This is a genomic window from Pseudozobellia sp. WGM2 (genome assembly GCF_017810075.1).
Classification (GTDB): Bacteria; Bacteroidota; Bacteroidia; order Flavobacteriales; family Flavobacteriaceae; genus JADNYK01.
Map to the genome: position 1 here is coordinate 519,044 of NZ_JADNYK010000003.1, position 57,671 is coordinate 576,714.

Genomic DNA, 57,671 nt, shown 5'->3' on the forward strand with positions numbered 1-57,671 from the left:
CTATAAACACTTAACACCATTGAACAATGAAAAAATTTATTTTGTTAATTACCCTTTGTGTCTGTACCGGTGTATCGGCTCAAAAAATGAAAATTCAAGAAGGTGATTTTGATTTCTTACCTGGCCAGAGCGAAATTAATGTCGAATTTATTTACGACAACATGAAGTTGCTCAAGAAAAACCTGCCCCAAGACCAATACATAAAAGAGCGCTCGGCAGAACTTGAAGAAAAATCACCCGGCAATGGTGAGGCTTGGCAGAAAAAGTGGGCCGCTGCGCCTGAACTTATCTGGCAACCTAAGTTTTTAGAACTCATGAACAGATATTTTTTTGATGAGCATGGAATAGCATTTAAAGAAAACCTATCGGAAGCCAAATACACCTTACTGGTAGAGACGGTATGGGTTTATCCGGGTTGGGATGCCGGTGTTATGAAACAACCTGCGAAAGTTACGACCAATTTAAAGTTCGTAGAAACTGCCAACAAAGACAATGTTTTAGCTGAAGTTACCAGTGAGAACGCACCTGGCGATCAATGGGGAAGCAATTTCAGTAACGAAGACCGCTTAGGCGAAGGTTATGCAAAGACCGGTAAATCTTTTGCAAGACTCATACTAAAGAAGACCAAAGCGTTTTAGGTTGTTGGGGTCTTGAAAACACCTGAACACCATTATAGAATTGCTCAGTTTTCTTGGCCCTTAGTTTCCTTTTCCATTTCAGCAATGCGGGCCACGGTTTTAACCAAACGATGATGATTTTTAACGAACGGGTTGGTACGATCCCAAACATAACCGGCCAATACTGCACATATCTGGGCCTTGATAACGGGGTTGTCGTTGCTATCGAAGAATATGGTCTGCAGATTACCCGTGTACCATTCTTTCACATAAGTGGCAAATACCTCGACCCCTTCCTTCATATAGTCGGAATAGTCTTTTTCCCAATTGACTTGTTCGCCCCTTAACTGCTTTGCTATAAGTTTTGCGGCACATAAAGATGATTCGGTAGCGAAGGTTACCCCAGAGGAGAACACAGGATCAAGAAATTCGGCACTATTACCGGTCAAAACATAACCCTCGCCATAAAGTTGTTTTACCGATTTGGCGATATTCTTTATTATTCTTGGCTCGAACTCATAATTTAGGCCTTCAAATCGGTCGTAATAATAATCCGATAGCTTCATCATTTCTTGAAGCTTTTCGGTATGATCTCCCTCAAATGATTCGAGATATTCTGTTGGGCCTACATAACCGAGGCTGGTTAAACCATTTGAAAATGGTATTACCCAAAGCCAGGTGTCAAGACTTACAATATCAAAGGTAATTATAGTACCTTCTCTACCTTCAGGTCTATTCACATCTTTTACATGAGTGAAAATCGATGAGTGCTTACCAATTTCAGATGGTTTTTCTAAATCGAGCAAACGCGGCAAGACTCTTCCGTGACCACTTGAATCGACAATAAATTTGGCCTCTATGGCCGACAGGCTTCCGTCAATATCTTTTATGGTTGTTATGGAGTCGCTTCCTTTAAAATCTACACCTACAACTTCTTGCTCAAAAGCAATATCAACGCCCCAATCAATTAAGGTATCTGTCAATGTTTTATCAAAATCGGCCCGAGGCACTTGCCATGTCCAATCCCAACCATCAGTATATTTTTTACTGAAGTCGAAATTACAGATTCTGTCACCACGCATAAAACGGGCCCCACCCTTAACCTCGAAATTCTTTTCCTTAAGGGCCTCTAACAATCCTACTTCTTCAAAATGATCCATGCAACGCGGCAACAAACTTTCCCCAATTACAAAACGGGGAAATTTACTTTTCTCAACTACCTTTACTTTAAGACCTTGCTTGTGAAGATAAGCTGCTGATACCGCTCCGGAGGGTCCGGCGCCAATGATAAGGACATCAACACTTTCATTTTGCATAAATAATTATTTTTTGGTCGGATTTATAAAAACTTCCAAAGGCAATTCGACACTTAAGAAAGCCTATTCGCTCGAAATCCGAAGTAAAAATACGATATTCCTGTACTTTTTATTATTAATTTACATTTTGAATTGGTTATTTTAGCCCTCCCTAATAACTGAAAAATTAAGCGAAGACCAACCGAAAAATGCCAGAAATAAAAGGAAAGTTAGGAATTGAAGAGTTCTACAGTGTTATTTTCGATAATGAATCTCTTTCGGTTGACCAAGAGGTGATTAAAACGGCACAAGACAGCCATGATTTCTTAAAAGAGTTCTCGAAAAATAAGGTGATTTATGGTGTAAATACGGGGTTTGGCCCAATGGCACAGTATAAAATCAAAGATTCGGAGACTTTACAGTTGCAATACAATCTTATTCGTAGCCATGCCTCTGGAACGGGCAATCCCATACCTGAAAAACATGTTCGAGCGGCTATGTTGGCCCGATTGAACACCCTTAGTTTAGGAAACTCAGGAGTACATGTTTCGGTTATAGAAACCATGACATCTCTAATAAATAAAAATATCACTCCGTTGATATATGAGCATGGTGGGGTCGGGGCCAGCGGCGACTTAGTACAGTTGGCACACTTGGCCCTCGTACTCATCGGCGAAGGCGAGGTATTTTACAAAGGCGAAAGAAGGCCTACCGCAGAGGTTTTTGAACAAGAAGGGGTCAAACCCATCAAAGTAGAACTTCGTGAAGGTTTAGGCCTCATCAACGGCACCTCTGTAATGACCGGTATCGGTGTAGTAAATACCATCTATACAAGACGGTTGTTAGAATGGATGATCGCTTGTTCTTCGGCCATTAACGAAATCATGCAGGCCTATGACGACCATTTGTCAGAAGAATTGAACTTCACCAAAATGCATAAAGGCCAACGCGAAATCGCAAGGTCGATGCGTAGTCATTTAAAAGACAGTACGCTGACCCGAAAGCGAGAACATCATTTGTATACCGATACGAATGGTGATGTATCGGTCTTTGAAGAAAAGGTACAAGAGTATTATTCTATTCGTTGTGTTCCCCAAATTTTAGGGCCGGTGCTAGATACCTTGAACAACGTTGAACGTATTTTAATCGAAGAGGTCAATTCGGCCAATGACAACCCTATAGTCGATGTTGCTAGAAAGAATGTGTATCATGGTGGTAACTTTCATGGCGATTACGTCTCTTTGGAAATGGACAAGCTCAAAATAGTGGTCACCAAAATGAGCATGTTGGCAGAACGCCAATTGAACTATCTGATGAACTCTAAGCTGAACGATGTTCTACCTCCATTTGTTAATTTAGGCACTCTAGGGCTCAATTTCGGAATGCAAGGTGTTCAATTTACGGCAACATCGACTACCGCTGAAAATCAAATGCTTTCGAACCCTATGTACGTGCATAGTATACCTAATAATAACGACAATCAAGATATTGTGAGTATGGGCACCAATGCCGCCTTGATTACGAAAAAAGTAATCGAAAATGCTTTTGAAGTTATCGCCATAGAAATGATTACTGTCGTACAGGCCATTGAATATCTTGACGCAAAGGATAAGGTATCGACCAAGACCAAAAAGATGTACGATGCCGTTAGAAAAATAGTACCCCCGTTCAAAGAAGATACAATTATGTATCCGTATGTTAACCAAGTGAAAGATTTCATCACTAATCATAAGAACAAATAGAAAAGGGGGCCAAACAGGGCATTCAGCGAATAATGTTATTGGTTTTTTCAATTCTATTTCAGACGTTTTAAGAAGAAACAAGTAGTAATTTAAATTTTATCGCCATGAAAATAAAAGCCTTTTTAGTTTTAGTATTGGCCATCAACACTGTGGCCCTTTATGCTCAAGAACTATCTCTTGTTAGAGAAGATGGTATGTTCGGTTACATTGATAAATCGGGCAAATATGTCATTGAACCAAAATTCAAAAATGCCAAAACCTTTTCAAACGGTTTGGCAGCAGCCGAAAAAGATAAGTTGTGGGGTTACATCGATCCGTCGGGCAAATGGGTGATCGAACCGCAATACGACAAAGTAAAATACTTCGAATCTGGTTACGCTTTGGTATTGGAAAACGACAGCTGGAAATATATTGATACCTCAGGTAAACCTTTACAGGTACCATCTGCCGAGAAGTACTATGATTTTGAAGATGGAGTATCTTTATTTCGTGAAGCGGATAAAATCGGACTTTTGGGCACCAGTGGAAAATTGGTTCTTGAACCTACCTATGACGCTATTAAAAAGTTCAGAAACGGTCATGCCAAAGTTAGCAAGGGTGAAAAATGGGGTATGATAGATACTAAAGGCAAGGTTGTTATCCCCGTTGAGTATGAAGAAATCGGCAATGAATTTACTGCTTATGGTGTCGAAGCTAAAAAAGGCGGAGTCTATGGCATCGTTCACAATGGAACGTTCAACCCGGTGGCCGGCGCTGATAAAGTTTGGGGCTTTTATGGTGACTCAGGACTAACCTACGCCAGAAAGGATAAAAAAGTAGGTTTTGTTAACAGTAAGGGCGAATGGGTTATCGAACCAAAATTTGATAAGGCCCGTGGTTTTGCAAACGGTTTGGCACCCGTTGCTGAAAATAAAAACTGGGGTTATATCAATAAAAAAGGTGAAATGGTCATACCTGCGGAGTACCGTGATGCCGAAGTTTTTGCCGAAAATGGTCTTGCCCCTGTAAAGCAAAAGCAATGGGGATTTATTGACTCAAGTGGAAAAGTTGTCATTCCGTTGGAATATGACATCACCGCTGGCTTGGCTTTTTTAGCGGGTAATGATTCCAAAGGATTTATCAATGGTCTAGCACGTGTAAAAACCAAGAAAGGATGGGGCTTTTTAGATAGAGATGGAAAACTGCTCGCAGATAAATGGTTTCAAAATGTTGAGCCCTTTGCCTCTATAAAATAGAATTACCTACACAACGGAAGAGGAAACAGAAACTTAGTGAATGAAAGAGGAAAAGAAAAAATATGCACTCGTAACCGGGGGTTCTCGTGGTATCGGTCGAGCCATTTGCGTACAATTGGCCAAAGACTTGGACTATGACATACTCATCAACTACAACAGTAATTCAAAAGCCGCTGAGGAAACCCTTGCAATGGTAATTGAAGCCGGTGGCAATGGTGAGCTTATCCAGTTTAATGTAATTGATGGCGAGCAAGTAAAATCGAAAATCGAAACTTGGCATGAGAAAAACAAAAATGCGGTTATTGAAGTATTGGTGAACAATGCCGGAATTACCAAAGACGGTTTATTCATGTGGATGTCAAAGGAAGATTGGTCTTCCGTGGTCGATACCAGTCTCAATGGGTTCTATAATGTTACCAATGCCTTAATTCAAAACCTTTTGGTCAACAAATACGGCCGAATCATTAACATGGTCTCGGTTTCAGGTCAAAAGGGTACACCGGGCCAGACGAACTACTCTGCCGCTAAAGGTGCGGTAATCGGCGCCACTAAAGCCCTGGCTCAAGAAGTAGCCAAAAGAAAAGTTACCGTGAATGCTGTGGCACCTGGCTTTATAAAAACGGATATGACCGAAGAACTGAACGAACAAGAGTTGAAAAAAATGATACCTGCCAATAGATTTGGCACGGCAGAAGAAGTGGCACATGCAGTATCCTTTTTGGCTTCCAATAAATCAAGCTATATAACTGGTGAGGTATTGAATATCAACGGCGGCATTTATTCTTAACATTAATATTTAATACCCCTGATGAATATCGGCAACCCTATTGGCATTATTTTATCATAGCTGAAAACAGCAATTTTTATTCTAAAAATCCGTTAGGATCAAGAACTTTATTATATTAGGTAAGCGTACCAAACATCTACAGTGACAGAATGAGGAGAGTAGTTATTACGGGCATGGGCATATATTCATGCATAGGCAAAAACCTAGAAGAAGTAAAACAATCGCTATATGAGGGCAAATCGGGTATTATCTACGACTCGAAACGAGAATCATTCGGCTATCGCTCCCCTATTACCGGCCATGTTGACGAACCCGATTTAAAATCCCTACTCTCTAGAAGACAACGTATCAGCATGGGCCAAGAGGCTCAATTTGCATACATGGCAACCATCGAAGCCCTAAAAAATGCCCAGATTGACGAGAATTTTATGGAAATCAATGAAATCGGCATTCTATACGGTAATGACAGTACGGCCAAGTCTACCGTAGATTCGGTAGATATTATGAGGGAAAAAGGAGACACCACGTTGGTAGGTTCCGGAGCCATATTCAAGGCCATGAACTCTACCGTTACGATGAACCTTTCAACCATATTTAAATTGAAAGGTATAAACCTGACCATTAGTGCAGCCTGCGCTAGTGGCTCACACTCGGTCGGTTTGGCCTATCACCTCATAAAAAGTGGACTTCAAGAATGTATTATCGCCGGGGGGGCACAAGAAATAAATCCCGAGGCAATGGGCAGTTTTGATGGTTTGGGCGTTTTCGCTACCAATACCGACAATCCTGAAAAGGCTTCGAAACCCTTCGACAAAGACCGTAACGGACTAGTACCTAGTGGAGGAGGCGCTACTCTTATTGTTGAAAGTTACGATTCGGCCATAAAGCGAGGAGCACCTATACTTGCTGAATTAGTGGGTTACGGCTTTTCTTCGAATGGCGACCATATCTCTACCCCAAATGTTGATGGACCTTCAAAGGCCATGCAAAGAGCCCTTGATGACGCAAAGATGAATCCGGCAGAGGTCGACTATGTGAATGCACATGCTACCTCAACCCCTGTAGGTGACGCCAATGAGGCCAAAGCTATTTTCGAGGTGTTCGGGGAAACCAACCCATATGTTAGTTCTACAAAATCGATGACGGGCCATGAATGCTGGATGGCTGGGGCAAGCGAACTTGTATATTCGCTAATTATGATGGAAAATTCGTTCATTGCGCCAAATATCAATCTTGAAAATACGGATGAAGATTCTGGGAAATTAAATATTGTTAAGAAAACCTTAAACAAAAAAATTGATGTATTTTTGTCCAATTCATTCGGATTTGGTGGAACAAATTCCGCACTGATTCTTAAAAAAGCCAGTAATAAATGACATTGACCAAAGAAGAAATTGTTGAGAAAATAGACATCTTTCTCATTGATGAATTTGAAGTAGACGAGGATGAGATAAAGCCCGAGGCTAATTTAAAAGAAGCTTTGGATTTAGATAGTCTAGACTTCGTAGACCTAGTGGTCGCAGTTGAAAGTAATTTTGGAGTGAAATTAGTAGGTGAAGACTTTGTAAATGTTCACACCTTACAGAACTTTTACGACTTAATCGAAAGTAAATTAGCATAATCCTATCTACAAAATTTATAGATTCCATTCAGGCGACCTTCGATAGTCTAAATTTTAAATTATACTAATTTTCAACGTATCAAGACTGTCGGCCTACAAACGAACAAGCCAAAACCAATTTAAAGATATCCGTTAAATGGCAGAATGGGAAGGACAATCGAAAGGCAACCTGCTCGGATATAAGATTTTCATCTTTTTATTAAAGAATCTCGGCATCGGTGTAGCCTATTTCGTGCTGCGCTTTGTTTCCTTTTATTATTTTCTCTTTTCCACCAAAAGTTCAAAATGTATTTACCAGTATTTTAGAAAGAGGTTGGGCTATTCAAGGCTGAAAAGCACACTCAGCATCTATAAAAGTTATTTTACCTTAGGCAGAATACTTATCGACCGTGTTGCAATATCTACCGGGCTACGCAATAAATTTACTTATACCCATGACGGTATCGAGCATATTGACAACTTGTTGAAGAAAAACCAGGGAGGCATACTTATCAGCGGGCATGTGGGTAATTTTGAAATTGCACATTACTTTTTAGAGAACAGGTATAGCATTAACAAGATAAGTATGGTCACCACACGAGACGAGCAACAGAGCATACTTGATTATATGGACAGTATTGTGATCAAATCACAACTTGAATTCATTTTAGTGAAAGATGACATGTCCCATATTTTCGAGATTCATAATGCGCTAGACCGAGGTGGTTTAGTGGTCTTCACAGGTGACCGCTACCTGCCCGGCACAAAAACGCTTAAAGGTGAACTTTTGGACAAAGAGGCCCATTTTCCAATGGGACCCTACCAACTGGCTTCACGATTGAATATGCCGGTTCTTTTCGTTTACGTAATGAAAGAAACCAAAAAGCATTACAGTCTCTATGCCCGACAGGCAGAGTTTAAAGCTCGTGATGCTCAAGGCTTGCTCAATGAATATACCCAAAGCATGGAGTGGATTATTAGAAAATATCCACTGCAATGGTTCAATTATTTTGATTTTTGGAAAGACCTGAAGAAATAATGAAAGAAGTACTTATAGTCTATTATTCTCAAACAGGGCAAATTTTTGATATTCTAAGCAATATCGAATCTACTTTAAAGAGCGAGGAAGTAAACATTACCTATTATAAAATTGTGGCAGAACCGGAATATGTTTTTCCGTGGGATGCACAGAAGTTCTATGATATTTTCCCAGAATCTTTTCTAGAGATACCTCATGATTTCCACCCTCCGTCACCGGAAATATTGAACAAAAAATACGACCTGGTTATCTTGGGGTATCAAGTTTGGTATTTGACCCCCTCGAGGCCTATCATCTCCTTTTTAAAATCTCAGGTGGCCCAGCAACTTTTGGGCAACACCCCGGTCGTAACCCTGGTAGCCTGTCGCAATATGTGGATTCAGGCCCAAGAAAAAATGAAAAAACATTTAGCCTCACTCAACGCCAATTTGGTCGGGCATATAGCTTTGGTCGACCGCAATATCAATCACATTAGCGTAATCACCATTCAACATTGGATGCTCAAGGGCAAAAAAGACCGTTTCTTGGGCATTTTTCCTAAACCTGGGGTATCGGAAGAAGAGATCACCGGTTCTTCTAAATTTGGCACACCGATAAGAGAAGCTTTGATAGCCAATGACTTCACCGAGCTCCAAGAAAATTTATTGAAACTTGATGCCGTACTGGTGAACCCATATTTGGTTCGCACCGATGAACGTGGAAACGTACTCTTTTCAAAATGGGCCAACCTCATTATTAAAAAAGGAAAACCGGGAGAACCCAAACGATTAAAATGGATTGGTTTGTTCAAATATTATTTGTTATTTGCTATCTGGGTAATAGCACCTATAGTTTTTGTCGTATTTTTGCTCACTTATTTGCCTATGACCCGAAAGAGGAAGAAAGAAAGAAATTACTATTCCTCTGTTGCATTAAATGAAAGTTAATGAAGGACGTTTACATCACTCGAATATCTAAATACTTACCGAATAGCCCTGTCGACAATGACCAAATGGAAGAAAAATTGGGCGTAATCAACGGTAAAACTTCAAAGGCGCGTCGCATCGTTTTACGCAACAATAAAATCAAGACTAGATATTATGCCATTGATGAAAATGGCCAAACCACTCATAATAATGCCGAACTTGCGGCTGCTGCCGTAGAGGCATTGTGTGATGATAATTTCACCACTAAAGACATCGAACTTTTGTCTTGTGGCACTTCCAGTCCAGATCAGATTTTACCTTCTCATACCAGTATGGTACACGGTTTTTTAAAAAACCGGAATATGGAAATCAACTCAGCCTCGGGTGCTTGCTGCTCGGGTATGAACGCATTAAAATACGGCTATCTTTCTGTAAAGGCAGGCCAGACAAAAAATGCTGCCTGCGCAGGTTCTGAACGTACTTCGGCCTGGATGAAAGACCGGGTTTTTCAAAATGAGGTTGAACATCTGAAAGAATTGGAAGAAAGCCCGATTCTTGCCTTTAACAAAGAATTTCTAAGGTGGATGTTGTCCGATGGGTCGGGAGCAGTCTTATTGGAAAGCGAACCCAAGGGCGAAGTCCCTCTAAAAATTGAATGGATCGACGGGTATTCGTACGCCCACGAAATGGAAACCTGCATGTATGCCGGTGCCGACAAAGAAGAAAACGGATACCTAACCCCGTGGAGTGAATTTCCTGCCGAAGAATGGGGCAAGCGATCCTTGTTCGCTATGAAACAAGACACCAAATTACTGGGCGATAATATTCTCAAAAAGGGTGTCGATAGTCTTAAGATGACCTATAAGAAACACAACATAGGCCCAGACGACATCGATTACTACCTACCTCACATTTCTTCCTATTACTTCAAGCAGGGACTATACGATGAGATGAAGGAACAAGGAGTAGAAATGCCATGGGACAAATGGTTCTTAAATCTTGAGAATGTAGGAAACATTGGGGCGGCTTCAATCTATGTGATGCTTGAAGAGTTAGTAGCTTCCGGTCAACTTAAAAAAGGAGACCGAATATTGTTTCATGTTCCGGAAAGCGCAAGATTCTCTTACATGTATGCTTATTTGACCGTCTGCTAATGACCGAATCGGGAAATTATATCGCAGAAGGAGATTTCCTCCTATCCTTAATTCCCCAGAAAACACCTTTCGTTATGGTCGATAGTTTGGCCGAGTATTCTGAGAAACATATAGTCTCGGCGTACACTGTGAAAAGGGATAACGTTCTCGTGTCGAAGAACCGATTCTCGGCTTCAGGCTTAATAGAGAATATGGCCCAGACCGTTGCTTTACATACGGGATACAAATATTATTTACTTGACCGACCTGCCCCTACCGGTTATATAGGCGCCATAAAAAAGGCCGAAGTTTTCGAGCTTCCAAAGGTTTCTCAAAAACTGACTACTACCGTACATATTCTACATGATATTATGGGAGTAACCCTTGTTCGGGCCGAAGTAACGTCTGAAGGTGTTTTAATCGCTTCAAGTGAAATGAAAACCGCATTGGCCCAATAGCACATGAAAAAGGCACGTTACGATATCAATATCAAGAATTTTCTGCCGCACCGTGCACCCATGTTAATGGCTACGGTTACGCCATACTTAGATGAAGACTCTGTAGTTACCCATTTTGAAATTACCGAAGATTGTATTTTTTTAGATTCAAACGGGCGCCTGGCGGAAGCGGGCCTAATCGAGAATGCCGCACAAGCCAGCACCGCTATAGTAGGGCAAAGCTATTTTGACGACGAAGACCTTGAAGGTTCTGGCAACAAATTGGTAGGTTACATTAGCGCCATTAAAAAATTAGAAATTAAAACCTTGCCAGAGGTCAGTGAACTTTTGGTCACCAAAGCGAAGCTTATTTCAAGATATGATACCGGTACGATGAGTGTTTGCACCATTACTTCTTCCACTTTTAGAAATGACGATTTAATCGTAGATTGTACCTTTAATTTTTTAATACACGAAGTATAGCCTAAAACGACAGTTAGCTGTTACCCCTAAAGCTATATCACCCCCGTAGAGACTGTATCAGAATCACATTCATCATGAAAAAGAAAGAGGTACCACAAGACGAGAGCCAATTAGAAAAGGCCAATATTAAAGACATGGTCTATGCGGTCGATGAAAACGGGGAGTATGTGACCGAGTTAAGTACCGGTTGGGAACCCAAAACTATAGCCCTCGACAACGCCATAAAGGAGATTGAAGAACGTGTAGAAGACGCTAAAAAGCGCGTACTCGAGCATAAGACCAGCCCCATTGAATATTATATGGAGTTGCACAAAATGGATTTACCGATTCTAGCAAGTTATGCAGGTATGTGGCAATGGCGCGTAAAGAGACATTTTAAACCTTCGGTCTTTGAAAAACTTTCCCTAAAAACTTTACAAAAATACGCTGACATCTTCGAGATCAGCATCGAAGAACTAAAGCAGATAAAGAACCAATAATGCAAATTGATTTTACCCATAAACAATCCGCTCACTGTGAAAACGGGGTGGTGTCCAACCTCATGCGACATAATGGTTTTGAGGTAAGCGAACCCATGGTTTTCGGCATAGGTTCTGGGCTTTTGTTCAGCTATCTACCGTTCATCAAAGTAAACTATGCGCCAGTATTCACTTATAGGGCCATGCCCGGATTGATTTTCAATCGATTTGCCAAGAGGGTCGGCATAAAAGTGAAGCGGGAAAAATTTAGTAATCCGGAAAAAGCGAAGGCAAGATTAGATGAAAATTTAGCCAATAACAATCCTGTGGGGCTGCAAGTAGGTGTTTACAACCTTATTTATTTTCCCGATGAATACCGTTTTCATTTCAACGCCCACAATATGGTCGTCTATGGCAAAAAAGACGATGACTATCTTATTAGTGACCCTGTTATGGAAGGTGTTACCTCCCTCACTACCAAACAACTTGAAAAAGTACGTTTTGCCAAAGGAGCATTTGCACCGAAGGGCCATATGTACTACCCAATTTCATTCCCTGAAAAATTAGAGCTTAAAGCGGCCATAATCAAGGGCATCAAACATACTTGTAGAGATATGCTTGCCCCCGCACCTATTGTTGGTGTTAGAGCCATGCGCTGGGTAGCCAAGAACATTAAAAAGTGGCCTGTTAAATATGGAGCCAAGAAAGCCAACCATTATTTAGGTCAAATTGTGAGAATGCAAGAGGAAATCGGTACCGGCGGAGGTGGTTTTCGTTACATCTACGCGGCATTTCTTCAGGAAGCAAGCCAGGTTCTGAACAACAGCAAGCTTGAAGAGTTTTCAAAAGAAATGACCCAAATCGGTGATGCTTGGAGGGATTTTGCCCTTGAGGCCTCTAGAATTTACAAGAAACGAAGCGGACAAACCGAAGGTTATGATTCAATTTCTGACCAATTGTTTAATATTGCTAAACGTGAGGAAGCTTTTTTCAAAGCACTACGAAAGGCGGTATGATTGAAATAAACGAACTTTCAAAGAAATATAAAGGTGCGGACACCTTCTCTGTAAACAACTTGAACCTAACGATTCAAGACAAAGAGATTTTTGGGATTCTAGGCCCTAACGGTGCCGGAAAGACCACCCTCATTTCTATGCTCAGTTCTTTACTAAAACCGACATCAGGCTCTTTTACCATCGATGGTCTGAACTATCAGAACAACACCACCGAACTCAAGCAAATTATTGGTATCGTTCCCCAAGAATATGCACTCTACCCCTCTTTAACAGCCTTTGAAAACCTGAGGTATTTCGGCTGCATGTATGGGTTAAAAGGTTCTAATTTAAAAAACAAAATAAACGAGCATCTTGAAATATTAGGTCTAAGACAATTCGCCGACAAAAAAATCAAGACCTTTTCAGGAGGCATGAAGAGACGAATTAATCTAATTGCAGGCATACTGCACAATCCGAAGGTATTATTTCTTGATGAGCCAACGGTGGGTGTCGATGTGCAATCAAAAAACGCTATAATAGATTATCTGAAAAAATTGAATGCCGAGGGTACAACCATTCTTTACACCTCACACCATCTAAACGAAGCTGAGTTCTTCTGTACGCGAATTGCGATCATTGACTTAGGCAATATCATCTGCAAAGGCGAACCCTCTGAGTTAATTAATGAACACGGTAGTGCCAAAAATTTAGAAGAGGTGTTTTTGACTACTACTGGCAAAGCCCTTCGCGATTATGCATAAACTTTGGGCCTCTGCATATAAAGAATATTTACTGCTCGTTAGAGATTTTGGGGGTCTGGCTATTCTCTTTATAATGCCTTTATTGCTTGTAATTACTATTACGGTAATTCAAGACGGCACCTTTAAAACTTTGAAAGAGTCGAAAATACCGATTCTATTAGTAGATAATGATCAAGGCAGTGTATCTGAACGGATCAAAGAAAATCTTACCGCTTCCAAACAATTCGAGTTAGTACATCAACCTGAAGAAACATTGGCTCAAAAATTGGTTCAGAATGGTGAGTACCAATTGGCCATTGTTATACCTGAAAATCTTTCTCGCGACCTAGACATCAAGGTCAGTGAAAATGTGGAAGGAATCTTGGAAAAATTTGGTATGGAGGAAGAAAGTATCCCCATAGTGAAATCAAAATTCGAGCCTAAAGAGGTCAAACTCTATTTTGATCCGGCCACCCAGTTTTCTTATAGAAACTCGATTAAAAGCGGTATCAACCAAATGGTTTCGATGATTGAGACGGCTTCTATTTATAAAGCTTTTCAAGAAGAATTGACCGATGACAATACCGAACAAATATTCGACACCGAATCATTCATTCAATTTACCGAAATTTCTCCGGGCGACCCCACTGAAAAAATTACTATTCCGAATTCAACCCAGCATAACATACCGGCATGGACACTTTTTGCCATTTTCTTTATCATATTACCGTTGTCAATAAATATGGTAAAAGAGAAAAATCTGGGTACTTTCGTGCGACTGCGAACCAATCCAGTATCATATGCAACCGTGCTTGGAGGCAAAACCATTGTATTTCTTAGTGTTGCGCTAATTCAATTTGCATTGATGTTAGCAGTAGGCGTCTTCCTGTTTCCCGTAATAGGGTTACCACAGCTAGACGTCAACGGTAAATTACTTATGCTTCTGGTAGTCGCATTTTTCGCCGGTCTTGCTGCTGTGGGCCTTGGGTTATTACTGGGAACCATTGCCAAATCTCAAGAACAATCTGCGCCTTTCGGTGCAACCTTCGTGGTCATTCTAGCTGCTCTTGGTGGCGTTTGGGTGCCCGTTTTTGCCATGCCAAAATTTATGCAGGCACTCTCAAGCATATCACCCATGAATTGGGGTTTGAATGCATTTTACGATGTGTTTTTAAGAAATGTTGGCCTCGTCAACTTACTGCCCGAGATAGCTTTGTTATTTTTGTTCTTTTTGGTAACCACTGCAATTTCCATCATTTATAACGAGCGAAAAAATGCCGTCTAAAAATTTAAAAGAGCTAAGTTTTACAAGTGAGATAAGGGTCAGATTTTCTGAATGTGACCCCTTGGGTATTGTCTGGCATGGTAATTATATCCAGTATTTTGAAGATGCCCGAGAAGCCTTCGGCCGACATCATGGCATCTCGTATCTTGACCAGAAAGCCAATAATTTTTCAAGCCCCATCGTATCTTCAAAATGTGAGCACAAGCTGCCCTTGGCCTATGGGGATATCGCAACCGTAAGAACCACCTACATTGATTCAGCGGCGGCAAAAATGATTTTCAAATATGAAATTTTGAACCCAGAAGGTAAAATCGTTTGTATCGGTGAGACTGTTCAAGTTTTTGTAGAGTTGGGCGGTGGTCTATCGCTTACATTGCCAGAGTTTTTCAAGAAATGGAAACTAAAAACAGGCCTGTTAGATGAATAATCCGTTTTTGTCATACAATAATATTATTTCTTCACTAGGTTTTGACAGCAAAACTGTTGTTGAGAAAGTTTCTGCCGAAGTATCAGGGCTCAATTCGGTAGACGATAAAGATATTCTACCAAGACCTTTTTATACTTCAATGCTTGATCCTATGGTTTTAGAGAAAGCATTCGAAAAACTGATTCCGAAAAAAAAATATACCCGGCTAGAGAAAATGATGTTGTTATCGCTACATCAAATCATTAAGGATTCAAAACTTGAATTGACCGAAAGAGTTGGCCTTATTATCTCCACTACAAAAGGCAACATTGATATATTGGAAAGTCAAGAGATGTTCACCAAAGAACGGGCCTATTTAGGAGCCCTAGCTCAAGAAATCAAAGAGTTTTTTAATTTTAAAGATGACCCTATCGTTTTATCTAACGCCTGTGTTTCGGGCGTAATGGCCGTTTCTATTGCCAAACGATTGATCAATGAAAAAAAGTATGACCATGTTTTTATAGTTGCAGGAGATATGGTCACCAAATTTATAATTTCTGGCTTTAATGCGTTTCAGGCCTTAAGCGATGAACGCTGTCGCCCCTATTGCAAGACGAGAACCGGTATTAATATCGGCGAAGTGGCCGCAAGTGTTTTGGTCACAAAAAATACTAATCTGTTGGTAGATGAATCCGTTGAAATTTTAGGCGATGCTTCTTGCAATGATGCCAACCACATTTCTGGACCTTCAAGAACGGGTGAAGGACTCTACCGAAGTGTAATGTCCGCAATGAAAGAGGCAAATATTGAAGCTACTGATATTGATTATATTTCCGCACATGGCACAGCTACTCCATATAATGATGAAATGGAATCAATTGCCTTCAGTAGAGCAGGCTTGGCAGAAACTCCCCTAAATAGTCTTAAAGGTTATTTCGGCCATACGCTTGGGGCTTCTGGACTTTTAGAAACCATAATAGGAATGCATTCTCTGCATCGAAACCAACTATTTGCATCGTTAGGGTTTCAAGAACTTGGAGTTTCCCATCCATTAAATATCATCCGTAAAACCACCCCAAAAAACAGTAATATTTTTTTAAAAACTGCTTCTGGTTTTGGGGGTTCGAACACCGCGGCAATTTTCAGAAAGATATATAAATAGAGACTTAGAACTAATAATTTAACAAGAGTTTTCTAATTAAGATCATATACCTAAATTTGACTACCAACATATTTACAGACTAAAATAATGGCCAAAAAACCGATTAAGGCTATCGAGGCGCTAGAAGAAGCCCAGAAGATTGCTTTCGCCCCATTTGTGTTTCAAACAACGATCTCTCTACGGAAGCTCGGTATTTTGGACTATATTTTTGAAAATAGCCGAGATGGCGTTACTTCTCAGAAACAACTTTCCGAGGCTCTTAACATTACCGAATACGGGCTTAGTGTTCTTTTGGAAATAGCTGAAAGTTCCGATATCGTTAGTCAAGATGAAGAAGGCAACTATGAGTTGACAAAAATCGGATACTTCTTGAATTACAATAAAATGACCGAAGCCAACCTCAACTTTACTCAAGATGTCTGCTATCAAGGCCTCTATCACTTGAACGAAGCGATAGAAACGGGTAAACCGGCAGGCTTGAAAGAACTTGGCCCTTGGCCCACGGTATATGAAGGGCTTTCACAATTACCTAGCAAAGTACAGAATTCATGGTTCTCCTTTGATCACTTTTATTCTGATGAAATTTTTGAAGAAGCCTTACCCATAGTGTTCCGTCACCAGCCTAAAACGCTATATGATATTGGTGGTAATACGGGCAAGTTTGCCATTCTCTGCGCCAAATATAACCCTGAAGTAGATATCAAAATTTTCGATTTACCAGGGCAATTGGCAAAAGCACTTGAAAACGCAAAGAAAAACGGACTAGAAAACCGTATCAAGGGGCAGGAAATCGATTGGCTATCTCAAAAACCTGAGATTACAGAAGGTGCCGACACTATTTGGATGAGCCAATTTTTAGATTGCTTTTCAAAAGAGGAAATTCTAAAAATTCTAACGACCTGTGTCAATTCGATGAGTGATACTACCGAATTGATTATTATCGAAACCTTTACAGATCGGCAAAAATTCGACAATGCCCGTTTTACCCTAGAAGCGACATCGCTTTACTTTACGGCTATGGCCAACGGAAACAGTAAAATGTACAAAGCATCGGAGTTTATAGATTTAGCTACGGAAGCTGGGCTCACCGTGAAAGAAGATTTGGCCATTGGCGAATTTCACACCATGTTGGTTTGCCGAAAAAGTCAATGACCCCTTGAAAAACGACTACTTCATACAAGACTACTGCCATATAAAAGACAATTCCGTTTCGCTTAACGGAACACAATTGTTCACCCAAGAGTCTACCGATTTCAATGCTTTCATTAAATCGGCCTATCAACATTTTAATACCGATTACCCCAAATTTTTTAAGATGGATCGGCTGAGTAAAATGGCATTCATCGCAGCCGATGTTCTTTTAAAAAATGGACAACATTCAATAGAAGAGTCTCAGAATATGGCCGTGGTACTATCGAACCGTGCCTCTAGTCTTGACACCGACCGAAAACATCAAGAATCTATAAACGATCAAGATAATTATTACCCCAGTCCGGCCGTTTTTGTATACACGCTACCTAATATTTGCATCGGGGAAATTAGCATTAGACATAAACTCCATTCTGAAAATAGTTTTTTTATCTTTGACCAATTCAATGCCGACCATTTATGGCACTATAGCAATAGTCTTTTGAACACTTACAAGGCTGATTCTGTGTTGTGCGGGTGGGTCGATGTTGATCAAGATAAGTACGAAGCATTTTTATATGTAGTAAGCTCGAAAGGCAGCTACGAACACAATAAAGAAGAAATAACCAGATTATATTTGACCAAATGAGTGAGTTAAAACAAGAGTTGAAAGAGAAAATCATAGAGCAATTGAACCTAGAAGATGTTGCCGTAGATGAGATTCAAGACAATGACCCGCTCTTTGGCGAAGGTTTAGGGCTAGATTCTATCGATGCTCTAGAACTGATCGTTATGCTCGATAAAGATTACGGCATCAAACTTGCCGACCCCAAAGAGGGTAGAAAAATTTTCGAGTCGGTTCAGACTATGGCAAAGTATATCGAAGAAAACAGAAGCCGATAGTATTCTTTCACGGTTTCGAGTTCAGTAAAATACAGCAATGGGTAAAGGGGTAGCAATAACCGGAATGGGTATCATTTCCGCCATTGGAAACAATGTTGCGGAAAACTACCTGTCTCTTACCACCAATAAAATAGGTATTTCAGAAATTTCTCAAATCGACACCATTCATAAGAATGATATCATGGTCGGAGAAATCGATGACACCAATCCTATTTTAGAAAAAAAGCTTGGTATTCAAGAAAACGAATGGTCACGTACCGTTCTGATTGGCACCATTGCAGCTCAAGAAGCCTTGGCCAATTCAGGTATATCAGATGTAAACGAAGCTAGAACCGGCTTTATTTCAGGTACAACTGTAGGCGGCATGGACAAGTCGGAACAATACTTCTATGAATATGGAGACAGACCGGAAGTTCGCCAACATATAACCGGCCTTCACGCTGGCGATTCGACCAATAAAATTGCCAAACATCTTGGTCTTGAAAAAAGCTTTGTAACCACCATCAGTACAGCCTGTTCTTCTGCTGCCAATGCCATTATGCTTGGGGCTAGAATGATTAAATCGGGCCAGTTAGACCGAGTTATAGTCGGGGGCACCGACAGTCTTTCAAAGTTTACCATCAATGGTTTCAAAACACTGATGATTCTATCCGACACCTACAGCACTCCCTTCGACGATAATCGAAAGGGGCTTAACTTAGGTGAGGCTGCCGCGTATCTGGTTTTAGAATCGGATAGTATGGTGGAGAAAAATAATAAAAAAGTATTGGGGTACGTGAAAGGCTACGGCAATGCCAATGATGCTTTTCATCAAACGGCATCTTCCGAAAATGGTGACGGCGCAGTTCTCGCCATGAAAAAAGCCCTACAGGTTGCAGGTATGAAACCTGAAGATATAGACTATGTAAATGCACATGGTACGGCGACCCCTAATAACGACCTATCCGAAGGCCGAGCTCTTATTCGGGTGTTCGACAATAAAGTGCCTGAGTTCAGTTCTACCAAGGCATTTACAGGTCACACCTTAGCTGCTGCCGGTGGTGTAGAAGCCGTTTATTCAGTATTGGCGCTGCAAAACAATTTAATTTTTCCGAATCTGAACTTTAAAACTTCTATGAAGGAGTTTGATCTGAATCCGATTACAGTAGCAAAAAAGAAAGAACTTCGTACCGTTCTTTCGAACTCTTTCGGTTTTGGGGGCAATTGTTCGACACTTATATTCTCGAAAGAAGCATGAAACAATCGGTCTACATCAATAGCGTTGGTTCTGTTTCTGCCCAGAAAACTTTTGACAATAGTTTTCTTGACGATGTTGTTTTGCATAATGATACCGTAATAAACGTAATCGCACCGAATTACAAAGAATACATTCCGCCAGCGGCCGCACGCCGAATGGCAAAAGGCATTAAGATGAGTACCGTAAGTGCTAAAAATGCCATGCAAGAAGCCGAGGTGGCAGAAGATGAAATCGATGCCATTATTGTAGGCACCGGATTGGGTTGCATAGGAGACTCCGAAAAATTTGTGAGCGATATTATCGACAACAACGAACAGTTCTTGACCCCTACCCGATTCATACAATCGTCGCACAATACCGTTGCAGGTCAAATCGCTTTGGGAATAGGGTGTAAAGGTCATAATTTCACCTATGTGCATTCCGCCATATCATTTGAATCTGCAGTATTAGATGCTAAAATGCAGATTGAAGAAAATGAAGCTAAAACCATCTTAGTGGGTGGCGTTGATGAATTGGTAGACCATCACATAAGCACCCATCGCCTCATCGGGCATATCAAGAAAGAGGCGGTTGAAACTATGTCTATTTTAAAATCAGGTACTTCAGGAGCAGTTTTTTCCGAGGGGGCCCACTTTTTTGTACTTTCCAACGAAAAGAAATCATCTTGTTATTCAGAATTAGTTGCGCTGAAAACATTTAACGTACTAAGCGAATCACAAGTAAGCGATGAAACAAGCAATTTCTTGATGGAACAAGGTTTGACCGAAGAGTCCGTTGACTTGATTATTATGGGCAACAATGGCGATAATGATTTTGATAGCTATTACGATTCGTTGTCAAAGGGGGCTTTCAAAAATGTGGCTCAAGCTTATTTTAAACATTTGTCGGGGGAGTTTGATACGGCATCTGGGTTTGGTTTTTGGTTGGCCAACATGATATTGAAGCAGGGCAAGGTGCCTGCATCTGTTCAATTGAATGAAAAAAGGGCCGAAAGCGTGCAGACTATTTTAATCTACAACCAGTATAGAGGGGAGAACCATAGCCTCACGCTTCTCAAAAAATGTTAGGCCAGCTCATCTCACGCAGAGTGGTCTACCCCACCACTGTAGCCTTGCTCATCATACTAATCATTCTCGAATTTTCTTTTGATGTGCCATGGTATGTTTATACGCTGGTGGTTCTCGCATGGTTTCTCATAACACTTTGTGGTTCTTTTTTTATAGGATGGAATTTTCATATGAAATCTTGGCATTCCAACAAGAAAATAGAACAAAACTGGGTATCGATTACATTTGACGATGGCCCGAATGCCGAATTTACACCTCAAGTTCTGGATCTCTTAAAAAAGTACAACGCCAAGGCTACATTTTTTTGTATCGGCCATAAAATAGAGGAGCATCCTGATATTCTCAAAAGACTACTCGAAGAAGGGCATACCGTAGGTAACCACACGTATAACCATTCTCGATCTTTCGGATTTTATGGCATGGAAGAGGTGAAAGCAGAACTTGAAAAAGCTAAGAAGACAGTAAAAGAGCACACCGGTCTGACCATGAATCTCTATCGCCCAGCCTTTGGGGTAACCAACCCATCCATAGAGAAAGCGGTCAACCAATTAAAAGTGCAATCAATCGGTTGGAATGTGAGGTCTTTAGATACTACGGTGCGCACTGAAGATATGGTACTCAAAAGAATTACATCTAAGGTTTCAAAAGGTGATATTATTCTTTTGCATGATACCAGTGCAAAATCTGTGGCCGTTTTGGAACGGTTATTGGTATTTTTGCGAGAGAAAAATCTTCAATCGGTCACAGCCGACCGATTGTTGGGAATCAAAGCTTATGTTTAAACCAATTTTTTCTTTAATGCGCTGGAATTATGGGCACTACACTTCCCTTCTAAAAAAGAACACTCAACCTATTTTTTGTTTGGTATTTATCATGTGGACGGTAATCGGTCTGAGTCAGACTAAAATGTCTACCACTGAGGCCAATACCTTGAAGACCTTAGTGAAGTCACTTGCCGATAAAACCGAAACTATCACCAGTGATTTTACACAATACAAACATTTAGATTTTCTTTCGAACGATATTGAATCGAGCGGTAAGTTAACCTTTATGGCACCCAATCTGGTCAAATGGGAATATATTGCCCCTTTCGCCTACGCTATAATCTTTAAAGACAAGACCATTTTCATTAATGATGGCGGCAACAAAAGTAATATCGATGTGGGCGGCAATAAATTATTCGAGCAGCTCAATCACCTAATAACGTCTAGTGTTCGTGGCGATATGTTCGATGACGAGAAATTTGATATTTTGTTTTTTAAGGAAAACGGGCAAAGCTTGGTTCATTTTATGCCGAAAGACCCAAAATTTGCCGAGTTTATAAATGCCTTTCACATTAAATTTAACGAGATCGGTGAAGTGGAAGAGGTGAAAATGATAGAACCATCGGGAGATTACACTCAAATTGTTTTCAATAATAGAAAAACAAATCAACCCCTTTCTGATGCGGATTTTACTCACTAGCCTTGTTCTATTTTTCTTGACAGGATGCGCTTATTATCCCAAAAGAAATAACTTCAAAGCCATTAGTATTCCTGTTTATCAGCAGAAACACCTTAACCACTATTTTTCAGACACCACTAAAGATTATGTATATAAAGCTAAAATAGAGGCGTTTGACAAAACCTTTGGCGGACTTTTTATCATTAAAAAAATAGATCTAAACCATCATCGGGTGGTCTTCTCAACAGAAATGGGAAACACTATTTTTGATTTCACATTTCAGCAAGACGAATTTAAGGTCAACCGAATTTTGGAAGAGATGGACAAAAAAATCTTAATCACTATTCTAAAGCAAGATTTACAGGCCTTGATAATTGAAAACCCGTTCATAACCGAAGCTTATAGCTTTGAAGATAAGGTTGTGGTTGAGTCAGAAATCCTATCTAAAAAACATTATTTTTACCTTCAAGATATGCAGTTGCAAAAAATTGTCAGGGTAAAAAATGGAAAGCCCAATGTAACCCTTGAGTTCAATGATATTGAAGAACGTCAGGTTGAGAATTTGGAAATTACGCACCAGAACATTAAACTTAAAATTTCATTAAGCGCTATTTGATGGGTAGAATACAATCTATATTCTTGATTGCTACATTGTTATTCGCGGGCTTTCTACATGCACAAGTAAGACCCGGAGTGAAGATGGGCATCAATAATTCTAATATCAGCAAAACTAAATTAGACACCAAGACCGGTCTTTACGTTGGCGCTTTTGTTAAAATACCTATATCAGATTACTATACGCTGCAGCCAGAAGTTTTATATTCAAATCAAGGGGGCAAATCTAACTCGACCGAATATGGTGATGTCAATATCCACTACCTTTCTATTGGTATTCCCAATAAATTTTATGTCAGCCAGAAGAATAACTTTCATATTATACTTGGTGTCGGCCTTGATATTAATTTGAAAAACAACTTTGTAAGCCTTTCGAATTTTGATATTGACGACGAAATATCGCCTATCGACGTGGTAGCGCTAGGAGGCATTGGCTATGAATTCCCGTTTGGTCTTGCCTTAGAAGCACGATATAAGCAGGGCACGGTAAGTGTCGACTTTCTAGGGTCGGATAATCTTTATGAAGAATCAGGCAGCAATCTTAATGGCGTTTTTCAAATTGGCGCTGCATATAAATTTAAACTATAGACACCATGTTGATTGAGGGATTATATTCCATTTTAGCTTTTGAAAAAATAGAGAACACTCTTTCCGCAACCGTAAAACTTAATAAGGACCATGAGGTTTTTAAAGGGCATTTTCCGGGTAATCCAATAATGCCGGGGGTTTGTATGATCCAAATGATCAAAGAACTTACGGAGAAAGAGTTGAACAAAGAGCTATTTCTATCGGTTGCGTCAAATGTCAAGTTTATGGCCATCATCAATCCCGAAGAGAATGATACCATCGACCTCAATCTCACCGTAACCGAGGTTGATGAGTATATCAAAGTCAAGACAACGGTGAGCTTTAAAGAAACCTTGGCATTAAAGTTGAACGGTACGTTTAAAATCTTAGCTTAGACTTATGAAATTAGCTACCGCATTGTTTTTCACCCTTTGTTTTCTTGGTGTAAATATTTCCGTTGATATTGAAGATATTAGACAAACCTATCGAAGTATTCAAGACAACGAAGACTCGATTAATGACTTATACGAATCGCTAACCTCAGTCGCAAAAAATGATGAAGCCACTTTAGTAGCCTATAAAGGTGCCGCTACTACCATGATGGCCAAATTCGCCAGTGGTTTTAAAGACAAAAGAACTTTTTTTAATGACGGAAGAGAGCTTTTAGAATATGCTGTAGAAGCCCAGGCCTCGAACGTTGAAATCAGATGTATTCGGTTGAGTGTGCAAGAAAATGCGCCTAGAATACTGGGCTACCATAAAGATATTGACACTGACAAGCAATTTATTATCGACAACTACAGTTCAATGAAAGACAAAGCTGCAAAAGATTTCGTCAAAGGATTTGTGGCCCAATCAGATAGTTTTTCAGAAGAACAAAAGCAGTTGTTTTAGGGTTTTGAATCCTTATCTTTGGGGAGAATAAACGTACGAGTCGAAGTTTGTTCCCGTCTAGGCAAAAGGCTATAATTTGCTTTAACATGTTGAGTCAGCTACCTAGTAAAGCTCCAAATTTTTTCGACAATTCGTTTTAAACAGGCTAAATTGTCAGATTCTCGTTCACAACTTCAAGAAATGATGCAGCAGTATAAATGCTGTGTTCTTGTGCCCACTTATAACAACGGCAAGACGTTGAAGAGGGTTTTGGACGGTATTCTGCTACAGACCCAAAATATCATTGTCGTCAACGATGGTGCGACTGATAATACCGCTGAAGTTCTCAAAGAATATACCTATATACATCAGGTTCATCTGCCCGAAAATAAGGGCAAGGGTAATGCATTAAAAATTGGTTTCGGAGAAGCGGTTTCAAAAGGTTTTGATTTTATTATCACTATTGATTCCGATGGGCAGCACTACCCCGAAGATATTCCTGTTTTCATGGAAGCTCTAAAAGCAGAAGAGACCAAAAATGTACTTTATATTGGTTCTCGCAACATGCGACAGGCCGATGTGCCGGGAAAAAGCAGTTTTGGTAATAAGTTTTCAAACTTTTGGTTTTGGTTCGAAACGGGCACATGGCTGACCGATACTCAATGTGGGTTTAGATTATACCCTATTCATGAACTGAAAAAACTCAATTTTATCACTCCTAAGTTCGAGTTTGAAATAGAGGTAATCGTAAAAGCCTCTTGGAGCGGCACTTTAGTTAAAAACCTGCCCGTAAAAATTTCATACGATGAAAAGGAAAGGGTCACCCATTTCAGAATAGTACCCGACTTTACCCGAATTAGTATTTTAAATACATTTCTGGTCTTGATAGCGTTATTTTACATTAAGCCAAGAGATTTTTTCAGGCGTATCAGAAAAAAAGGAATTAAGAAATTTTTAACTGAAGATATTTTAGGTAGTGATGACCCTCCTAAAAAGAAAGCACTCTCCATAGCATTGGGCCTCTTCGTAGGTTTGAGTCCGTTTTGGGGTTTTCATACTTTACTCGTTCTAGGTGGTGCTTTTCTATTAAAATTGAACAAACCTATCGCATTTGCCTTTTCGAACGTAAGTCTTCCTCCTTTTATTCCGTTTATTCTTTACGGTGGATTGCAAATAGGGGCTTGGATTATGGGAGAAGAACATTTTTTCGCCCTAGATAACATAGCCGACAATCTTTTGGCTCTTAAAGGCATAAAAACATATCTGGTCGGAAGCATCTTTTTAGCGATTACGGTTTCCATTATAGGTGGGTTTATGGGTTATTTCACCTTATCTCAAATTGCGAAACGTAAAAAAATGACCCTTAAAAATGGGTGACTTTTTTTTTCGCACATATAGCTGGATAGCCAAAAAACGTTGGCTTGCCCTTATCGGTTTTTTGATACTACTTATGGGCTTGGCTAAAATTGTGGGTCAAATTCAGTTTGATGACGATATCAGCTCCTTGATTCCTGTTAATGAGGAAACGAAACAAGTTCAGAAAGTACTTAAATCGATTACCTTCACCGATAAGATAATCGTCAACATCAAAAAGGCCGAAAATGCCACGGTCGATGAACTGACCGATTATGCGACAGAATTTTTAGACAGCATTCAAAATCGCCAAGGAAATTATATTAAAAATATTCAGGGAAAAGTAGAAGACGAAGTTCTTCAAAATACATTTGACCTGGTTTATAAAAATCTACCGCTCTTTTTAGAAACGGATGACTATAAGGTCATTCAACAAAAACTTTCTAAAGATAGCATTACCGAGCTTACGGAATCGAATTACCGCACCCTCATATCTCCTGCGGGTATCGTTGCCAAAAAAAACATCGTAAAAGATCCGCTGGGAATTTCGTTTATGGGGCTTAAAAAGCTGCAGAAACTTGGCTTTGGCGAAGGTTTCAAAATCAAGAATGGTTTTCTTCTCGATAAAGACGAGCAAAACATACTACTCTTCATCACGCCCCAATTCGGCTCTAACGAAACCAATAAAAACCTTCCTTTTTCAGAGGTCCTTTATGCTATACAAGACGACTTGAACCAGAAATATAATGGTTCTGTTGAAAGTGAATATTTTGGTGCCGCACTTAGCGCGGTTTCCAATGCAAAGCAAATAAAGCACGACATTCAATTTACGGTAAGTATTGCGATGACCTTATTGATTATTCTGTTAATGGTCTTTTACCGCAAAATTACCTTGCCCTTAATATTATTTGCTCCTGCATTTTTTGGTGGGTTGCTAGCCATAGCCATGCTGTGCCTAATACGAACTAAAATGTCGGCCATCTCGTTAGGTATCGGCTCGGTACTCTTAGGGGTGACCTTAGATTATGGCTTACATATTTTAACACATTTGCGAGAAGGCAATTCAATCAAAAGTGTCTATAAAGAAGTTGCACCGGCTGTTTTAATGAGCAGTTTGACTACTGCATCTGCATTTTTATGTCTCTTATTTTTAGATTCTCAGGCGCTTCAAGACTTGGGCATATTTGCAGCAATAAGTGTTTTGGGGGCGTCGATTTTCGCTCTGCTTTTCATCCCACTGGTCTACAAACCAAGGTCTGCCTCTGAAATAAAGTCCAATCTACTCGATCGCTTGGCCGCTCATCAGTTTCATCGTAACAAATGGGCGATTCTGGCATTGGCCGCTGTATTTGTCATCAGTATTTTCACTTACCGAAAAGTACTTTTCAACAAAGATATTGCCAAGCTCAATTACGAGACCGAATCACTGATAAAAGCCCGAAAACATTTAGAGCAATTGACCGATATGGGCTCAAAATCTATCTATCTGGCAACTTTCGGAGAAGATTTGCAACAGGTCTTACACCAAAATGACAGCATCTACAAAATGCTGGAACAGCTTAAAGAAAATGGGCAAGTGATTAGTTTTGGTTCTATAGGAACCCTTGCCAAATCGAACCGATCACAAAATAAAAAAATAGATGCTTGGGAGTCTTTTTGGTCCGATGAAAAAATAAGCCAATTAAAACAAAACCTGATCCAAAGCGGAAATGAACTCGGTTTTAAAGAAAATACCTTTAACCAATTCTATACCTTATTGGCAAAAGATTTTAAACCTCTAGAAATTGACCGCCTAAAGGAAATTAAATCATTCTCAGTAGACGATTATTTGGTTAATGACGAGAACGGTTATACCGCAACTTCGCTTGTTAAGGTAGATAGTTCTTCGATGGCAATTATTCGTGAACAATTTGACCTGGCACCGAACACTCTATTAATTGATCGCCAACAAGTGAACGAGACATTTTTAGGCAACTTAAAAAATGATTTCAATCAACTTCTCGGGTATTCCCTTATTGTGGTTCTTTTGATACTATTCATTTTTTACCGAACTTTTGTTCTGACTATGATTACCGCCCTACCCATATTTTTGACTTGGTTTTTGACGGTAGGCATCATGGGGTTACTGCACCTTGAATTCAACATCTTTAACATTATCATCAGTAGTTTCATCTTCGGTCTAGGGGTAGATTACAGTATTTTTATTACCAACGGCCTTTTAAAAGAATACCGCACCGGAGAAAAGGCACTAGCCACACACAAAACTTCGATTATCTTATCGGTTATCACTACGATTGCCGGTGTAGGTGTTTTGATATTTGCCAAACACCCGGTATTATATACGATATCGGCGGTATCTTTAATCGGTATTCTTTGTGCTGCGTTGACAGCGTTTATTGTTCAGCCCTTGCTCTTCAGGTTGTTCATTGGGGGTAGTACCAAAAGACCGATTCGCCCTAGGGTTTTGCTTCATTCCCTTTTTTCATTCGGTTATTTTGATTTGGGAGGTATTGTTCTGGGTATCTATGCGTGGATCTACTTAAAATTATATCCAAAAGGGCATCTTAAACCCCAATATCGCTTACATCGGGTAACTTCAAAGTTTATGAAGTCTGTGTTGTACACCAATCCGTTTACAACAAAAAAAATCATCAATCCGCTCAACGAAAAATTTCAAAAACCGGCATTACTAATTGCCAATCATAGTTCGTTTCTAGATATTTTGGTCATGGGTATGCTACACCCCAAATTGATTTATCTGGTAAAGGATCATGTCTACAATTCTAAAACTATTGGCAGCGCGGCTCGATTGTCGGGTGCATACCCCGTATCGGGCGGTATAGAAAATGGGGAAGCCTATTTAAAACAGAAGTTGGCGCAAGGGTTTTCTATTATCACTTTTCCTGAGGGCTCACGTTCTATCAACAATAAAATAGGACGTTTTCATAAGGGCGCTTTCTATCTTGCGGAGAAATTTGATTTAGATATTCTACCCGTATTAATACATGGGGCTTCAGAAGTATCACCCAAAGACAGCTTTATCATACGTGATGGTGGTATTACCGCACAGTTTCTTGGGCGTATCACGCCCGATGACAAACGACATGGCGAAACGTACACCCAACGTGCCAAACAAGTGGGCGCCTATGTCAGAAACGAGTTCAGGGCGATGCGAAAGAATATTGAAAGCCCAACCTATTGGCACAGAACGTTGTTGGAAAATTTCAGGCACAAAGGCCCCTTGGTCTATAAGGGAGTACATGATGATTTAAAAGTACATTCCATTAGTTATCAAAAGCTATTGCACGGCTTGAACGAAAAAGGCACTATAATTTACGTTTCTCAGCAAAATGTGCATTTACCATTGCTACTGGCCCTAGACTCTATCGATAGAAAAATTTCAGCATTCATTAAAAACGACCATTATCGTGCCATTCTAGCCAACAACTACTTGACCCAACGGTATAGTAAAATCGCGGTTTGTAATACTCTGGAAAGTGTTTTCTCAGTACCTGCGGAAACCTTGATTATCGATGACAGTGATATTCATGCATCCGAAGAAATACATCAGAAACTATCGGAAACCTCTAATTTAATAGTGCTCGACAAAGGTGAAAAGTTTACGCCACCTTCGAGTTTCACCATCTTACTTCAAAATGATACCTTTATATGGTATAAAAGAAATACCTAGATGAAGGAATACTACGACGTAGTGGTTATCGGCAGTGGAATGGGCGGACTCGTAGCGGCCAATATCATGGCCCGCGAGGGCAAGTCGGTCTGTGTGCTGGAGAAAAACAACCAATACGGCGGCAACCTTCAAACCTTTGTTCGAGAACGTACCATCTTTGATACCGGCGTTCATTACATCGGCGGATTGGATAAGGGCCAGAACCTTTATCGCTATTTCGAATACTTGGATATTTTAGACGGCCTCGAACTAAAAAAACTTGATGTCGACGGTTTTGACCTGATTACTTTCGATGATGACAACAATGAGTACCCCCATTCTCAGGGGTATACCAACTTCGTAGAAAAATTAGCAAAACAATTTCCGGAAGAAAAAGAAGCCATAAACACCTATTGCAACAAACTGCGGGAAATTTGCAATCGATTTCCGCTGTATAAACTCGAAGAGGGCAAACCTTATCACAAAGACTCCGACCTCTTTCGGCTTCCTGCCAAAGCCTTTATAGATTCGCTCACCGACAATGAAAAACTAAGTGCCGTTCTTGCAGGGTCGAACTTACTCTATGCTGGTGACCCTGAAAAGACCCCATTCTATGTTCACGCCCTCTCGGTCAACTCTTTCATTCAAAGTGCCTACCGCTGTGCAGATGGCGGTAGTCAAATTACCAAAATGCTGATTCGAAAATTAAAGGAAAACGGAGGCGAGGCATACAAACACCACGAAGTGGTCAACTTCGAAACGGAAGACCAGAAAATAATTTCGGCATCCATAAAAAACGGAAAGAAAATAAAGGGAGACCTTTTTATTTCGAACATTGAGCCCAAGACTACATTAAAAATGGCCGGGGAACATAATTTCAGGAAGCCCTACAACCGACGCATACAAAACATTGAAAGCACCATTTCGGCGTTTAGCATTCATATCGTGCTGAAACCGGAATCTTTCAAATACTTAAACCATAATTATTACCATTTTAGAGACCCCTCTAAAGTGTGGACAGGCCCAGAATACACCCAAGAAAGTTGGCCAGACACCTATATGGTTTCGATGGGCGCCCGTAAAAATCAAGGTGAATGGGGCGATCAACTGACCGCAATTACCTATATGCGATTCGATGAGGTCGAACCATGGGCGAATACGTTCAATACCGTCGCCCATAAAAACAGTAGGGGCCAGACCTACGAAGAGTTCAAGAATGCCAAGGCCAAAGTTTTCTTATCAGAGTTGGAGAAAAAATTTCCGAATATTCGAGAATGTATTCAATCGACACATACTTCTACTCCCCTATCGTACAGAGATTATATAGGCTGCAATAGAGGTTCGATGTACGGCTATGTAAAAGATGTTGAGAATCCGTTGAAATCCTTCATTTCCCCTCGAACAAAAATAAAAAACCTGTATCTCACAGGGCAAAGCCTAAATATGCACGGTATTCTAGGGGTAACCATAAGTGGAGTAGTTACGTGCTCTGAAATTTTGGGCAGCGAATATCTTTTAAATAAAATAACAAACCCCGGTAGCGAAGTCGATTCAAAAATTAGTGTATAATGCAAACATTTAAGGTAAGCCCTGTTACACGCATCGAGAATATCTCGAGAAAAGATTTTATCGAAAACTTTTACAAGCCCCAAAAACCGGTACTTATTACCGGGCTCACCAAAGATTGGCCCGCCTACGAAAAATGGAAACTGAGCTATATTCAAGAACGAGCTGGTGACCAAATTGTACCGCTTTACAATAACGAACCGGCCAAAGACAAACAGAGCGTTTACGCCCCGGTGAAAGAAATGAAACTATACGATTATGTAGAGTTACTCAAAACCGAACCTACCGACCTACGTATTTTCTTTTATAATATTCTAAAGGAAATGCCCGAATTGATTAAAGATTTTGATTACCCAGATATAGGCTTGAAGTTTTTTAAAAAGCTACCTGCTTTATTTTTCGGGGGAGGCAAATCAAAAGTTTTTATGCACTATGATATCGATTTGCCCGATAGCATGCATTTTCACTTTAATGGTGATAAAGAAGTTACCCTGTTTTCACCCGAGCAGAGCCAATACTTGTACAAAGTACCTTTCTCCATTCACAATATCGAAGCTATAGATATGGATAGGCCCGATTTTGAAAAGTACCCTGCCCTGAAATATGCGGAAGGCATAAAAGCTCAAATGAAGCATGGTGACGCACTGTATATGCCCAGTGGATATTGGCATTCCATTCGTTATTTAAACGGTGGTTTTTCAATGACCTTACGCGCCCTACCGCGCAAACCAAGTCGTTTTGCCAACATGCTCTACAATGTGATGATCATGCGACATATCGATAATCTTACGCGAAAATATGCCGGTCAAAAATGGTTGGACTATAAAGATAAATGGGCCATTAAGCGTACGGAGCGTAACTTGCAGGCCAAAAACCTTTCTTGAGCAAATACCCCTTAAAGGCAGTTTATGATAGCAAAAAGCGATAAGTTAAAGTTGAACGTATTATCAGTGGGCCTTAAAGGCCATAGGTTCGTATTGAAAGAACTTTCTTGGTTTACCAAAATACTTTGCTACCTACTTCTCCTTTTACAGCTCACTTCGTGCGGGGTGGCCAAGTCATTGAAAGATATGCCCGATTTAGACCAGTACGAAACCGAAATTTCCGAAAGGGTGCAGTTAACCGATTCTACCTTTACCTTAGGCAGCAATTTCCTGACCAAAAACCAGCAGGGGCTTTGGGAGCTTTATGTAGATGGAAACCCCTATGAACTTGGTTTAAAGACGGGAAAGCTTACTCAAGAACTGTTTAACGAACAAGAGCATATTTTCGTCAAGAAAATAGATGAACTCGTACCATCAAAAAACAAACAGAACCTACTACGCAAGTTTTTGGCGTGGTTCAATAGAAAAATGCATCTCAATATCGATGAGCAGTACAAAGCTGAGCTCTATGGCATGTCTGAATATGCATCGCCCGATTTTAACCATATTGCCGAGCCCTACCCCAGGGTCATGTATTTTCATGGCGCACACGATATTGGCCACGCGCTACAAGATTTGGCCTTGGTCGGCTGCTCATCTTTTGCGGCTTGGGGCAATCAGACCGCCGGTGGAAAATTGATTATCGGTCGAAATTTTGATTTTTACGCTGGGGATGATTTTGCCAAGAACAAGATAATAGCCTTCGTAGATCCAGATAAAGGCCACAAATTTATGTCGGTCACTTGGGGCGGAATGATCGGTGTGGTGTCGGGCATGAACGACCAAGGCCTCACCGTCACTATAAACGCTGGTAAATCACAGTTTCCGTTGGTCGCGAAAACCCCTATTTCTTTGGTGACCCGAGAAATTCTTCAATATGCGTCAACTATAGAAGAGGCCATTGCCATCGCCAAAAAAAGGGAAGTATTTGTATCGGAATCCATTTTTGTGGGTAGTGCCAAAGACAAAAAGGCGGCCATCATCGAAGTATCACCAAAAAACTTTGGAGTATATGAGGTTCAGAATACCAATCAATTGATTTGCTCCAATCATTTTCAATCTGCTGCCTATGCCGCTGATAAAAAAAATCAAAAGCATATTTTAGAAAGCCATTCGCAGTACCGCTATGAGCGTATGGAAGAGCTTTTGGAAGAAACCGAAAAGGTGACTCCCAAATCGGCGGTTGAAATACTTCGCAATAAAAGAGGGCTAGACGACCAACGAATTGGTTATGGAAATGAAAAGGCCTTGAACCAATTATTGGCACACCACGGTATCGTTTTTCAGCCCGAAGATTTAAAAGTTTGGGTTTCTAGCAATCCTTTTCAGTTGGGTGAGTTTGTGGCTTATGATCTTAATGAAGTATTCGCCCATGCGGAAACCAATTCTACGGCCAGTGTAATTTCAAAACAAGAGGATAACATTGCCAAAGACCCGTTTATCAGAACCTTGGCTTTTAGGCATTACAACCGCTACCGTGATTTACGAAATGAAATTAGTGACGCAATTTCTATGGAAAAGAAAGTCGAGCAAAATAAGCTTTCAGAGTTGGTAGCGCTCAATCCCAATTTTTGGGAAGCCCACTATTTGGTCGGTAAGTACAATTATGAAAAAGGGTATGACCGTTTGGCTCTTGCCGCTTTTCAAGAAGCGGCAAAAAAAGAGGTTACGACCGTACCAGATAAGGAAAAGCTAGAAAAACACATCAAGAAACTAGAACGAAGCCTTAATTAAAAAAACCTGCCCGTAAACAGGCAGGTTAATTTCTTCGAACTGTAATTCGATTTTACTTACCGAGCATCAAAAGCTCATTACATCGAACCTCTGTAATATATCTTTTTTCTCCTTCTTTGGTTTCGTACGATCGATGTGTCAGTTTACCCTCTACGGCCACTTGTTTCCCTTTCATGAGATAGTTCTCTACGATTTCCGCAGTTTTTCCCCAGGCGACCACATTATGCCATTGCACATCTTCGACTTTCTCCCCTTGGGCGTTCTTATAGGTTTCACTGGTAGCGATGGAGAACTTGGCCAATTTATTGCCATTATCCATAGTTACGATTTCTGGGTCTTGACCCAAGTTACCAATCAACTGTACTTTGTTTTTTAAGGCGTTCATAATTATAATTTTTTACGTTAAACAGTTAATACTATCAAGCCCTTACGACTCGACACTGCAAACATAGAACGCATCTTAACTTTTAGTCGGTAGTAAGGGAATTATATATCACATTACACCGAATAGATGAAAGAAGTTGATGTTGTATATTTTCTTTTAGTAACTGTTTTTTTTGTGGCTCTTTGGATTGGTATTTTCATTGGGAAAAGAGATGGGTAATCTACTGTGAACATTCAAAAACTTTATATATCATCCTACCTAAAAGTAACCCTCCTGTAAACACACCTGAAATCGAAAAAGTTATCATTTTATCACTTAACCTACTTATGTAGTTTCCTTTAGGATTTTTCTTTTGAATACCCAAATCATGAATGGTGTCTATGCAATCAGTTAAAAAAGTTTCTGCGTTATGTTTTAGAATATTAATATTTATTTCCCCTCTTATTGCAGTGTCTAAATTCCAATAATACCTATCAAAATAATTATGTTGCTCCGAACCCTCTCCAAACAAATTAGCTAAGTATGTTTTTGTTTGTATGGTCCAGGTTGGATGGTTAAAATTTTCCTGATTTAACTTCACTATTTGTTTATTGATAATTTCTACAGCTTTTTTCTTAGTCATCGGATATGAATTATAGTAGTAAAAAACACTAAATAATTTGGTTTAGTGTAATTAACTTCTTATATTTGATGTATCAATAGAGGAGTTATGATCAACCAAGACTTTAACAACGTACTAGAACTAATCCAAGCTTTCCCTGACCAACAGTCATGTATTGACCATTTAGAGGAATTAAGATGGAACGGAAACGTAGTAAGTCCTTTTGACCCAACTTCTAAAGTTTACGATTGTAAGGGGAATAAATATAAATGTAAGAATACTGGTAAATATTTCAATGTAAAGACCAACACTATTTTTGACAACACTAAACTTCCTTTACAAAAATGGTTTCTTGCTATTTGGTTGGTTACTTCACATAAAAAAGGTATTTCTAGCATTCAGTTAGGAAAGGATATAGGGGTAACCCAAAAATCGGCTTGGTTCATGCTTAGTCGTATCAGAAAATGTTTTGGTATTGACGATAACGAGAAATTGCAAAACGAGGTTGAAGCAGATGAAACATTTGTAGGTGGCAAGAACAAGAATAGACACGCTGACAAAAAGTTTCACGGTACTTCTGACGACAAAGCACCCGTTTTAGGTATGATAGAGCGTTCAGGAAAGCTTAAAGCTATGCAAGTGCCTAATACAACCTATGAAACGTTAGCAGCCGAGATAATGAAAAACGTTAAGGAATCTGCTAAGCTTTATACAGATGAATACACCTCTTACAAGCGTTTAAAGCGTGTTTATGACCACAAGGTTGTTAAGCATAGCAGAAAGCAATACGTTAAAGGTCGTGTTCATACAAATACAATAGAAAGCTTTTGGGCTATCCTAAAGCGTGGTATTTTTGGAATCTATCATTTTACCTCTAAAAAACATTTACAGTTGTACGTTGATGAATTTGTATTCAGATACAATACCCGTCAAGGTTCTGAAACTGAAAGATTTAATTTATTTTTACAGAACACCGAAAATAGAATAACCTATAAAGAATTGATTAATGGCTAAATTGAAAGCAACCCATGAAGGGGCTTTAAAAATAGGTGATGCAGTACTTGATGTTGCTGTGCTCAACAACGGGCAAAGAATAATTACCCAAAGTGCAGTTTTTAAGGCTTTAGACCGTCCAGTTAGGGGAAATCCTAGGTTGATCGGTATCCCTGTTTTTATGGATGCAAAGAACCTTCAGCCCTTTGTAAATAAGGAGTTAGAGGCTGTGATCGGTAAAGTTGAATATGTAGACAAAAACGGTAAAAAGCAAGAGGGCTACGATGCCAATATTTTACCTTTAGTAAGTGATTTATATCTAAGGGCAAGAGAAGCGGGGGTTATAATACAACCTAATCAGGCTGCCACAGCGCAAAGGGCTGAAATACTTGTCAGGTCTTTAGCTAAAATCGGTATTACTGCTTTAGTTGACGAAGCAACGGGTTATCAATACGACAGGGAAAGACAGGAGCTACAAAAAATACTAAAACAGTATATATCAGAAGAGCTTTTACCTTGGCAAAAGACATTCCCCGATGAATTTTATATTCAGATATTCAGACTTAATGGTTGGGAGTATAATTCTGAAATGATTAAAAAAAGACCAGGTGTTGTAGGTCATTGGACTAACCAGTTAATATATGATCAGCTCCCTACGGACGTTTTAAAGAATCTGAAGCAACGAACGCCAAAAAGTGAAGCCGGTAATTATACAGCTAGATTTTTTCAAAGCTTAACGCCTGATATTGGCAACGCACATTTGCAAAATCAATTAGTTTCTGTGGTTACACTAATGAAAATATCCAAGAACTGGTCTGATTTTATGGAGAAGTTTAATCAATTGTACGGTCAAACACAAATTGATTTTCCAGAAGAGCCAAAACAGGAATTATCGGATTTTAATAAGAGTCTAAAGAAAGGGTTAGAGTGGAATCCGAATGATTAATCTTTTGAATTTATTGATCTTACGTGTTTATTATAATTAGTTTCAATGTGTTCTTTACTATATTTATCTGTATTATAAATAACTGATGAGTAATATGTTTTAGAAACCTCTTGAACGTAATTTTCATAATTTAACATATCGTATTTACTGGTATTATATAACTTATACCACGCAGTAAATTTTCTTTTTCTTGATAAATGTCTGCTATCCTGATCATCGCAAACAAAAGCTAAAATATGGTCGTTTTCTTTAAGGTAATTTAATATAATCTGAAATACTGTTTTTCCTGTGCACAAATCCTTGGGGGCATCTTCTGAATTTATGCAGTCGATACTGACTTGAACAACAATAACATCTTTTATCTTAGTAGGTTCTTTAAAAAAAGAAACACTATATTCATAACCATTAGATGTTATAAAATAAAAAAGAGGGTAACTAGTACCCTCTACAAGCTTATAATCATACATAAATTAATCAGCAATCTTTAATTCACCATTTTTAAATTTACGTCTAATTTCATTTTTTCTTTCTTGCTTCTTTGCTAAAACCTCCTCGAAGAATTTAGCAATATCTTTGCCTCCCTTAATCTTTACAGTATCTTCCATAAACACGGTTTTAGTTAAAAATTTATTACGACTTTATTACAGTCAATACAAATATATTCAAGAGTTGTACCTAAACTATCTTTAAGTAAAACTTTATTTCTATAATTATGACTACCTCTATAAGTGAAACTTATAGTTTTGGCATGACAATTGACTACAATAATATACTAAATAGACGCTGAAAGTCAACTTTTATTACATTCTTTAACAGATAATTAGCTATAGCACCGCTATAATCGATAAAATGAGCTGTGCAAAGATAAGAATTAGTAACTTCACTATCATTAGTAACAATACCATGAGCTACAACAGATACGACAACGATGGTAGATTCTGGTTGTTCACTTCAAGCTTTGGCAAGTGGATAATCAGGATAGGTCTTTTAATAGTCTTGGTGCTTGTAATTTTAAAGCATTTCGGTATTATTGATTAAATTTGTGTACGCTCCAGTTTTGGCTGTTTAGTCAGGATGGCCTGTTTGGAATCGATAACAGGGTATTGACAGGCGTAATATGTTCTTTCTTATAAAAGCTTTCCCTGATTTTTATCCACAGGACGTGTACGCTGTTTGGTGGCGTGGGGTGAAATGCTTAAAAAAAATGCACCGTACTAGGTGCGAAGGCAAACTTTGGTTATTGGTGTAAACAGATATATAGTTCCCGGTAGTAAAATAATTACTTTCGTTTGTAAACGTTTGTAAACTTTTTTAATTCTAATTATCAAGTAACTATATATTTAAAGATTATTATCTTTTAAATCATAGACCTTATTTATAAGGCATTTATTTATAATTTGAGCGAGTGAAATAATACAAGTAATAACTGAACAAAAAATACCTTATACTCCTAAAAGATGGAGCTCCTTTAAGTACATTCGGAAATCCAAAAAAGCTTACGGCGTTTATAACAGAAAAAGAATTTCATTCCTATTGGACATTGGTAAAGAAGAGTGAAAATGCTATTTTATTCGGAGATTATGCAATTTTCCAAGTAAAGCATTTTTAGCACAAAATTTATCTGCCCAAAAGCCCATAAAGACAGTGTAAAAGGCTGTTTATCAACGATCGATCGTTGATAAATAAGCTATGTAAATCTATTCTTGATCAGCAATAGATACAAAATAGATGTATCTTTACATCAGTAAAAAAAGAAAGCCCAAACTTTAGGCGGTCAGGGCTTAAATATTACTGTTATTTAATAAAAAGGAGGGGCTGTCTGGAGATGTTTGCGGACTTATCAATCTAAAACAGTGGGGTCAATTCCCACCAGCTCCACTTTTGTTATGCGAAAATAAGGAAATTGTTTCGTTTATGAAACAACTATTTGCGATATGTCAGAAATAAACCTGAAAACCCTTATAAAAGAAAGAGATATACTTCTAAAAAAATTAGAAGTAATCGAGCGTGCAATCAAGGAATATGGCAACACGGAGGAAAATTTAAAGATAATCCTTGGTGATGATGGCAATTACCAATTAGAGTTTAAATCATATCTAAGCACTAAAAAACCAGCGGATGGATTTCCAATGAACACTACATGGTTAAATCAAATACTTTACCTTTTGGAAAATAGGAAAAGATTTATGAGCAACCATGAATTAGCAGAGGCACTCACAACTTACCATTATAATTTTAACGTGGATAAAATGAAAAGAAAGGTTTCCGTTGTGATTTCTGCTGCTTATAAAGCGGATAGGATAAAAGGGCTAATAAAAGTTGGAACTACGAAATCTGCAAAAGATGCATTGTGGGGATTCGATAAATGGCTAACAGAAAAAAAAGAAATTAAAGAAGAACATTTACCATTTGGAAAAAGTTCTTTTCATACTATTGTGGTGGAATAAAATGAGGTGGCACTATAAAGATAAGTCCAGATTCAAGGTTGACGAGCCGGAACTGTACATTGCTTGAAGTGCCACTTTTAAAAATACTGATGCGCTAAGGAGATAGGCCCGGACTTCATTTAGTCCGTACATTGCTCAAAGTGCTGATAGACGAGAAAATCAAAGTGTGCCGTCTCTCATTAAGATAGGGCTTTGAATAATCACCGTCGAAAAAGGGGTTAACTTGGCGGTGAGCCCCTTTTTTCATTGCCAAAAATATGTAATCTCAACACCGGATCCAAATAATATACGATTTATTTTCTGGTTTAGGAGGATTTCTAATAGATAATATTGCTATTAGCAGTCTCCTTTGTATATAGATGCCCGTATTACAAAATCCATCACACATTTCTTTAAATTGCGACATGCAAAAACCTTTTATCACCGACCAAACCTATAAAGGCGAAGACTATTCACAAAATCGATTACCCCAGGCCGAATATGAAAATTGCATTTTTGAAGGCTGCAACTTCTTTGAGGGGTTTCTCGACAACCAAAATTTTATGGAGTGTGATTTTATTGATTGTAACCTGAGCAATACCAATCTAACCAACTGCACATTTAAAGAAGTACGTTTTTCGTACTGCAAAATGATGGGATTAAAGTTTGAAAACTGTAATACCTTCTTGATGGATTTCAGTTTTAAGGAATGCACTTTGAATCTTTCTTCGTTCTACGGACTCAAACTCAACCGACAAAATTTTGATAATTGCAGATTGGTAGACGTAGACTTTTCAGAAGCCGAACTTATTGGCTGTTATTTTAAGAATTGCGACCTTAAAGGGGCTATTTTCAAACGTACCCAACTTGAGAAAGCCGATTTTACCTCAGCCTCAAACTATACGATTGACCCCGAAAACAATCGCCTGGCAAAAGCCAAATTCGCTAAAGAGGGTATTGAGGGCCTGTTGACCAAATATCGTATTGTAATAGAATAGCACCCCTATCAAAAGGTGTTTGCAAACGGATAATTTGTATCTTGTATTGGTCTAATTATCATAAACATGCGACACCTCTTCTTTCTTATTCTGTTGTATTCAACGGCAGGTTTTTCACAGAACACGCTTCAACTTTCAGAAGGTGAAACCTCACCAAAGGCTACTTTAGAAGCTATTTCTTGGATGCAAGGCCACTGGCGGGGCGAAGCTTTTGGTGGTATTACAGAAGAAATATGGAGCCCTCCATTAGGTGGCTCAATGCTATTTTCTTTTAAACTGGTTACCGAAAATGAAGTTGGTTTCTACGAGCTGGGGCATATTCGTGAACTGAACGAAACTTTGGTATACGAGCTGAAACATTTTAATGCCGACCTTAAAGGTTGGGAAGAAAAAGACGAGGTACAGATTTTTAAGCTAGTCAAGGTTGACGGCGACCGAGTATATTTTGAGGGTTTTACCTTTGAAAAACTAAATGAGAACGAGGTAGCAATTTATGCCCTTATCGGTGACGAAGGTGATGCGCAAGAAGAGGTTACCTTTAACTTTAAAAGATTCTAACTTGAAGAAAAAATGTGAGGAATGTGGTAACGAGATTATGGGTCGGGTAGATAAAAAATTCTGCTCAGACTATTGCCGTAATGCCTATCATAACAAACTGAACAAAGATTCGAAGAACCTCATACGTAACATTAATAATCGCCTGAGAAAGAACTATAGAATTCTAGAAAGCTTTCCTTTAAAAGAAGGAAAAACCAGAACTTCTCGCACCCGATTACTGGACAAAGGTTTTGATTTTGACCATATTACCAATCTTTATACGACCAAAAAAGGCACGATTTATTACTTTGTCTATGATTTGGGCTACCTGCCTTTAGAGAACGATTATTATATGATCGTCAAGCGAGAGTAACTTTCCCAAAAGACATAAAAAAAAGCGTCTTAAAGACGCTTTTCAATGCTCCTATTTTATTTGGTTTATTTCCAGTTTTGTCCGCTTAGTTTTAAAGCTGCGATTACAATATCTTTTCTACTTATCTGCCCGACAAGCAACCCATCTCTCATAACGGGTAATCTTCGTCGATTGTGCTTATCGAATATTCCGGCGGCATCGAAAATAGAGATATCGTGTGGTATGGTCTCTACTTCGCGGGTCATAAACTTCTCAACACTCTTGTCCAAAATAGGTTGATTAAAGTATTTGCTTTCAGAAATCTGCTTCATACAATCGGCCTCTGAAATAATACCTACCAAAAAACCATTATCATCTAATACCGGCCCACCCGAAATATTGTGCTTGGCAAACTGTTCCATCACCTCTAAAATAGACTGTTCCGTGGTAAAAGTAATCAGGTTTTGAGTCATGTAATCAGATACCAAGATGGGTGCATCATATTCCTTTTTCAAAACTGTCTTGGCCCGCGGGCCCATAAAACTCTTAATTCCCATAACGATTTGGATTTTATATCTGCCTAAACTACAGAAGGTTAATTACTAAAGATACAAAAAAAAGTAATTGATTCCTTTATTTTTTACGTTCCCTATTGACAAATTCATAACAATAACCTTAATTATTCGCAAATAATTGAGTTCTTATACATTCTCTTACAACTTTGAATACCAAACTAATTTTATACTTTTAGACTAAGCTTACCTCGCTGATGAAAAAAATTCCCGCCCTAGTATTATTCGGTTTAATGGCTTTGGCCGTTTATTGGGTATTTTATAGCGCTACCCCTATTTATACGCCAGATTCAGATGCGGCAAAGAGTCAATTTTCAACCGACAGGGCATTACAACATGTGAAAATAATGGCCTCAGAGCCCCATGCGGTAGGTTTTCCGGCACATGCGAAAGTGCGCTCGTACATTCTGGCCCAATTAGAGAAATTAGGCCTGCAGACCGAGATTCAAGAAGGGTATGCCCTTGGCGGAGGGTCGAACTTGAGCAAGATCAGCAATATTTTGGCCCGCATCGAGGGGTCTAGTTCAGGTAAAGCCCTATTGCTTCTTTCCCATTATGATAGCAATCCGCATTCTTCATTAGGTGCCAGTGATGCCGCAAGTGGGGTCGCCACCATTTTAGAAGGAGTTCGTGCCTTTTTAGCCGAAGGAAAAAAACCAAAAAATGACATTATCATCCTCATTTCAGATGCTGAAGAACTTGGTCTCAACGGAGCTGATTTATTCGTGAATAAGCATCGCTGGGCGAAAGATGTGGGCCTGGTACTGAATTTTGAGGCACGTGGCAGCGGCGGCCCCAGTTATGCTTTCATAGAGACCAATCGAGGCAATCAGAACCTGATACGCGAATTCATAAAGGCGAACCCAAAATACCCAATGGCCAATTCGCTGTATTATAGCATCTACAAACTTTTACCGAACGATACAGACCTTACTGTTTTTAGAAAAGATAGGGATATCGAGGGATTTAATTTCGCGTTTATCGATGATCATTTCGATTACCATACCGCCCAAGACACCTACGCACGGTTAGACAAAAACACACTGGCGCACCAAGGCAGTTATTTGATGCCACTGCTCCATCATTTTAGCGCCGCCAATCTGGATAATTTGAAAAGCCTTAATGATTATGTCTATTTCAATATTCCATTTTTTGAAATGGTTGCCTACCCTTTCGATTGGATCTGGCCAATGCTCGTTCTAGCATCACTGCTATTTATTGTGATACTAGCTTTTGGTATTAAGAAGAAAATATTGCATTTGAGAGCATTGCTCATGGGCTTTGTACCAATGCTATTGATCTTGGTCATAAACGCAGTTGCAGGTTATTTTGTTTGGCCACTTTTGAAATGGGTTTACCCAGAATACCAAGATATATTACATGGCTTCACCTATAATGGGTATATCTACATTGCAGCTATGTTGATGTTTTCATTAACTACCTGTTTTTTTGTATATCGCATTTTTAATAAAGCAACAATATCGAATCTCCTGTTCGCGCCACTACTGTTGTGGTTGGTTATCTGCGGTGGTGTAGCTCTCTATTTACCTGGGGCAAGCTTTTTTATAATGCCTGTTTTTGCTTTACTTGCGATGTGGTATGTAAGTGTAAATCAAAAAGAGCCACATGCATTATTATTACTTTTTCTGGCTTTGCCTGCACTTTGGCTCTATGCCCCCTTTATCAAAGGGTTCGCTGTAGGCCTTGGGCTCAAAATGCTGGTAGCCTCGGCACTATTGGTTTCATTGACCTTCTTCTTAACCTTACCCGTTTTCGCATTGTATAATTTTAAAAAGGGATGGGCTCAAACCAGCTTTATAATTTGCATAGCTATTCTAGTATACGCCCATTTTCAATCAGGCTTTAGCAGAGAAAACAAAAGACCCAACAGTCTCGTGTATATTTTGGATGCTGACCAAAATTCGGCACACTGGGCTACTTATGACAATGTATTGACCGATTGGAACAAAAACTTTTTTCAAGATTTTGATGAATTGCCCCAAGGCCTATCAACAAAGACAATCAGTAGCAAGTACGGCACTCATTTTAAAAAAATGTCTACAGCGCCGGTCAAGTCTATTGTTCCTCCAGAAGTAGAAACCCTAACAGATTCCATTATCGGAAAGCATCGGCTCTTGAAAATTCGCATATCTCCTCAACGACCTGTCAACCGGCTTGATTTCTTTACCAACGACACCAAAGTTGTTCAAGCTACCGCCAATGGTTTGCCTTTAGATGAACATTATCTTAAAAATCGGCAACCTGGTAAATTATTGACTCACTACGTTAGCGATGAAAAATTTACCGAACTAGAGCTGACCGTGCCTAAGGCTTCTATTCTTGAACTTACGGTATATGAAGCTTCTAACGATTTAATGAACCATGCTCTTTTTGACATACCCGTGCGACCAGAAAACAATATACCCATGCCTTTTGTACTGAACGATGCGGTAATGACCGTTAAAAAAACACGATATGAATAAAACAATTGCTGTATTAGGCTGTGGATGGCTGGGCCTGCCATTGGCACAAAGTTTTTTAAAAAATGGATATCAAGTAAACGGAAGCACTACTACTAAAGATAAACTAAAAAAGCTGGAGCAGCTGGGCATTGCCCCGTTTCAAATAGGTTTAAAAGAAGATAAAATCGAGGGAGATATTGACAGTTTTCTAAAAAATATAGACGTTTTGATAATTAATGTGCCCCCAAGATTACGAAGTGGTAGCGGCGAAAACTATGTCATGAAGATGAAATTATTACACTCAGCTATACAAGAATCGTCAATCAAAAAGGTCATTTTTGTAAGTAGCACTTCAGTGTATGGAGATATCGAAGGCCATGTGACCGAAAAAACGAACCCCCAGCCATCAACGGAATCTGGTAAACAATTGTTGGTTTCTGAAGACATCTTTAGAAATGACAATAACATTCAATCTACCGTTATTCGTTTTGGTGGATTGATCGGCCCTGAAAGACACCCCGTGACTATGCTATCGGGCAGAACTAATCTAAAAAATGGTCACCACCCTATCAATCTTATTCACTTAGATGATTGTATCAAAATCATATCGGAAATAGTCGACGAAAGTTGGTACAACGAGACTTTTAACGGGGTTTACCCGTCTCATCCGAAAAAAGAAGATTATTACATTTCTGAAGCAATTAAGAGAAAAATACAACCTCCTGATTATGAAATAAATACGTCAGAAAAAGGTAAAACGGTCCAATCTTACAATCTTACAAATGTTAAAGGCTTTAGGTTTACTACAACGTTATAGTTGATTTTCACCACAGGTATTTGATGGTTCACAACAAAGTCATCCGATTGTTGTTAAGAAGGTATGTAGTTCATCGATTATGCTCTAAATTTGAGATATAATTTAAAACTATTTGCCATGGAAAATTCAACCTTACGCGGGCGGATTTTGATGGAAATTGAAAATTTGATCGCCCGTGAAGTACCTAAGCAAAAAGTTCCCCAAAATTTAGAAAATCTGCATGTAGCGTTACTTAAGAAACACTATAATGCCGCAGACGTTTCAATTGATTACCATAGGCGCCGAGTAGAATTGGCCATAGTGATGGACGACAGTGATTATGACCCTAAAAAAGTAAACCTCTGCGTGCCTACCTTACATACCAACTTGTGGTTTAGAAACCTGTGCGATTTTTTAAAATCTTGTATTGATCACGACCCTAAGAGTATTGCATTCTATGCCACCCTCTTAAGGTCTTACCAAGGTAGCGAAAGAAGCCTTGTGAATTAGTAACTCTTGACCAATACCGACAAAAAAAGGATATCTGCAGATATCCTTTTTTTTGTTGGCTCTCTTTCTATTATCGTCTTATTAACAGCTCAATAGCAATAATATCATTACTTTTGCGCACCAAAAACCTATAAAATTACAATCATTAAACACAATTTCATGAAAAAGACGATTTTTTTGCTGCTATTGAGCCTCAGCTTTACGGCACAGGCACAAACGAAGAGCGAGTTGCAAAAACATTACGAAGATTTTTATAACGAAATGAGATTACAGGGAGATGTAAACGGAGTAATCAATGCTCTTACCCATTTAAACGTACTCTCCCCGTCTAAGGAGCGAAAAGACACCCTAGCGTTTGTATACGCCAACAATAGCCAACACCTTCAGGCGCTAAATACTATAGGTGTAGAAAAAGAACCTACCGATTCTGATATGGCCGTTCAGGTCAAAGCTATTTCTCTCAAGGCAATGAACCAACCCAAAAGAGCCTTAGAGCATTTTGAAGAATTGTTCAAGAGAAACCAGAACCCTTATTTAGCCTACGAATTGGCCGACCTTAAAATTCAAACAGGTGATAACACCGGTGCAGTGACCAACATCGATTATGGTATAGCTAATGCCAAAGACGATATGAAATATGCGTTTTATGAAAGACAGCAACCGTATGAGGTACCTCTTAAGGCAGCATTTTTTCATTTAAAGGCCTTGACCGAATATAACAAAGACAAAGAAAATATAGATGCCGCTATTTCATTGATTGATCAAGCTTTGGCAATAGACCCCAACTTCAACTTGGCAAGTCTAAGTAAGCAAGCTTTGGAAGCTAGAAAAAACCCTCCAGCTGCGGCGCCTGCCCCTGAGAAAAAAGAATAGTTCATACGAACTACTATTACAATTTATAAGAACCCGCAAAACGGGTTCTTTTTTTTGAACGGACATCAATAATCTTTGCGTTATACTACCCCAAATTCGCCTCCTTGGGTTAACGATTAATATGATTGATTACATGAAGTTCAATACGCAAATCCAATTCAACCACATTATAAAAATTGAATGCTGCTTTAGATTGTTCTATTCTTCTAAAATCAAATTGGTGTCCAACGTATTGTTGACGACCACATTAAACTGATTGCGAAAAGCATTATAAGCCTCGAACATCTGTAAAATTGATTCTTGCGGATCTAACCTGTAGAATAGGTCTCCCTTTATTTTCAGCATATAGGTCTTGAAAATTTTTTGACGGCTCTTAATTTGTGGGATGTCGAATTTTTCGGGGTAAGTAGAAGCCTCCAAATCTTTTTGTTTTTCAATCAAATCATCGATTGCAAGTGCCAAATCGTCTTTGTTCTCTACATTATAGAGTGCATCGAAAGTTGTTTCAAAAGCTTTAAATTCTTCCCAATCATTTAATATGGCCTGGGCGTTTGAATTAACCGGCAGCTTTTTGGGCCATTTTTCGGTACTAAGCTCATACTCCGATGAACCGTCTTCTACCGCTATCTCTTTTTGGTCTTTACAGGAAACGAAAACGAGCATTAACATTACGAAAAACAACATTCTTTTCATAGAACGAATGTACAAATTTTGCAAACAGTTATCTTTACTCCTATATCCTTTTTAACTTCCATTTAATGCAGAAATACATATTAATCATAGGCGCTTGCGGCCAAATCGGAACAGAACTCACCCTTGCTTTACGCCAAATGCATGGTGGTGCCCATGTTATAGCCAGTGATATTAGAGAAGGTAGCGAGAATCTTATGGAAACAGGCCCTTTTGAAATTCTTGACGCCACTGATTACGATGCCCTTGAAGAAGTTATCGCGTATTACGAAATTAATGAGGTCTACCTTATGGCCGCCATGTTGAGCGCCACGGCAGAGAAATTCCCCATGCGTGCATGGAACCTCAACATGAACACCTTGTTCAATGTACTCAACCTGGCTAAGGACAAGAAAATCGATAAAGTTTTCTGGCCTTCAAGCATTGCAGTATTCGGGCCTAATACTCCGGAAAACTCAACCCCACAAAACACTATTATGGAACCCACCACCGTTTATGGTATCAGCAAGCAATCTGGTGAACGTTGGTGCAATTATTACCACAACAAATACGGAGTAGATGTAAGAAGTATTCGTTACCCGGGCTTGATCAGTTGGAAAACTATGCCCGGTGGCGGTACTACCGATTATGCTGTTGAAATTTATCACAAGGCCCTATCAGAGCAAAAATACACTTGCTTTTTAGAGGCCGATACCGAATTGCCCATGATGTTTATGGATGATGCGATTCGCGCAACCCTTGAACTCATGAATACGGAACCGGAAAATATCAAAATCAGGTCTTCGTACAACTTGGCGGCAATGAGCTTTAACCCAGCTCAAATAGCTGAAATCATCAAAAAGTATATCAAAGATTTTGAAATCAGTTACGAACCTGATTTTAGACAAGCCATAGCGGATACATGGCCCAATAGCATTGATGATTCTCAAGCGCAAAACGATTGGGGTTGGAAACCCAAATTCGACTTGGAGAAAACGACCGAGGAGATGTTGAACAATCTTGCGACTAATTGAGCTTTAGAAATGCCATACAATAATCGTTGACATTTATTTCAAATCAGATATGTTCAGTTTGAAGAGCATTCCATTGTCATTTTTTTTGGCCTCTGTAGCAATGTAAAGAGCACCATCTGGGCTAAAAGTGATACCCTCCGGTTGAGGAAAAGCTTTCTTATCAAAGAACTGAACGTCTTTCGCTTTGCCATCGGGATCTAAAACCAATAATTTGGGCTTAACCCCTTCCAGAATATAAATATCTTTTGTTTTTGGATGTATCGCAAGGTCGGATGGTCGGAAAGGTATAAAGTAAATCTAAAAACATATAGGAATTCTTTTGAACGACGCCTGTATCCAATTCCTAAATCCTTACAGTTTTGCCTCCTATATTCGTGCCAAATCAAAATAAAAAAATATGAATATTCTTAATTTAAAAACATCTCTGGCAGCTCTTCTACTTACTGCCACTATTACCGCACAAGATTTGAAAATCGAAGATATACCAAAAAACTTAAGTGATGAGTTTAAAAAAGCGTATCCGACCGCTTCGGATGTTGAATGGGAAAAGGAGGGCAATCAATATCAGGTCGAATTCGAAATCGACAGAAGAGATCATGAAATCTGGTATGATGCAGATGCCAAAGTGGTAAAATCAGAACAGGAAATTTCAAAAGATGATTTGCCTGAAAAAATTAAATCAACCCTTTCAAGCACATATGGGGCCTATAAAATCGACGACATCGAAACTAAGGAAGAAAACAATACCATTACTTACGAGATAGATTTAGAAAAAGGATGGAATGACGAAAAAACGGTCGTTTTAGATAAAAATGGTACTGTTACCAGTGAATACAACGATTAACTTATTTTATTACAAGTGCGAAAAAAGGGGCGAAATTAACATTCTGCCCCTTTTTCAATTACTCTTCTACAGTATCTATTCCATTAGCCATTGAACCGAAGTTTACGCTCAATTGCCATAATCATGGTATTGGCAATATCTTTACCTGTTGCATTTTCTATACCTTCGAGACCAGGAGATGAATTTACTTCGAGTAAAAGTGGCCCTTTGTTAGACCTGATAATATCGACCCCAGCAACTGCCAAATTGAGGACTTTGGCCGCCTTTTGCGCCAGTTTACGTTCTTCAGAGGTAATTTTCACTATCGAAGCTTTGCCTCCTTGGTGTATGTTCGCCCTGAACTCACCTTTCTCGGCCTGACGCTGAATACTCGCTACTACTTTATTGTTTACGACGAAACACCGAATGTCTTGACCGTTGGCCTCTTTGATGAACTCTTGTACCAAAATATTGGTATTCACACTCTTAAAAGCGTTGATTACACTCTCTGCAGCTTTATTGGTCTCAGCCAGAACCACACCTTTACCTTGGGTACTTTCCAAAAGTTTAATGATTAAGGGTGCTCCATTCACCATTTTTATTAGGTCTTTGGTATCGGCCGGTGATTTGGCAAAACCGGTAATCGGTATGTGTATATCGTTTTTAGAAAATAATTGCGAAGCGAAAAGTTTATCCCTTGATTGTGAAATGGCCTCGGCAGCATTTTGGCAATACACTCCCAAATTATTGAATTGTCGTATCAAGGCACACCCATAAAAAGTTACCGAGGGCTTTATTCTCGGTATAACGGCATCGAACTCTTTTAAGATATTGCCCCCGCGATATCTAATTTCCGGGGAATGCGCATCAAGTTTCATGTAGGCCAGCTCAACGTTCAGAAAAACAATTTCGTGACCTCGGGCCTCTGCCGCCTCCATGATTCTTTTGTTACTATATAAATTCGGATTGCTCGCTAATAAGGCGATTTTCAAACCGGTCTTTTTCTTAAAATAGGGAGCGTACTTTTTATTGATTTCGTCATCCTCAAAACTCTGCACCTGGTAGTTTACCGCTGGGTTGACCATAAATCGATCGCTTATCGCCTCTCTACCCAATAACATTCGAAACTCCATAGTGTCACGATTCGCGAGGGTTAGCTCAATATCGAAAGTTTCACCGCCCATAGTTACGGCCGTTTTGACAACTAACCGCTCTTCAGAGATACCCGAAGAGCTTTTGACCATTCGGCGGTCTACCAGTTGGGCCTCACATTGAATGGCAATACTTCGATTTTCCTGTAAAGGGTTAACCTCAAATTTTACCCATTCTTGCACTCCCCTAATCACTATTTTGGTATTGGTAGCCTGAATCGAAGATGTTTTCGCACCCGAGTCAACCCGGGCCTTTATTGCCGGAATACCAAGGTTTTTAAATACACACCACTCTTCACTACCTATAATCTTTAAATCACTCAATTATTTTCTTTTTGTAAGTTCAAAAATATCTTTTCTTCTATCTTTCAAATTTCTAACGGCACCGAATTGGTTCAGTTCTCTCAACAGGTCTACATCAACATCGGCAATTAAGATCATTTCTGCATTCGGAGTGGCCTCTGCTTTTATTCCATTGGTCGGAAACGAAAAATCACAGGGTGTAAAGACCATACTTTGGGCAAACTGAATATCCATATTATGAACCTTGGGCAAATTGCCTACACTACCCGCAATGGCAACGTAACACTCGTTTTCTATTGCCCGTGCCTGCGCACAGTTTCGTACTCGTGAAAAGCCGTTTTGGGTATCGGTAAGAAAGGGCACGAAGAGAATATCCATACCCTCATCAGCCAATAGTCTGCTTAGTTCAGGAAATTCGACATCGTAACAGATAAGTACCCCTATTTTACCACAATCGGTATCGAAAGTCTTCAATTGATTACCGCCTTGCATTCCCCAAACCTTTGACTCATCAGGAGTCACATGTAACTTTTCATAACGCTCGACCGACCCATCTCGTTTGCATAAATAGCCCACATTATACAACCCATCTTCTTTCATTTCAGGCATACTTCCCGTAATGATATTGATATTGTAGGATATTGAAAACTCAGAGAATTTCTGAACTATGGCCTCAGTGTGTTGCGCAAGTTCCCGAATAGCGTCAGATTCGGAAAGGTGATTATTTTCCGCCATTAAAGGAGCATTGAAAAACTCTGGAAAGAGCGCAAAATCGGAACGATAACCAGAAACAGAATCAATGAAAAACTCTGCCTGCTGTAATAATTCCTCAAGGCGATCATAGGGCCGCATCTGCCACTGAATTAGGCCTAAACGAACAATACTTTTTTTTGTGGCCGCCTTTTTATTGGGTTTTTTATAATAAATATTATCCCACTCCATCAAAACGGCAAACTCTTTAGAAGCTTTATCACCTTCTAAATACCCTTTCAAAATTTTAGAGGGATGAAAATCGTTATTGATTTGAAAGCTTAAGACGGGGTCATGAATCTCTTTCAGTTTTACCTTATCGATGTACTGCTTAGGAGTCAACTCGTTGGCATACTCATGGTAATTAGGTATTCTACCCCCAAAAGCGATACCCTTAAGATTCAACTTTTCACAAAGTTCTTTGCGGTAATCGTACAGGCGTCGGCCCAAGCGAAGACCGCGAAACTCTGGTTTAATGAAAACGTCTATACCGTAGAGAATGTCTCCGTCTTCGGTATGGGTACTGAAGGTTTCTTGACCCGTAATTTCTTGAAATGTGTGTGTATCTTCAAACTCGTCGTAATCTACAATAATCGATAGCGAACAACCTGCTAATTGACCGTTGACCTTGATTACGACCTGCCCTTGGGGAAACAGTTTAATAAGAGATTTGATCTGCTTTTCTGCCCAATATGAATCGGGTATATTTTTATATACCTCTTTCATGGCTGTTTTCAGTTCCTGATAATCTTTCAGGTCTAAAAATTTCAGCTCAACATTTTCAATGTCTTTCGAAATCATATTAGCGGTTTAGGGCCTAGGAAATTAAATTTTCGGGCTAAAAACCCAACTAATGGAATTTGCTCGAGAGTAACTAATCATCATCTTCAACGTCATCCATTGCTTCGGGGTCTGGTTCAACCACCGCTTCTGGATCATCATCGTCAAAATCTTCATAGTCATCTTCATCATAATTTTCCATAGTATACTCAAGCTTGGCGCTAATTTTCACCAAATATTTGGTGTCTTCAGTCAAAACTTCTACAGCCTCGATACGTTCGCCTTGAGCATTTTTGAAAGATATTATATTTCTGTCATCGTAACCATCAGGGTACCTTTCTACCAGAAGCTTAAGAACTTCTGGAGTCAATTTTTTAAAATCAACGATGACACGTTTTAGATTTGAATGGTCTCTTTTATTGCTCATAGGTCTAGAAGATATGCAAAAATTAATGGGGCAACAATAGTTGCATCGCTTTCAATAATGAATTTAGGGGTATCTATATCTAACTTTCCCCAAGTTATCTTTTCATTGGGTACCGCTCCGGAATAGGATCCATAGCTTGTGGTCGAATCACTAATTTGGCAGAAATAGCTCCAGAATGGAGTTTCTGTGCGCTCCATATCTTGATAGAGCATGGGCACCACGCAAATAGGAAAATCACCGGCAATACCACCACCGATTTGAAAGAAGCCGATGCCGTTTTCTGAATTATCGGTATACCAGTCTGCCAAAAATGTCATGTATTCGATACCTGATTTCATGGTACTGGCTTTCAGTTCGCCCTTCAACACATAAGAAGCAAAAATATTACCCATGGTACTATCTTCCCAGCCGGGGCAAACAATCGGTAAATTTTTCTCTGCCGCAGCATACATCCACGAGTCTTTTAGGTCAATTTCATAGTGCTCTTCCAACACTCCTGAAAGTAGCATTTTGTACATAAATTCATGAGGTAGATACCGTTCGCCTTTCTCTTCGGCATCTTTCCAAATCTTGAAAATATGCTCTTGCAACCTTCTAAAAGCCTCCTCTTCGGGTATGCAGGTATCGGTTACTCGATTAAGGCCTTTTTCGAGTAAACCCCACTCCTCTTTGGGGGTCAAATCGCGATAATTGGGTACCCTTTTATAATGGGAATGGGCCACCAAGTTCATGATATCTTCCTCTAAATTGGCACCCGTACAAGACACGATATGCACTTTATCTTGCCTGATGATTTCAGCAAATATCTTGCCCAGTTCTGCCGTGCTCATCGCCCCGGCCAAAGAAACCAACATCTTCGCCCCATCATTTAATTGGTCTTCGTAGCCTTTCGCCGCGTCAACCAGCGCCGCAGCGTTGAAGTGCAAATAGTATTTTTCTATAAATTTTGAAATTTCGCCCTTAGTCTTCGTCATCGTCATATTTTAAACTTGCGTTAGCCGCTTTATAATCTACATCGTAGGTATTATCATATTCTTCATCGGCCGCCTTACCCATAAATTTATAGCTAAGCATTTTATAATATAATTTTGCGGCCAGAAAATCTGCGCTCTTGTCATGCTCGTTCGGGCACAGCTCTACCATATCGAAGCCAACTACATTTTTTTCTTCAAAAACCTGCTTTAGAAAATCTAATGTCTCATACCAGAAAAGTCCGCCTGGTTCAGGCGTTCCAGTAGATGGCATTATCGATGGATCCAATACATCTAAGTCAAAAGTTATCAGCACATTATCGGTCAATGACTCAATAACCTTATCGATCCAATACTCATCGTTGACCATATCATGGGCGAAGAATGTTTTCTCATCATCCATAAAGGTTTTCTCGATAGCATCCATAGAACGAATACCAACTTGAACCAGGTTAGTAGTTTGACTCGCTTCATGAACGGCGCAAGCATGATTGTATTTGGTGCCTTCGTACGATTCTCTCAAATCGGCATGGGCATCAATATGCAAAACCGTAAGATTATCGAAGCATTCATTAAAGGCCCTAATGGTACCAATAGAAATAGAGTGCTCACCACCAACCAGGGTTACGAATTTGTTTCGTTTGATATACTCTTTGGTTGTCTTGTGTACGGCATTCACCATGGCTTCGGCCGAACTGTTCTCGGTAATAGGTGCCGTTAAATGAATACCTTGCTCGTAGACTTCGGTATCGGTCTCAATATCATAAAGCTCCATATTTTCAGAAGCTTCTAAAAACGCTTGAGGACCTTTATCCGACCCTTTTCCCCAAGTGCTTGTTCCGTCATAAGGCACAGGAATCAAAATGATTTTTGCCTTTTCAAGTTGTGCGAATTCGTCGGGAATACCGGCGTAATTCTTTTTTGTACTCATTTTATTATAATTAAATCTATTAGTTCTAACTCTTATAACATTTCCGCAGAAAACATCAACTCATTTTAGCTCTCAAGCTCAACCTTTTCTTTGGCTTTTGAAGCCTGATCGTCTTTACTTAAGTTGTAGCCCAAAATCGACAGAAGGTCTTCGGCCCGCTGCTGTTGGCTAAAAAGCTCATAAGTAAAATCACCGTTAACATCTTTATCAATTAGAATATGTTTCGGCTGCGGAATTAAACAGTGCTGCAGACCGCCGAAACCGCCAATCGTTTCTTGATAGGCCCCCGTATTAAAAAAACCGATATATAGTGGCTTGTCTCTCTTGAATTTTGGCAAGTAAATAGCGTTCATATTTTGTTCGCTGTTGTAATAATCATCACTATCACAGGTTAAACCACCTAATAGAACACGCTCATACTCATCTTTCCACCGGTTGATGGGCAACAAGATAAATCGTTTATTGATGGCCCAGGTATCAGGTAATGTTGTGATAAACGAAGAGTCTATCATATTCCATTTCTCACGGTCGTTCTGTTGTTTCTGGTACAGAATTTCATAAATGGCACCGCCACTCTCCCCAACGGTAAAACTACCGAACTCGGTAAAAATATGAGGCACGGGCACGTTAGCTTCTTGACAAGTAATATTGATCTGATTGATAATTTCATCGATCATATATTGATAGTCGTATTCGAAAGCCAAAGTGTTCTTAATAGGAAAACCCCCGCCGATATTTAAACTATCTAGAGTTGGACAAATTTTCTTCAGTCTAACGTAGACTTTTAAGCATTTCACCAATTCGTTCCAGTAGTATGAATTATCCCTGATTCCGGTATTAATGAAAAAATGAAGCATTTTTAGCTCTACTTTGTCATTATCCTTAATCTGGTTTTCATAAAAGGGCACTATATTCTTGTAGCCTATGCCCAATCGAGAGGTATAGAATTCAAATTTGGGTTCTTCTTCGGATGCAATACGAATTCCTACTTGAAAATCATCTGTAATCGCGTCAGAGAGCAAATCGAGCTCTTCATAATTATCAATAATGGGTATGCAATTCTGATGCCCTTGATTTATTAAGCGAGCTATGTTTTCGACGTACTGCTCTCTCTTAAATCCGTTACAGATGACGTAGGTATCATCTTTAATCTTGCCTGATTTCTTAAGCTGTTCTACAATATTGATATCAAAGGCCGACGAAGTTTCAATATGAACCTCATTGTTCAGTACTTCTTTCAGTACATGCTGAAAATGTGAACTTTTGGTACAATAGCAATAATGGTACCTGCCTTTATAATTATGCTTTTCAATGGCGTTCGCGAACCATTGTTTAGCAAGATTTATATTTTGGGAGATTTTAGGGAGATAGGTAAACTTCAACGGGCTACCATATTTTTCTACCAACTCATTTAGTGGAATGCCGTGAAAACGAAGAAACTCGTCTTCTAGCGTAAACTCTTCTTGTGGGAAGTAATAGGTTTGATCGATAAGATCGATGTATTTGGTATTCATTTAAAAGAAAATTGCATTGGTCACAGAATATATTGGGATCGACAGATAAAAAATAACACAATTAAAAAGATTAATAATTCAATCCCTTGTTTAAGAGGCAATGATTAACAAGTGTTAAAACACTTGAACAAATGAAAACAAAATTTCTCAAAAAACAAGGAAATGGATGGAAATTACGATAAATTGTAATTTCTGGATTTCCTCATTATCCTATTGACTAAAAAATAAATATAACAAATTCATATTGAGATAATTAATTTTTAAATTTATTCAAGAAAAATATTCTTTATGAAACTGAACAAAGCCTCTTTCAATATTATTTTACCGTTAATTTCTTATTTAGCAATTCTCACCTCTATTCAGGTGGATGCACAGCTATCGAATGGAGTTTATATGACTGAGGAAAAAGGACAACGCCATGAGCTAAAAATCAAGGACAATTACATCGTTCATTCTGTTTACGACCAATCACCTGCTAAATTCATTAAGACCGAAGGTGGCTACTTCACCCATGAAAACGGTGAATTGACCGTAAAGCTAGAATTCGATTCTGACTTTGATTCGAATAAGTCAAAAAAATGGTCAGTATCTGTAAAGATGACGGATGATAAATTGATAATGAATACTGATCCCATACTTACATTTACCAAAACGAAAAATCTGGGGCAAGACTTAGATGGGCAGTGGCTCTTTGCCACTCGAGGGCCTGACGAGGGGCAAGAACGTCGCGGCGACGAGAACCCTAGAAAAACCTTAAAATTTTTAATTGACGGCAGATTTCAATGGATAGCCTACAATACCGAGACCTTCAAATTTCATGGTACGGGAGGCGGCTCTTTTACTTCTTCCGATGGCATATATACCGAGCAAATCGAGTATTTCTCTAAAGATAACTCACGTGTTGGGGCCACTCTCCAATTCAAATATGAGATAAAAGGAAACGATTGGCACCACACCGGAAAAAATAGCAAGGGAGAGCCGATGTACGAAATCTGGTCAAAGCGATAAACTTCAAATATTTTACAAAATATAAGGTTGCCCAATCTAAACTTAGGGCAAATGCCCGATATTAAAGAGGGTATCCCCTTTATTTATAGGAGGTGTCCCGATTTTATATAGAATAATGCCACTGGCATTCGCGGTTACTTCCTTTATTTGTTCACCAAAAAAATTAGTGATATACCCAATGCTTTCACCCTTGGTCACGCTATCACCCGCGTGTTTTTCAGAATAAAAAATGCCTGTGTGGTCACTTTTGACACTTGTGCGTTGCGTAATTATAGTCGACGGGCTCGAGTTAGAATTTTCATTGGGCATCATTTGCAAATGTGACAGCAAAGAAAATATCGAAGAAACAATTTTATTCGTCTCTTGTTCCCCCGACATACCGAGTCTACCACATTCGATATCTACGGTTGGTATTTGTCGGTGAAAAGCTTCTTGAGAACAATATAAGCTGGGTTGAAGAACCCTTTCTTTTGCAATTTGAAACCGTATCGTATAGTCAAAACCCATTGCCAAAGCCATCGCTTTTCCTTTTTTAGATGCTTCAGGAAAAGCCTCCGAATTGTACCACGCATTATATGGCATTAAATCTTCTGGGGAGTCACCCGCGTGCATATCGACAAAAAAGTCTGAACGTGCAATTATCTTTTGGGTGATGGTATGAGCTAAACGTGCCGTGATAGAACCTTTTTCTTCACCAGGAAAAGATCGATTTAAATTTTTTCCGTCAAGCGGATTTAAAAACGGACTACGCCCTAAAAATGCGGGAATATTTGCCATTTGTACTAAAATCACCGTTCCGCTTAGCTGTTTGGCATCTAACTTTTCAATAATTTTTTGGGCGGCCAGTATCGGAGGGTATTCATAACCGTGAATGCCAGCAGTAATACCCAATACAGGGCCCGGTTTTGCGCCATGAAAAACGGTTACTGGAATAAATGTACTGTCTTTACCATCTGAAACTTGAATTTCGTAATAGTTCTTAGAGCCCGGATTATTCTCACGCCCTTCAAATGAAAAAGAGTTTTGACCTAGAAGAACCGTATGACCAATCAATAATGCAATAAAAGAGAAAAGATTTCGCACGCCTAAAAGTTTTATGCAAAAATACCTCAAGCAGAAAATTTAGAGCATATCAAATCAGCAATAATAGAACTGGATTGAAATGAAATTAATAAGGCAATGAGCGATTGCAATTCTTTGCTAAAGCTTTTAAAAAGGTAGTAGCCCCGGCAAGAATCGAACTTGCATCTAAAGTTTAGGAAACTTCTATTCTATCCATTGAACTACGGGGCCAAAATATACGCTTGGTAGCAGATATCCACATATCTACCAAAAGCAGCATGAAGAAAAGTATTAAGAGGGCAAAAGTAGAATATTTTCAATTTCCTTGAAAATCCGATGCAATTTTAATCTTGCAGAAATAAAAAAGACGTCAACAGAGGCTGTCAACGTCTTTCTATG

Annotated in this window: 62 protein-coding genes and 1 tRNA gene; 47 read left to right on the forward strand and 16 right to left on the reverse strand. The window is 39.3% G+C overall.

What is annotated here, in order from left to right:
* The first annotated feature begins 26 nt into the window (after positions 1 to 26).
* The gene (locus IV512_RS09085) at positions 27 to 638 is read left to right on the forward strand and encodes a hypothetical protein (protein WP_209402582.1); all 612 of its coding nucleotides are present in this window, start codon (positions 27 to 29) and stop codon (positions 636 to 638) included.
* A 44-nt stretch (positions 639 to 682) separates the two neighbouring features.
* Here the strand turns inward: IV512_RS09085 and IV512_RS09090 are convergent, their stop codons facing one another.
* A complete protein-coding gene (locus tag IV512_RS09090) occupies positions 683 to 1,933 on the reverse strand; it encodes an NAD(P)/FAD-dependent oxidoreductase (RefSeq protein WP_209402584.1) in 1,251 nt (416 codons plus the stop codon).
* Between the two features lie 188 nt (positions 1,934 to 2,121).
* Between IV512_RS09090 and hutH the strand changes: the two genes are divergently transcribed.
* From hutH to IV512_RS09250, 32 genes are all read left to right on the forward strand, one after another.
* Positions 2,122 to 3,654: a histidine ammonia-lyase gene (hutH, locus tag IV512_RS09095; protein WP_209402586.1), complete on the forward strand. Its 1,533-nt coding sequence runs from the start codon at positions 2,122 to 2,124 to the stop codon at positions 3,652 to 3,654.
* A 104-nt stretch (positions 3,655 to 3,758) separates the two neighbouring features.
* The gene (locus tag IV512_RS09100; RefSeq protein ID WP_209402588.1) at positions 3,759 to 4,889 is read left to right on the forward strand and encodes a WG repeat-containing protein; all 1,131 of its coding nucleotides are present in this window, start codon (positions 3,759 to 3,761) and stop codon (positions 4,887 to 4,889) included.
* A gap of 40 nt (positions 4,890 to 4,929) precedes the next feature.
* A complete protein-coding gene (gene fabG / locus IV512_RS09105) occupies positions 4,930 to 5,676 on the forward strand; it encodes a 3-oxoacyl-ACP reductase FabG (RefSeq protein WP_209402590.1) in 747 nt (248 codons plus the stop codon).
* A 149-nt stretch (positions 5,677 to 5,825) separates the two neighbouring features.
* Positions 5,826 to 7,052, forward strand: coding sequence for a beta-ketoacyl synthase (locus IV512_RS09110; RefSeq protein ID WP_209402592.1), 1,227 nt, complete (start codon positions 5,826 to 5,828; stop codon positions 7,050 to 7,052).
* Between the two features lie 2 nt (positions 7,053 to 7,054).
* A complete protein-coding gene (locus IV512_RS09115; RefSeq protein ID WP_100872310.1) occupies positions 7,055 to 7,297 on the forward strand; it encodes an acyl carrier protein in 243 nt (80 codons plus the stop codon).
* A 136-nt stretch (positions 7,298 to 7,433) separates the two neighbouring features.
* Entirely contained in the window at positions 7,434 to 8,315 is an 882-nt protein-coding gene (locus tag IV512_RS09120; protein ID WP_209402595.1) for a lipid A biosynthesis acyltransferase, read from the forward strand.
* Positions 8,315 to 9,241, forward strand: a complete 927-nt coding sequence (locus IV512_RS09125) for a dialkylrecorsinol condensing enzyme DarA (protein WP_209402597.1) — start codon at positions 8,315 to 8,317, stop codon at positions 9,239 to 9,241. Before IV512_RS09120 ends, IV512_RS09125 begins: the two co-directional genes overlap by 1 nt.
* Positions 9,241 to 10,374 carry a beta-ketoacyl-ACP synthase III gene (locus IV512_RS09130; protein WP_209402599.1) on the forward strand — a complete coding sequence of 378 codons (1,134 nt, stop codon included), beginning with the start codon at positions 9,241 to 9,243 and terminating at the stop codon, positions 10,372 to 10,374. Before IV512_RS09125 ends, IV512_RS09130 begins: the two co-directional genes overlap by 1 nt.
* Positions 10,374 to 10,811 (forward strand): hypothetical protein, encoded by a 438-nt coding sequence (locus tag IV512_RS09135; RefSeq protein ID WP_209402601.1) that lies wholly within the window; start codon positions 10,374 to 10,376, stop codon positions 10,809 to 10,811. Before IV512_RS09130 ends, IV512_RS09135 begins: the two co-directional genes overlap by 1 nt.
* A gap of 3 nt (positions 10,812 to 10,814) precedes the next feature.
* Entirely contained in the window at positions 10,815 to 11,273 is a 459-nt protein-coding gene (locus IV512_RS09140) for an ABC transporter permease (RefSeq protein WP_209402603.1), read from the forward strand.
* Positions 11,274 to 11,347: 74 nt separating this feature from the next.
* On the forward strand, positions 11,348 to 11,752 hold the full coding sequence (locus IV512_RS09145) for a hypothetical protein (protein ID WP_209402605.1): 405 nt from the start codon (positions 11,348 to 11,350) through the stop codon (positions 11,750 to 11,752).
* Complete coding sequence (locus tag IV512_RS09150) at positions 11,752 to 12,747, forward strand: BtrH N-terminal domain-containing protein (protein WP_209402607.1); 996 nt, start codon at positions 11,752 to 11,754, stop codon at positions 12,745 to 12,747. The genes IV512_RS09145 and IV512_RS09150 overlap by 1 nt, the downstream gene beginning before the upstream one ends.
* On the forward strand, positions 12,744 to 13,487 hold the full coding sequence (locus IV512_RS09155; protein WP_209402609.1) for an ABC transporter ATP-binding protein: 744 nt from the start codon (positions 12,744 to 12,746) through the stop codon (positions 13,485 to 13,487). The genes IV512_RS09150 and IV512_RS09155 overlap by 4 nt, the downstream gene beginning before the upstream one ends.
* On the forward strand, positions 13,480 to 14,751 hold the full coding sequence (locus tag IV512_RS09160) for an ABC transporter permease (protein WP_209402611.1): 1,272 nt from the start codon (positions 13,480 to 13,482) through the stop codon (positions 14,749 to 14,751). The genes IV512_RS09155 and IV512_RS09160 overlap by 8 nt, the downstream gene beginning before the upstream one ends.
* Positions 14,741 to 15,178 (forward strand): thioesterase family protein, encoded by a 438-nt coding sequence (locus IV512_RS09165; protein WP_209402613.1) that lies wholly within the window; start codon positions 14,741 to 14,743, stop codon positions 15,176 to 15,178. Before IV512_RS09160 ends, IV512_RS09165 begins: the two co-directional genes overlap by 11 nt.
* Positions 15,171 to 16,319 carry a beta-ketoacyl synthase gene (locus IV512_RS09170; protein WP_209402615.1) on the forward strand — a complete coding sequence of 383 codons (1,149 nt, stop codon included), beginning with the start codon at positions 15,171 to 15,173 and terminating at the stop codon, positions 16,317 to 16,319. The genes IV512_RS09165 and IV512_RS09170 overlap by 8 nt, the downstream gene beginning before the upstream one ends.
* Positions 16,320 to 16,406: 87 nt before the next feature.
* Positions 16,407 to 17,471, forward strand: a complete 1,065-nt coding sequence (locus IV512_RS09175) for a methyltransferase (RefSeq protein WP_209402617.1) — start codon at positions 16,407 to 16,409, stop codon at positions 17,469 to 17,471.
* Positions 17,472 to 17,475: 4 nt separating this feature from the next.
* Positions 17,476 to 18,096, forward strand: coding sequence for a 3-oxoacyl-ACP synthase (locus tag IV512_RS09180; RefSeq protein WP_209402619.1), 621 nt, complete (start codon positions 17,476 to 17,478; stop codon positions 18,094 to 18,096).
* Positions 18,093 to 18,350, forward strand: a complete 258-nt coding sequence (locus IV512_RS09185; protein ID WP_100870651.1) for a phosphopantetheine-binding protein — start codon at positions 18,093 to 18,095, stop codon at positions 18,348 to 18,350. The genes IV512_RS09180 and IV512_RS09185 overlap by 4 nt, the downstream gene beginning before the upstream one ends.
* A 37-nt stretch (positions 18,351 to 18,387) precedes the next feature.
* Positions 18,388 to 19,587, forward strand: coding sequence for a beta-ketoacyl synthase (locus IV512_RS09190; RefSeq protein WP_209402621.1), 1,200 nt, complete (start codon positions 18,388 to 18,390; stop codon positions 19,585 to 19,587).
* Entirely contained in the window at positions 19,584 to 20,654 is a 1,071-nt protein-coding gene (locus tag IV512_RS09195) for a beta-ketoacyl synthase N-terminal-like domain-containing protein (protein ID WP_209402623.1), read from the forward strand. Before IV512_RS09190 ends, IV512_RS09195 begins: the two co-directional genes overlap by 4 nt.
* Entirely contained in the window at positions 20,648 to 21,436 is a 789-nt protein-coding gene (locus tag IV512_RS09200; protein ID WP_209402625.1) for a polysaccharide deacetylase family protein, read from the forward strand. The genes IV512_RS09195 and IV512_RS09200 overlap by 7 nt, the downstream gene beginning before the upstream one ends.
* A 16-nt stretch (positions 21,437 to 21,452) precedes the next feature.
* A complete protein-coding gene (locus tag IV512_RS09205; protein WP_245224709.1) occupies positions 21,453 to 22,118 on the forward strand; it encodes an outer membrane lipoprotein carrier protein LolA in 666 nt (221 codons plus the stop codon).
* The gene (locus tag IV512_RS09210) at positions 22,099 to 22,713 is read left to right on the forward strand and encodes a hypothetical protein (protein ID WP_209402627.1); all 615 of its coding nucleotides are present in this window, start codon (positions 22,099 to 22,101) and stop codon (positions 22,711 to 22,713) included. Before IV512_RS09205 ends, IV512_RS09210 begins: the two co-directional genes overlap by 20 nt.
* On the forward strand, positions 22,713 to 23,300 hold the full coding sequence (locus IV512_RS09215; RefSeq protein WP_209402629.1) for a porin family protein: 588 nt from the start codon (positions 22,713 to 22,715) through the stop codon (positions 23,298 to 23,300). The genes IV512_RS09210 and IV512_RS09215 overlap by 1 nt, the downstream gene beginning before the upstream one ends.
* A 5-nt stretch (positions 23,301 to 23,305) precedes the next feature.
* The gene (locus IV512_RS09220) at positions 23,306 to 23,674 is read left to right on the forward strand and encodes a 3-hydroxyacyl-ACP dehydratase (protein ID WP_209402631.1); all 369 of its coding nucleotides are present in this window, start codon (positions 23,306 to 23,308) and stop codon (positions 23,672 to 23,674) included.
* A 4-nt stretch (positions 23,675 to 23,678) separates the two neighbouring features.
* Entirely contained in the window at positions 23,679 to 24,173 is a 495-nt protein-coding gene (locus IV512_RS09225; RefSeq protein WP_209402633.1) for a hypothetical protein, read from the forward strand.
* 180 nt (positions 24,174 to 24,353) lie between these two features.
* On the forward strand, positions 24,354 to 25,529 hold the full coding sequence (locus IV512_RS09230) for a DUF2062 domain-containing protein (protein ID WP_209402890.1): 1,176 nt from the start codon (positions 24,354 to 24,356) through the stop codon (positions 25,527 to 25,529).
* The gene (locus IV512_RS09235) at positions 25,522 to 29,196 is read left to right on the forward strand and encodes a 1-acyl-sn-glycerol-3-phosphate acyltransferase (protein ID WP_209402635.1); all 3,675 of its coding nucleotides are present in this window, start codon (positions 25,522 to 25,524) and stop codon (positions 29,194 to 29,196) included. Before IV512_RS09230 ends, IV512_RS09235 begins: the two co-directional genes overlap by 8 nt.
* On the forward strand, positions 29,197 to 30,744 hold the full coding sequence (locus IV512_RS09240; protein ID WP_209402637.1) for an NAD(P)/FAD-dependent oxidoreductase: 1,548 nt from the start codon (positions 29,197 to 29,199) through the stop codon (positions 30,742 to 30,744).
* Positions 30,744 to 31,625 (forward strand): cupin-like domain-containing protein, encoded by an 882-nt coding sequence (locus IV512_RS09245; RefSeq protein WP_209402639.1) that lies wholly within the window; start codon positions 30,744 to 30,746, stop codon positions 31,623 to 31,625. Before IV512_RS09240 ends, IV512_RS09245 begins: the two co-directional genes overlap by 1 nt.
* A 24-nt stretch (positions 31,626 to 31,649) precedes the next feature.
* On the forward strand, positions 31,650 to 33,398 hold the full coding sequence (locus IV512_RS09250; RefSeq protein WP_209402641.1) for a C45 family peptidase: 1,749 nt from the start codon (positions 31,650 to 31,652) through the stop codon (positions 33,396 to 33,398).
* Positions 33,399 to 33,450: 52 nt separating this feature from the next.
* Here IV512_RS09250 and IV512_RS09255 read toward each other — a convergent pair whose 3' ends face one another.
* Together IV512_RS09255 and IV512_RS09260 are read right to left on the reverse strand one after the other, a co-directional pair.
* A complete protein-coding gene (locus IV512_RS09255) occupies positions 33,451 to 33,783 on the reverse strand; it encodes a single-stranded DNA-binding protein (protein WP_100870640.1) in 333 nt (110 codons plus the stop codon).
* A gap of 220 nt (positions 33,784 to 34,003) precedes the next feature.
* Entirely contained in the window at positions 34,004 to 34,405 is a 402-nt protein-coding gene (locus IV512_RS09260; RefSeq protein WP_209402642.1) for a hypothetical protein, read from the reverse strand.
* Between the two features lie 87 nt (positions 34,406 to 34,492).
* Between IV512_RS09260 and IV512_RS09265 the strand changes: the two genes are divergently transcribed.
* Both IV512_RS09265 and IV512_RS09270 read left to right on the forward strand, forming a co-directional pair.
* A complete protein-coding gene (locus IV512_RS09265) occupies positions 34,493 to 35,398 on the forward strand; it encodes an IS1595 family transposase (RefSeq protein WP_209402644.1) in 906 nt (301 codons plus the stop codon).
* Positions 35,391 to 36,323, forward strand: coding sequence for a P63C domain-containing protein (locus tag IV512_RS09270; RefSeq protein WP_209402646.1), 933 nt, complete (start codon positions 35,391 to 35,393; stop codon positions 36,321 to 36,323). The genes IV512_RS09265 and IV512_RS09270 overlap by 8 nt, the downstream gene beginning before the upstream one ends.
* Here the strand turns inward: IV512_RS09270 and IV512_RS09275 are convergent.
* Together IV512_RS09275 and IV512_RS19955 are read right to left on the reverse strand one after the other, a co-directional pair.
* Positions 36,320 to 36,790 carry a DUF6169 family protein gene (locus IV512_RS09275; protein WP_209402648.1) on the reverse strand — a complete coding sequence of 157 codons (471 nt, stop codon included), beginning with the start codon at positions 36,788 to 36,790 and terminating at the stop codon, positions 36,320 to 36,322. The two genes, IV512_RS09270 and IV512_RS09275, sit on opposite strands and share 4 nt — an antisense overlap.
* A gap of 3 nt (positions 36,791 to 36,793) precedes the next feature.
* Entirely contained in the window at positions 36,794 to 36,928 is a 135-nt protein-coding gene (locus IV512_RS19955) for a hypothetical protein (RefSeq protein WP_256439290.1), read from the reverse strand.
* 298 nt (positions 36,929 to 37,226) lie between these two features.
* On the opposite strand from IV512_RS19955, the gene IV512_RS19960 reads away from it, so the two are divergent.
* The 5 genes from IV512_RS19960 (at position 37,227) to IV512_RS09295 (ending at position 40,657) form a co-directional block, all read left to right on the forward strand.
* The gene (locus IV512_RS19960) at positions 37,227 to 37,361 is read left to right on the forward strand and encodes a hypothetical protein (RefSeq protein WP_256439291.1); all 135 of its coding nucleotides are present in this window, start codon (positions 37,227 to 37,229) and stop codon (positions 37,359 to 37,361) included.
* Positions 37,362 to 38,257: 896 nt separating this feature from the next.
* The gene (locus IV512_RS09280; RefSeq protein WP_209402650.1) at positions 38,258 to 38,770 is read left to right on the forward strand and encodes a hypothetical protein; all 513 of its coding nucleotides are present in this window, start codon (positions 38,258 to 38,260) and stop codon (positions 38,768 to 38,770) included.
* A 404-nt stretch (positions 38,771 to 39,174) separates the two neighbouring features.
* On the forward strand, positions 39,175 to 39,747 hold the full coding sequence (locus IV512_RS09285) for a pentapeptide repeat-containing protein (protein ID WP_209402652.1): 573 nt from the start codon (positions 39,175 to 39,177) through the stop codon (positions 39,745 to 39,747).
* Between the two features lie 66 nt (positions 39,748 to 39,813).
* On the forward strand, positions 39,814 to 40,305 hold the full coding sequence (locus IV512_RS09290) for a DUF6265 family protein (RefSeq protein ID WP_209402654.1): 492 nt from the start codon (positions 39,814 to 39,816) through the stop codon (positions 40,303 to 40,305).
* A gap of 1 nt (position 40,306) precedes the next feature.
* Positions 40,307 to 40,657: a hypothetical protein gene (locus IV512_RS09295; protein ID WP_209402656.1), complete on the forward strand. Its 351-nt coding sequence runs from the start codon at positions 40,307 to 40,309 to the stop codon at positions 40,655 to 40,657.
* A 65-nt stretch (positions 40,658 to 40,722) separates the two neighbouring features.
* Here IV512_RS09295 and IV512_RS09300 read toward each other — a convergent pair whose 3' ends face one another.
* Complete coding sequence (locus tag IV512_RS09300) at positions 40,723 to 41,193, reverse strand: CBS domain-containing protein (protein ID WP_209402658.1); 471 nt, start codon at positions 41,191 to 41,193, stop codon at positions 40,723 to 40,725.
* 212 nt (positions 41,194 to 41,405) lie between these two features.
* Between IV512_RS09300 and IV512_RS09305 the strand changes: the two genes are divergently transcribed.
* The 4 genes from IV512_RS09305 to IV512_RS09320 all read left to right on the forward strand — a co-directional run bounded on the left by IV512_RS09305 (position 41,406) and on the right by IV512_RS09320 (position 45,849).
* Positions 41,406 to 43,691: a M20/M25/M40 family metallo-hydrolase gene (locus IV512_RS09305; RefSeq protein WP_209402660.1), complete on the forward strand. Its 2,286-nt coding sequence runs from the start codon at positions 41,406 to 41,408 to the stop codon at positions 43,689 to 43,691.
* A complete protein-coding gene (locus IV512_RS09310; protein ID WP_209402662.1) occupies positions 43,684 to 44,487 on the forward strand; it encodes an NAD(P)H-binding protein in 804 nt (267 codons plus the stop codon). Before IV512_RS09305 ends, IV512_RS09310 begins: the two co-directional genes overlap by 8 nt.
* Before the next feature lie 117 nt (positions 44,488 to 44,604).
* Positions 44,605 to 44,976, forward strand: coding sequence for a hypothetical protein (locus IV512_RS09315; RefSeq protein ID WP_209402664.1), 372 nt, complete (start codon positions 44,605 to 44,607; stop codon positions 44,974 to 44,976).
* Between the two features lie 159 nt (positions 44,977 to 45,135).
* Positions 45,136 to 45,849, forward strand: coding sequence for a hypothetical protein (locus IV512_RS09320; RefSeq protein ID WP_209402666.1), 714 nt, complete (start codon positions 45,136 to 45,138; stop codon positions 45,847 to 45,849).
* Positions 45,850 to 46,047: 198 nt separating this feature from the next.
* Here IV512_RS09320 and IV512_RS09325 read toward each other — a convergent pair whose 3' ends face one another.
* On the reverse strand, positions 46,048 to 46,542 hold the full coding sequence (locus tag IV512_RS09325) for a hypothetical protein (protein ID WP_209402668.1): 495 nt from the start codon (positions 46,540 to 46,542) through the stop codon (positions 46,048 to 46,050).
* 65 nt (positions 46,543 to 46,607) lie between these two features.
* Here IV512_RS09325 and IV512_RS09330 point away from each other — a divergent pair, with 65 nt between their 5' ends.
* Positions 46,608 to 47,552, forward strand: a complete 945-nt coding sequence (locus IV512_RS09330) for an NAD-dependent epimerase/dehydratase family protein (RefSeq protein ID WP_209402670.1) — start codon at positions 46,608 to 46,610, stop codon at positions 47,550 to 47,552.
* 33 nt (positions 47,553 to 47,585) lie between these two features.
* On the opposite strand, the gene IV512_RS09335 is transcribed toward IV512_RS09330, so the two are convergent.
* Entirely contained in the window at positions 47,586 to 47,759 is a 174-nt protein-coding gene (locus IV512_RS09335; RefSeq protein ID WP_209402672.1) for a hypothetical protein, read from the reverse strand.
* Between the two features lie 190 nt (positions 47,760 to 47,949).
* Here IV512_RS09335 and IV512_RS09340 point away from each other — a divergent pair, with 190 nt between their 5' ends.
* Positions 47,950 to 48,396, forward strand: a complete 447-nt coding sequence (locus tag IV512_RS09340; RefSeq protein WP_209402674.1) for a PepSY-like domain-containing protein — start codon at positions 47,950 to 47,952, stop codon at positions 48,394 to 48,396.
* 83 nt (positions 48,397 to 48,479) lie between these two features.
* Here the strand turns inward: IV512_RS09340 and rimK are convergent, their stop codons facing one another.
* The 6 genes from rimK to IV512_RS09370 form a co-directional block, all read right to left on the reverse strand.
* Entirely contained in the window at positions 48,480 to 49,850 is a 1,371-nt protein-coding gene (gene rimK / locus IV512_RS09345) for a 30S ribosomal protein S6--L-glutamate ligase (RefSeq protein WP_209402676.1), read from the reverse strand.
* Entirely contained in the window at positions 49,851 to 51,380 is a 1,530-nt protein-coding gene (locus IV512_RS09350; protein ID WP_209402678.1) for a bifunctional GNAT family N-acetyltransferase/carbon-nitrogen hydrolase family protein, read from the reverse strand. It abuts the gene before it with no gap.
* 73 nt (positions 51,381 to 51,453) lie between these two features.
* Positions 51,454 to 51,786 (reverse strand): hypothetical protein, encoded by a 333-nt coding sequence (locus IV512_RS09355; RefSeq protein ID WP_100870625.1) that lies wholly within the window; start codon positions 51,784 to 51,786, stop codon positions 51,454 to 51,456.
* Positions 51,783 to 52,760 (reverse strand): deoxyhypusine synthase family protein, encoded by a 978-nt coding sequence (locus IV512_RS09360; protein WP_100870624.1) that lies wholly within the window; start codon positions 52,758 to 52,760, stop codon positions 51,783 to 51,785. The genes IV512_RS09355 and IV512_RS09360 overlap by 4 nt, the downstream gene beginning before the upstream one ends.
* Positions 52,747 to 53,688, reverse strand: a complete 942-nt coding sequence (speB, locus tag IV512_RS09365) for an agmatinase (RefSeq protein WP_100870623.1) — start codon at positions 53,686 to 53,688, stop codon at positions 52,747 to 52,749. The genes IV512_RS09360 and speB overlap by 14 nt, the downstream gene beginning before the upstream one ends.
* A 65-nt stretch (positions 53,689 to 53,753) precedes the next feature.
* A complete protein-coding gene (locus IV512_RS09370; protein ID WP_209402679.1) occupies positions 53,754 to 55,202 on the reverse strand; it encodes an arginine decarboxylase in 1,449 nt (482 codons plus the stop codon).
* A gap of 288 nt (positions 55,203 to 55,490) precedes the next feature.
* On the opposite strand from IV512_RS09370, the gene IV512_RS09375 reads away from it, so the two are divergent.
* Positions 55,491 to 56,210, forward strand: coding sequence for a hypothetical protein (locus tag IV512_RS09375; protein ID WP_245224710.1), 720 nt, complete (start codon positions 55,491 to 55,493; stop codon positions 56,208 to 56,210).
* Between the two features lie 42 nt (positions 56,211 to 56,252).
* On the opposite strand, the gene IV512_RS09380 is transcribed toward IV512_RS09375, so the two are convergent.
* Both IV512_RS09380 and IV512_RS09385 read right to left on the reverse strand, forming a co-directional pair.
* Entirely contained in the window at positions 56,253 to 57,293 is a 1,041-nt protein-coding gene (locus tag IV512_RS09380; protein ID WP_209402681.1) for a M14 family metallopeptidase, read from the reverse strand.
* Between the two features lie 138 nt (positions 57,294 to 57,431).
* Positions 57,432 to 57,503, reverse strand: a tRNA-Arg gene (locus tag IV512_RS09385).
* Positions 57,504 to 57,671 lie beyond the last annotated feature (168 nt).

Excerpts from the sequence above, each read along its gene's own strand:
- IV512_RS09125 (WP_209402597.1), top strand. The coding sequence starts at position 8,315 with ATGAAAGAAGTACTTATAGTCTATTATTCTCAAACAGGGCAAATTTTT.
- IV512_RS09145 (WP_209402605.1), top strand. The coding sequence starts at position 11,348 with ATGAAAAAGAAAGAGGTACCACAAGACGAGAGCCAATTAGAAAAGGCC.
- IV512_RS09360 (WP_100870624.1), bottom strand. The coding sequence starts at position 52,760 with ATGACGAAGACTAAGGGCGAAATTTCAAAATTTATAGAAAAATACTAT.
- IV512_RS09355 (WP_100870625.1), bottom strand. The coding sequence starts at position 51,786 with ATGAGCAATAAAAGAGACCATTCAAATCTAAAACGTGTCATCGTTGAT.
- IV512_RS09110 (WP_209402592.1), top strand. The coding sequence starts at position 5,826 with ATGAGGAGAGTAGTTATTACGGGCATGGGCATATATTCATGCATAGGC.
- IV512_RS09120 (WP_209402595.1), top strand. The coding sequence starts at position 7,434 with ATGGCAGAATGGGAAGGACAATCGAAAGGCAACCTGCTCGGATATAAG.
- IV512_RS09235 (WP_209402635.1), top strand. The coding sequence starts at position 25,522 with ATGGGTGACTTTTTTTTTCGCACATATAGCTGGATAGCCAAAAAACGT.
- IV512_RS09155 (WP_209402609.1), top strand. The coding sequence starts at position 12,744 with ATGATTGAAATAAACGAACTTTCAAAGAAATATAAAGGTGCGGACACC.
- IV512_RS09255 (WP_100870640.1), bottom strand. The coding sequence starts at position 33,783 with ATGAACGCCTTAAAAAACAAAGTACAGTTGATTGGTAACTTGGGTCAA.
- IV512_RS09085 (WP_209402582.1), top strand. The coding sequence starts at position 27 with ATGAAAAAATTTATTTTGTTAATTACCCTTTGTGTCTGTACCGGTGTA.
- IV512_RS09225 (WP_209402633.1), top strand. The coding sequence starts at position 23,679 with ATGAAATTAGCTACCGCATTGTTTTTCACCCTTTGTTTTCTTGGTGTA.
- IV512_RS19960 (WP_256439291.1), top strand. The coding sequence starts at position 37,227 with ATGAGCTACAACAGATACGACAACGATGGTAGATTCTGGTTGTTCACT.
- IV512_RS09280 (WP_209402650.1), top strand. The coding sequence starts at position 38,258 with ATGTCAGAAATAAACCTGAAAACCCTTATAAAAGAAAGAGATATACTT.
- IV512_RS09285 (WP_209402652.1), top strand. The coding sequence starts at position 39,175 with ATGCAAAAACCTTTTATCACCGACCAAACCTATAAAGGCGAAGACTAT.
- IV512_RS09170 (WP_209402615.1), top strand. The coding sequence starts at position 15,171 with ATGAATAATCCGTTTTTGTCATACAATAATATTATTTCTTCACTAGGT.
- IV512_RS09150 (WP_209402607.1), top strand. The coding sequence starts at position 11,752 with ATGCAAATTGATTTTACCCATAAACAATCCGCTCACTGTGAAAACGGG.
- IV512_RS09330 (WP_209402670.1), top strand. The coding sequence starts at position 46,608 with ATGCAGAAATACATATTAATCATAGGCGCTTGCGGCCAAATCGGAACA.
- IV512_RS09195 (WP_209402623.1), top strand. The coding sequence starts at position 19,584 with ATGAAACAATCGGTCTACATCAATAGCGTTGGTTCTGTTTCTGCCCAG.
- IV512_RS09230 (WP_209402890.1), top strand. The coding sequence starts at position 24,354 with ATGATGCAGCAGTATAAATGCTGTGTTCTTGTGCCCACTTATAACAAC.
- IV512_RS09205 (WP_245224709.1), top strand. The coding sequence starts at position 21,453 with ATGCGCTGGAATTATGGGCACTACACTTCCCTTCTAAAAAAGAACACT.
- IV512_RS09265 (WP_209402644.1), top strand. The coding sequence starts at position 34,493 with ATGATCAACCAAGACTTTAACAACGTACTAGAACTAATCCAAGCTTTC.
- IV512_RS09100 (WP_209402588.1), top strand. The coding sequence starts at position 3,759 with ATGAAAATAAAAGCCTTTTTAGTTTTAGTATTGGCCATCAACACTGTG.
- IV512_RS09300 (WP_209402658.1), bottom strand. The coding sequence starts at position 41,193 with ATGGGAATTAAGAGTTTTATGGGCCCGCGGGCCAAGACAGTTTTGAAA.
- speB (WP_100870623.1), bottom strand. The coding sequence starts at position 53,688 with ATGAGTACAAAAAAGAATTACGCCGGTATTCCCGACGAATTCGCACAA.
- hutH (WP_209402586.1), top strand. The coding sequence starts at position 2,122 with ATGCCAGAAATAAAAGGAAAGTTAGGAATTGAAGAGTTCTACAGTGTT.
- IV512_RS09250 (WP_209402641.1), top strand. The coding sequence starts at position 31,650 with ATGATAGCAAAAAGCGATAAGTTAAAGTTGAACGTATTATCAGTGGGC.
- IV512_RS09320 (WP_209402666.1), top strand. The coding sequence starts at position 45,136 with ATGAAAAAGACGATTTTTTTGCTGCTATTGAGCCTCAGCTTTACGGCA.
- IV512_RS09140 (WP_209402603.1), top strand. The coding sequence starts at position 10,815 with ATGAAAAAGGCACGTTACGATATCAATATCAAGAATTTTCTGCCGCAC.
- IV512_RS09270 (WP_209402646.1), top strand. The coding sequence starts at position 35,391 with ATGGCTAAATTGAAAGCAACCCATGAAGGGGCTTTAAAAATAGGTGAT.
- IV512_RS09375 (WP_245224710.1), top strand. The coding sequence starts at position 55,491 with ATGAAACTGAACAAAGCCTCTTTCAATATTATTTTACCGTTAATTTCT.
- IV512_RS09350 (WP_209402678.1), bottom strand. The coding sequence starts at position 51,380 with ATGATTTCGAAAGACATTGAAAATGTTGAGCTGAAATTTTTAGACCTG.
- IV512_RS09160 (WP_209402611.1), top strand. The coding sequence starts at position 13,480 with ATGCATAAACTTTGGGCCTCTGCATATAAAGAATATTTACTGCTCGTT.
- IV512_RS19955 (WP_256439290.1), bottom strand. The coding sequence starts at position 36,928 with ATGGAAGATACTGTAAAGATTAAGGGAGGCAAAGATATTGCTAAATTC.
- IV512_RS09305 (WP_209402660.1), top strand. The coding sequence starts at position 41,406 with ATGAAAAAAATTCCCGCCCTAGTATTATTCGGTTTAATGGCTTTGGCC.
- IV512_RS09315 (WP_209402664.1), top strand. The coding sequence starts at position 44,605 with ATGGAAAATTCAACCTTACGCGGGCGGATTTTGATGGAAATTGAAAAT.
- IV512_RS09185 (WP_100870651.1), top strand. The coding sequence starts at position 18,093 with ATGAGTGAGTTAAAACAAGAGTTGAAAGAGAAAATCATAGAGCAATTG.
- IV512_RS09090 (WP_209402584.1), bottom strand. The coding sequence starts at position 1,933 with ATGCAAAATGAAAGTGTTGATGTCCTTATCATTGGCGCCGGACCCTCC.
- IV512_RS09135 (WP_209402601.1), top strand. The coding sequence starts at position 10,374 with ATGACCGAATCGGGAAATTATATCGCAGAAGGAGATTTCCTCCTATCC.
- IV512_RS09175 (WP_209402617.1), top strand. The coding sequence starts at position 16,407 with ATGGCCAAAAAACCGATTAAGGCTATCGAGGCGCTAGAAGAAGCCCAG.
- IV512_RS09260 (WP_209402642.1), bottom strand. The coding sequence starts at position 34,405 with ATGACTAAGAAAAAAGCTGTAGAAATTATCAATAAACAAATAGTGAAG.
- IV512_RS09370 (WP_209402679.1), bottom strand. The coding sequence starts at position 55,202 with ATGAATACCAAATACATCGATCTTATCGATCAAACCTATTACTTCCCA.
- IV512_RS09130 (WP_209402599.1), top strand. The coding sequence starts at position 9,241 with ATGAAGGACGTTTACATCACTCGAATATCTAAATACTTACCGAATAGC.
- IV512_RS09310 (WP_209402662.1), top strand. The coding sequence starts at position 43,684 with ATGAATAAAACAATTGCTGTATTAGGCTGTGGATGGCTGGGCCTGCCA.
- IV512_RS09290 (WP_209402654.1), top strand. The coding sequence starts at position 39,814 with ATGCGACACCTCTTCTTTCTTATTCTGTTGTATTCAACGGCAGGTTTT.
- IV512_RS09240 (WP_209402637.1), top strand. The coding sequence starts at position 29,197 with ATGAAGGAATACTACGACGTAGTGGTTATCGGCAGTGGAATGGGCGGA.
- IV512_RS09165 (WP_209402613.1), top strand. The coding sequence starts at position 14,741 with ATGCCGTCTAAAAATTTAAAAGAGCTAAGTTTTACAAGTGAGATAAGG.
- fabG (WP_209402590.1), top strand. The coding sequence starts at position 4,930 with ATGAAAGAGGAAAAGAAAAAATATGCACTCGTAACCGGGGGTTCTCGT.
- IV512_RS09200 (WP_209402625.1), top strand. The coding sequence starts at position 20,648 with ATGTTAGGCCAGCTCATCTCACGCAGAGTGGTCTACCCCACCACTGTA.
- IV512_RS09215 (WP_209402629.1), top strand. The coding sequence starts at position 22,713 with ATGGGTAGAATACAATCTATATTCTTGATTGCTACATTGTTATTCGCG.
- IV512_RS09210 (WP_209402627.1), top strand. The coding sequence starts at position 22,099 with ATGCGGATTTTACTCACTAGCCTTGTTCTATTTTTCTTGACAGGATGC.
- IV512_RS09275 (WP_209402648.1), bottom strand. The coding sequence starts at position 36,790 with ATGTATGATTATAAGCTTGTAGAGGGTACTAGTTACCCTCTTTTTTAT.
- IV512_RS09245 (WP_209402639.1), top strand. The coding sequence starts at position 30,744 with ATGCAAACATTTAAGGTAAGCCCTGTTACACGCATCGAGAATATCTCG.
- IV512_RS09220 (WP_209402631.1), top strand. The coding sequence starts at position 23,306 with ATGTTGATTGAGGGATTATATTCCATTTTAGCTTTTGAAAAAATAGAG.
- IV512_RS09190 (WP_209402621.1), top strand. The coding sequence starts at position 18,388 with ATGGGTAAAGGGGTAGCAATAACCGGAATGGGTATCATTTCCGCCATT.
- IV512_RS09325 (WP_209402668.1), bottom strand. The coding sequence starts at position 46,542 with ATGAAAAGAATGTTGTTTTTCGTAATGTTAATGCTCGTTTTCGTTTCC.
- IV512_RS09340 (WP_209402674.1), top strand. The coding sequence starts at position 47,950 with ATGAATATTCTTAATTTAAAAACATCTCTGGCAGCTCTTCTACTTACT.